68 protein-coding genes and 2 pseudogenes (1 of these 70 cut by a window edge) are annotated in these 52,333 nt (G+C 63.1%); 34 read left to right on the forward strand and 36 right to left on the reverse strand.

The window, feature by feature from the left end:
* On the forward strand, positions 1-181 hold a 181-nt coding region (locus tag FGL95_RS32025; RefSeq protein ID WP_206072117.1), incomplete at its 5' end, for a hypothetical protein.
* Positions 182-264: 83 nt separating this feature from the next.
* On the opposite strand, the gene FGL95_RS19280 is transcribed toward FGL95_RS32025, so the two are convergent.
* The 3 genes from FGL95_RS19280 to FGL95_RS19290 all read right to left on the reverse strand — a co-directional run bounded on the left by FGL95_RS19280 (position 265) and on the right by FGL95_RS19290 (position 1,661).
* Complete coding sequence (locus FGL95_RS19280; RefSeq protein ID WP_169589857.1) at positions 265-621, reverse strand: hypothetical protein; 357 nt, start codon at positions 619-621, stop codon at positions 265-267.
* Between the two features lie 185 nt (positions 622-806).
* Positions 807-992 (reverse strand): hypothetical protein, encoded by a 186-nt coding sequence (locus tag FGL95_RS19285; protein ID WP_169589859.1) that lies wholly within the window; start codon positions 990-992, stop codon positions 807-809.
* Between the two features lie 15 nt (positions 993-1,007).
* Positions 1,008-1,661 (reverse strand): DUF6226 family protein, encoded by a 654-nt coding sequence (locus tag FGL95_RS19290; RefSeq protein WP_169589860.1) that lies wholly within the window; start codon positions 1,659-1,661, stop codon positions 1,008-1,010.
* A 377-nt stretch (positions 1,662-2,038) separates the two neighbouring features.
* On the opposite strand from FGL95_RS19290, the gene FGL95_RS32980 reads away from it, so the two are divergent.
* Complete coding sequence (locus tag FGL95_RS32980) at positions 2,039-2,197, forward strand: hypothetical protein (protein ID WP_338079930.1); 159 nt, start codon at positions 2,039-2,041, stop codon at positions 2,195-2,197.
* Between the two features lie 197 nt (positions 2,198-2,394).
* On the opposite strand, the gene FGL95_RS19300 is transcribed toward FGL95_RS32980, so the two are convergent.
* Both FGL95_RS19300 and FGL95_RS19305 read right to left on the reverse strand, forming a co-directional pair.
* The gene (locus FGL95_RS19300) at positions 2,395-2,712 is read right to left on the reverse strand and encodes a nuclear transport factor 2 family protein (RefSeq protein WP_169589862.1); all 318 of its coding nucleotides are present in this window, start codon (positions 2,710-2,712) and stop codon (positions 2,395-2,397) included.
* 173 nt (positions 2,713-2,885) lie between these two features.
* Positions 2,886-3,248, reverse strand: a complete 363-nt coding sequence (locus tag FGL95_RS19305) for a VOC family protein (RefSeq protein WP_169589863.1) — start codon at positions 3,246-3,248, stop codon at positions 2,886-2,888.
* A gap of 133 nt (positions 3,249-3,381) precedes the next feature.
* Between FGL95_RS19305 and FGL95_RS19310 the strand changes: the two genes are divergently transcribed.
* Both FGL95_RS19310 and FGL95_RS32425 read left to right on the forward strand, forming a co-directional pair.
* Complete coding sequence (locus FGL95_RS19310; protein WP_169589865.1) at positions 3,382-4,335, forward strand: hypothetical protein; 954 nt, start codon at positions 3,382-3,384, stop codon at positions 4,333-4,335.
* A gap of 68 nt (positions 4,336-4,403) precedes the next feature.
* Positions 4,404-4,508: pseudogene (locus FGL95_RS32425) on the forward strand (DUF4436 family protein); the annotation flags it as partial.
* Positions 4,509-4,589: 81 nt separating this feature from the next.
* Here the strand turns inward: FGL95_RS32425 and FGL95_RS19320 are convergent.
* Positions 4,590-5,036 carry a hypothetical protein gene (locus FGL95_RS19320; protein ID WP_169589853.1) on the reverse strand — a complete coding sequence of 149 codons (447 nt, stop codon included), beginning with the start codon at positions 5,034-5,036 and terminating at the stop codon, positions 4,590-4,592.
* Positions 5,037-5,227: 191 nt separating this feature from the next.
* Here FGL95_RS19320 and FGL95_RS19325 point away from each other — a divergent pair, with 191 nt between their 5' ends.
* The 4 genes from FGL95_RS19325 (at position 5,228) to FGL95_RS19340 (ending at position 6,940) form a co-directional block, all read left to right on the forward strand.
* The gene (locus FGL95_RS19325; RefSeq protein ID WP_169589867.1) at positions 5,228-5,620 is read left to right on the forward strand and encodes a hypothetical protein; all 393 of its coding nucleotides are present in this window, start codon (positions 5,228-5,230) and stop codon (positions 5,618-5,620) included.
* Between the two features lie 5 nt (positions 5,621-5,625).
* A complete protein-coding gene (locus tag FGL95_RS19330; RefSeq protein WP_169589868.1) occupies positions 5,626-5,964 on the forward strand; it encodes a YciI family protein in 339 nt (112 codons plus the stop codon).
* A gap of 69 nt (positions 5,965-6,033) precedes the next feature.
* The gene (locus FGL95_RS19335; RefSeq protein ID WP_169589870.1) at positions 6,034-6,603 is read left to right on the forward strand and encodes a dihydrofolate reductase family protein; all 570 of its coding nucleotides are present in this window, start codon (positions 6,034-6,036) and stop codon (positions 6,601-6,603) included.
* A 4-nt stretch (positions 6,604-6,607) separates the two neighbouring features.
* Positions 6,608-6,940, forward strand: coding sequence for a hypothetical protein (locus FGL95_RS19340; RefSeq protein WP_169589872.1), 333 nt, complete (start codon positions 6,608-6,610; stop codon positions 6,938-6,940).
* Positions 6,941-6,974: 34 nt separating this feature from the next.
* Here FGL95_RS19340 and FGL95_RS19345 read toward each other — a convergent pair whose 3' ends face one another.
* Genes FGL95_RS19345 through FGL95_RS19355 form a run of 3 tightly spaced genes read right to left on the reverse strand, consistent with a single transcriptional unit; the run spans position 6,975 to position 8,446 of the window.
* Complete coding sequence (locus tag FGL95_RS19345; RefSeq protein ID WP_169589874.1) at positions 6,975-7,595, reverse strand: dihydrofolate reductase family protein; 621 nt, start codon at positions 7,593-7,595, stop codon at positions 6,975-6,977.
* Positions 7,595-8,101, reverse strand: coding sequence for an SRPBCC family protein (locus FGL95_RS19350; RefSeq protein ID WP_169589876.1), 507 nt, complete (start codon positions 8,099-8,101; stop codon positions 7,595-7,597). Before FGL95_RS19350 ends, FGL95_RS19345 begins: the two co-directional genes overlap by 1 nt.
* Before the next feature lie 3 nt (positions 8,102-8,104).
* Positions 8,105-8,446: an ArsR/SmtB family transcription factor gene (locus FGL95_RS19355; protein WP_169589878.1), complete on the reverse strand. Its 342-nt coding sequence runs from the start codon at positions 8,444-8,446 to the stop codon at positions 8,105-8,107.
* 105 nt (positions 8,447-8,551) lie between these two features.
* Between FGL95_RS19355 and FGL95_RS19360 the strand changes: the two genes are divergently transcribed.
* Complete coding sequence (locus FGL95_RS19360) at positions 8,552-10,012, forward strand: MFS transporter (protein ID WP_169589879.1); 1,461 nt, start codon at positions 8,552-8,554, stop codon at positions 10,010-10,012.
* A gap of 46 nt (positions 10,013-10,058) precedes the next feature.
* Here FGL95_RS19360 and FGL95_RS19365 read toward each other — a convergent pair whose 3' ends face one another.
* Both FGL95_RS19365 and FGL95_RS19370 read right to left on the reverse strand, forming a co-directional pair.
* Positions 10,059-10,514 (reverse strand): hypothetical protein, encoded by a 456-nt coding sequence (locus FGL95_RS19365; RefSeq protein ID WP_169589881.1) that lies wholly within the window; start codon positions 10,512-10,514, stop codon positions 10,059-10,061.
* Positions 10,515-10,575: 61 nt separating this feature from the next.
* Positions 10,576-11,619 carry a cyclase family protein gene (locus FGL95_RS19370; protein ID WP_169589882.1) on the reverse strand — a complete coding sequence of 348 codons (1,044 nt, stop codon included), beginning with the start codon at positions 11,617-11,619 and terminating at the stop codon, positions 10,576-10,578.
* Between the two features lie 158 nt (positions 11,620-11,777).
* On the opposite strand from FGL95_RS19370, the gene FGL95_RS19375 reads away from it, so the two are divergent.
* The 3 genes from FGL95_RS19375 to FGL95_RS19385 all read left to right on the forward strand — a co-directional run bounded on the left by FGL95_RS19375 (position 11,778) and on the right by FGL95_RS19385 (position 13,335).
* A complete protein-coding gene (locus FGL95_RS19375) occupies positions 11,778-12,128 on the forward strand; it encodes a nitroreductase/quinone reductase family protein (RefSeq protein WP_169589884.1) in 351 nt (116 codons plus the stop codon).
* 100 nt (positions 12,129-12,228) lie between these two features.
* The gene (locus tag FGL95_RS19380) at positions 12,229-12,660 is read left to right on the forward strand and encodes a VOC family protein (RefSeq protein WP_169589886.1); all 432 of its coding nucleotides are present in this window, start codon (positions 12,229-12,231) and stop codon (positions 12,658-12,660) included.
* Entirely contained in the window at positions 12,661-13,335 is a 675-nt protein-coding gene (locus tag FGL95_RS19385) for a winged helix-turn-helix transcriptional regulator (protein WP_169589887.1), read from the forward strand.
* On the opposite strand, the gene FGL95_RS19390 is transcribed toward FGL95_RS19385, so the two are convergent.
* Positions 13,307-14,368: a DUF6670 family protein gene (locus FGL95_RS19390; protein WP_169589889.1), complete on the reverse strand. Its 1,062-nt coding sequence runs from the start codon at positions 14,366-14,368 to the stop codon at positions 13,307-13,309. The genes FGL95_RS19385 and FGL95_RS19390 overlap by 29 nt on opposite strands.
* Before the next feature lie 219 nt (positions 14,369-14,587).
* Here FGL95_RS19390 and FGL95_RS19395 point away from each other — a divergent pair, with 219 nt between their 5' ends.
* A complete protein-coding gene (locus tag FGL95_RS19395; RefSeq protein WP_169589891.1) occupies positions 14,588-15,388 on the forward strand; it encodes a class I SAM-dependent methyltransferase in 801 nt (266 codons plus the stop codon).
* Here the strand turns inward: FGL95_RS19395 and FGL95_RS19400 are convergent.
* The gene (locus tag FGL95_RS19400) at positions 15,375-15,713 is read right to left on the reverse strand and encodes a DUF2834 domain-containing protein (RefSeq protein ID WP_169589893.1); all 339 of its coding nucleotides are present in this window, start codon (positions 15,711-15,713) and stop codon (positions 15,375-15,377) included. The genes FGL95_RS19395 and FGL95_RS19400 overlap by 14 nt on opposite strands.
* Before the next feature lie 159 nt (positions 15,714-15,872).
* Here FGL95_RS19400 and FGL95_RS19405 point away from each other — a divergent pair, with 159 nt between their 5' ends.
* A complete protein-coding gene (locus tag FGL95_RS19405) occupies positions 15,873-16,352 on the forward strand; it encodes a hypothetical protein (RefSeq protein WP_169589894.1) in 480 nt (159 codons plus the stop codon).
* A gap of 4 nt (positions 16,353-16,356) precedes the next feature.
* Here FGL95_RS19405 and FGL95_RS19410 read toward each other — a convergent pair whose 3' ends face one another.
* Positions 16,357-18,333, reverse strand: a complete 1,977-nt coding sequence (locus tag FGL95_RS19410) for an OPT family oligopeptide transporter (protein ID WP_169589896.1) — start codon at positions 18,331-18,333, stop codon at positions 16,357-16,359.
* Positions 18,334-18,433: 100 nt separating this feature from the next.
* Entirely contained in the window at positions 18,434-19,573 is a 1,140-nt protein-coding gene (locus FGL95_RS19420; protein WP_206072118.1) for a DUF2218 domain-containing protein, read from the reverse strand.
* 113 nt (positions 19,574-19,686) lie between these two features.
* Between FGL95_RS19420 and FGL95_RS19425 the strand changes: the two genes are divergently transcribed.
* Positions 19,687-19,857 (forward strand): hypothetical protein, encoded by a 171-nt coding sequence (locus FGL95_RS19425; protein WP_169589897.1) that lies wholly within the window; start codon positions 19,687-19,689, stop codon positions 19,855-19,857.
* A 194-nt stretch (positions 19,858-20,051) separates the two neighbouring features.
* Here the strand turns inward: FGL95_RS19425 and tatA are convergent.
* The 8 genes and pseudogenes from tatA to FGL95_RS19465 all read right to left on the reverse strand — a co-directional run.
* Positions 20,052-20,201: pseudogene (tatA, locus tag FGL95_RS19430) on the reverse strand (Sec-independent protein translocase subunit TatA); the annotation flags it as partial.
* Positions 20,189-20,455, reverse strand: coding sequence for a Sec-independent protein translocase protein TatB (gene tatB, locus FGL95_RS19435; protein WP_169589901.1), 267 nt, complete (start codon positions 20,453-20,455; stop codon positions 20,189-20,191). The pseudogene tatA and the gene tatB, both read right to left, overlap by 13 nt.
* On the reverse strand, positions 20,455-20,877 hold the full coding sequence (locus FGL95_RS19440; RefSeq protein ID WP_169589903.1) for a hypothetical protein: 423 nt from the start codon (positions 20,875-20,877) through the stop codon (positions 20,455-20,457). Before FGL95_RS19440 ends, tatB begins: the two co-directional genes overlap by 1 nt.
* A complete protein-coding gene (locus FGL95_RS19445; RefSeq protein WP_240963168.1) occupies positions 20,874-21,845 on the reverse strand; it encodes a metallophosphoesterase family protein in 972 nt (323 codons plus the stop codon). Before FGL95_RS19445 ends, FGL95_RS19440 begins: the two co-directional genes overlap by 4 nt.
* On the reverse strand, positions 21,842-22,333 hold the full coding sequence (locus FGL95_RS19450; protein WP_169589904.1) for a cupredoxin domain-containing protein: 492 nt from the start codon (positions 22,331-22,333) through the stop codon (positions 21,842-21,844). The genes FGL95_RS19445 and FGL95_RS19450 overlap by 4 nt, the downstream gene beginning before the upstream one ends.
* Positions 22,334-22,468: 135 nt before the next feature.
* On the reverse strand, positions 22,469-23,173 hold the full coding sequence (locus tag FGL95_RS19455; RefSeq protein ID WP_169589906.1) for a Rieske 2Fe-2S domain-containing protein: 705 nt from the start codon (positions 23,171-23,173) through the stop codon (positions 22,469-22,471).
* Entirely contained in the window at positions 23,170-23,748 is a 579-nt protein-coding gene (locus FGL95_RS19460) for an RNA polymerase sigma factor (RefSeq protein WP_169589908.1), read from the reverse strand. Before FGL95_RS19460 ends, FGL95_RS19455 begins: the two co-directional genes overlap by 4 nt.
* 151 nt (positions 23,749-23,899) lie before the next feature.
* Positions 23,900-24,817: a type I methionyl aminopeptidase gene (locus FGL95_RS19465; protein ID WP_169589909.1), complete on the reverse strand. Its 918-nt coding sequence runs from the start codon at positions 24,815-24,817 to the stop codon at positions 23,900-23,902.
* A 371-nt stretch (positions 24,818-25,188) separates the two neighbouring features.
* Here FGL95_RS19465 and FGL95_RS19470 point away from each other — a divergent pair, with 371 nt between their 5' ends.
* Positions 25,189-26,334, forward strand: coding sequence for a transcription termination factor Rho, short form (locus tag FGL95_RS19470; protein ID WP_169589911.1), 1,146 nt, complete (start codon positions 25,189-25,191; stop codon positions 26,332-26,334).
* Between the two features lie 126 nt (positions 26,335-26,460).
* Here the strand turns inward: FGL95_RS19470 and FGL95_RS19475 are convergent, their stop codons facing one another.
* Together FGL95_RS19475 and FGL95_RS19480 are read right to left on the reverse strand one after the other, a co-directional pair.
* A complete protein-coding gene (locus tag FGL95_RS19475) occupies positions 26,461-26,670 on the reverse strand; it encodes a KOW domain-containing RNA-binding protein (RefSeq protein WP_169589912.1) in 210 nt (69 codons plus the stop codon).
* A 13-nt stretch (positions 26,671-26,683) separates the two neighbouring features.
* On the reverse strand, positions 26,684-27,283 hold the full coding sequence (locus FGL95_RS19480; RefSeq protein ID WP_206072119.1) for a TetR family transcriptional regulator: 600 nt from the start codon (positions 27,281-27,283) through the stop codon (positions 26,684-26,686).
* A 70-nt stretch (positions 27,284-27,353) separates the two neighbouring features.
* On the opposite strand from FGL95_RS19480, the gene FGL95_RS19485 reads away from it, so the two are divergent.
* Complete coding sequence (locus FGL95_RS19485) at positions 27,354-28,565, forward strand: alpha/beta fold hydrolase (RefSeq protein WP_169589916.1); 1,212 nt, start codon at positions 27,354-27,356, stop codon at positions 28,563-28,565.
* Positions 28,566-28,634: 69 nt separating this feature from the next.
* Positions 28,635-29,381, forward strand: a complete 747-nt coding sequence (locus FGL95_RS19490) for a prolyl oligopeptidase family serine peptidase (RefSeq protein WP_169589918.1) — start codon at positions 28,635-28,637, stop codon at positions 29,379-29,381.
* On the opposite strand, the gene FGL95_RS19495 is transcribed toward FGL95_RS19490, so the two are convergent.
* Genes FGL95_RS19495 through FGL95_RS19505 form a run of 3 tightly spaced genes read right to left on the reverse strand, consistent with a single transcriptional unit; the run spans position 29,354 to position 30,776 of the window.
* Positions 29,354-29,980, reverse strand: a complete 627-nt coding sequence (locus FGL95_RS19495; RefSeq protein ID WP_169589919.1) for a dihydrofolate reductase family protein — start codon at positions 29,978-29,980, stop codon at positions 29,354-29,356. The two genes, FGL95_RS19490 and FGL95_RS19495, sit on opposite strands and share 28 nt — an antisense overlap.
* Complete coding sequence (locus FGL95_RS19500) at positions 29,977-30,441, reverse strand: SRPBCC family protein (protein WP_169589921.1); 465 nt, start codon at positions 30,439-30,441, stop codon at positions 29,977-29,979. Before FGL95_RS19500 ends, FGL95_RS19495 begins: the two co-directional genes overlap by 4 nt.
* Complete coding sequence (locus tag FGL95_RS19505; RefSeq protein ID WP_169589923.1) at positions 30,438-30,776, reverse strand: ArsR/SmtB family transcription factor; 339 nt, start codon at positions 30,774-30,776, stop codon at positions 30,438-30,440. The genes FGL95_RS19500 and FGL95_RS19505 overlap by 4 nt, the downstream gene beginning before the upstream one ends.
* Before the next feature lie 80 nt (positions 30,777-30,856).
* Here FGL95_RS19505 and FGL95_RS19510 point away from each other — a divergent pair, with 80 nt between their 5' ends.
* On the forward strand, positions 30,857-31,546 hold the full coding sequence (locus FGL95_RS19510) for a DUF3298 domain-containing protein (protein ID WP_169589925.1): 690 nt from the start codon (positions 30,857-30,859) through the stop codon (positions 31,544-31,546).
* Here the strand turns inward: FGL95_RS19510 and FGL95_RS19515 are convergent.
* Together FGL95_RS19515 and FGL95_RS19520 are read right to left on the reverse strand one after the other, a co-directional pair.
* The gene (locus tag FGL95_RS19515; RefSeq protein WP_169589927.1) at positions 31,543-31,845 is read right to left on the reverse strand and encodes a hypothetical protein; all 303 of its coding nucleotides are present in this window, start codon (positions 31,843-31,845) and stop codon (positions 31,543-31,545) included. The two genes, FGL95_RS19510 and FGL95_RS19515, sit on opposite strands and share 4 nt — an antisense overlap.
* Positions 31,846-31,929: 84 nt before the next feature.
* Positions 31,930-32,577: a TetR/AcrR family transcriptional regulator gene (locus FGL95_RS19520; protein WP_338079933.1), complete on the reverse strand. Its 648-nt coding sequence runs from the start codon at positions 32,575-32,577 to the stop codon at positions 31,930-31,932.
* A gap of 70 nt (positions 32,578-32,647) precedes the next feature.
* Here FGL95_RS19520 and FGL95_RS19525 point away from each other — a divergent pair, with 70 nt between their 5' ends.
* The 4 genes from FGL95_RS19525 (at position 32,648) to FGL95_RS19540 (ending at position 36,794) form a co-directional block, all read left to right on the forward strand.
* Positions 32,648-34,057 (forward strand): cytochrome P450, encoded by a 1,410-nt coding sequence (locus tag FGL95_RS19525; protein WP_169589928.1) that lies wholly within the window; start codon positions 32,648-32,650, stop codon positions 34,055-34,057.
* Entirely contained in the window at positions 34,054-34,794 is a 741-nt protein-coding gene (locus FGL95_RS32435) for an SDR family NAD(P)-dependent oxidoreductase (protein ID WP_169589930.1), read from the forward strand. Before FGL95_RS19525 ends, FGL95_RS32435 begins: the two co-directional genes overlap by 4 nt.
* The gene (locus FGL95_RS19535) at positions 34,791-36,272 is read left to right on the forward strand and encodes an NAD(P)-binding domain-containing protein (RefSeq protein ID WP_169589931.1); all 1,482 of its coding nucleotides are present in this window, start codon (positions 34,791-34,793) and stop codon (positions 36,270-36,272) included. Before FGL95_RS32435 ends, FGL95_RS19535 begins: the two co-directional genes overlap by 4 nt.
* 93 nt (positions 36,273-36,365) lie before the next feature.
* Entirely contained in the window at positions 36,366-36,794 is a 429-nt protein-coding gene (locus FGL95_RS19540; RefSeq protein ID WP_169589933.1) for a hypothetical protein, read from the forward strand.
* On the opposite strand, the gene FGL95_RS19545 is transcribed toward FGL95_RS19540, so the two are convergent.
* Together FGL95_RS19545 and FGL95_RS19550 are read right to left on the reverse strand one after the other, a co-directional pair.
* Positions 36,791-37,291, reverse strand: a complete 501-nt coding sequence (locus tag FGL95_RS19545) for a putative immunity protein (protein ID WP_206072120.1) — start codon at positions 37,289-37,291, stop codon at positions 36,791-36,793. The genes FGL95_RS19540 and FGL95_RS19545 overlap by 4 nt on opposite strands.
* Positions 37,288-37,941: a TetR/AcrR family transcriptional regulator gene (locus FGL95_RS19550; RefSeq protein ID WP_169589935.1), complete on the reverse strand. Its 654-nt coding sequence runs from the start codon at positions 37,939-37,941 to the stop codon at positions 37,288-37,290. Before FGL95_RS19550 ends, FGL95_RS19545 begins: the two co-directional genes overlap by 4 nt.
* 95 nt (positions 37,942-38,036) lie before the next feature.
* On the opposite strand from FGL95_RS19550, the gene FGL95_RS19555 reads away from it, so the two are divergent.
* The 3 genes from FGL95_RS19555 (at position 38,037) to helR (ending at position 42,430) form a co-directional block, all read left to right on the forward strand.
* A complete protein-coding gene (locus FGL95_RS19555; protein ID WP_169589936.1) occupies positions 38,037-38,540 on the forward strand; it encodes an SRPBCC family protein in 504 nt (167 codons plus the stop codon).
* 113 nt (positions 38,541-38,653) lie between these two features.
* Complete coding sequence (rox, locus tag FGL95_RS19560; RefSeq protein WP_169590533.1) at positions 38,654-40,081, forward strand: rifampin monooxygenase; 1,428 nt, start codon at positions 38,654-38,656, stop codon at positions 40,079-40,081.
* A gap of 180 nt (positions 40,082-40,261) precedes the next feature.
* Positions 40,262-42,430 (forward strand): RNA polymerase recycling motor ATPase HelR, encoded by a 2,169-nt coding sequence (helR, locus tag FGL95_RS19565; RefSeq protein ID WP_169589938.1) that lies wholly within the window; start codon positions 40,262-40,264, stop codon positions 42,428-42,430.
* Positions 42,431-42,433: 3 nt separating this feature from the next.
* Here helR and FGL95_RS19570 read toward each other — a convergent pair whose 3' ends face one another.
* Both FGL95_RS19570 and FGL95_RS19575 read right to left on the reverse strand, forming a co-directional pair.
* On the reverse strand, positions 42,434-43,546 hold the full coding sequence (locus FGL95_RS19570; protein ID WP_169589944.1) for an FAD-dependent oxidoreductase: 1,113 nt from the start codon (positions 43,544-43,546) through the stop codon (positions 42,434-42,436).
* The gene (locus FGL95_RS19575; protein ID WP_169589946.1) at positions 43,543-44,469 is read right to left on the reverse strand and encodes a DUF1295 domain-containing protein; all 927 of its coding nucleotides are present in this window, start codon (positions 44,467-44,469) and stop codon (positions 43,543-43,545) included. The genes FGL95_RS19570 and FGL95_RS19575 overlap by 4 nt, the downstream gene beginning before the upstream one ends.
* On the opposite strand from FGL95_RS19575, the gene FGL95_RS19580 reads away from it, so the two are divergent.
* Positions 44,468-44,983: an Rv2253 family sensor-like surface protein gene (locus FGL95_RS19580; protein WP_169589948.1), complete on the forward strand. Its 516-nt coding sequence runs from the start codon at positions 44,468-44,470 to the stop codon at positions 44,981-44,983. The two genes, FGL95_RS19575 and FGL95_RS19580, sit on opposite strands and share 2 nt — an antisense overlap.
* On the opposite strand, the gene FGL95_RS19585 is transcribed toward FGL95_RS19580, so the two are convergent.
* The gene (locus FGL95_RS19585; RefSeq protein ID WP_169589949.1) at positions 44,928-45,602 is read right to left on the reverse strand and encodes a maleylpyruvate isomerase family mycothiol-dependent enzyme; all 675 of its coding nucleotides are present in this window, start codon (positions 45,600-45,602) and stop codon (positions 44,928-44,930) included. The genes FGL95_RS19580 and FGL95_RS19585 overlap by 56 nt on opposite strands.
* 96 nt (positions 45,603-45,698) lie before the next feature.
* Here FGL95_RS19585 and FGL95_RS19590 point away from each other — a divergent pair, with 96 nt between their 5' ends.
* From FGL95_RS19590 to FGL95_RS19605, 4 genes are all read left to right on the forward strand, one after another.
* Positions 45,699-46,115, forward strand: a complete 417-nt coding sequence (locus FGL95_RS19590) for a pyridoxamine 5'-phosphate oxidase family protein (RefSeq protein ID WP_169589951.1) — start codon at positions 45,699-45,701, stop codon at positions 46,113-46,115.
* A 51-nt stretch (positions 46,116-46,166) separates the two neighbouring features.
* On the forward strand, positions 46,167-46,532 hold the full coding sequence (locus FGL95_RS19595) for a nuclear transport factor 2 family protein (RefSeq protein ID WP_169589953.1): 366 nt from the start codon (positions 46,167-46,169) through the stop codon (positions 46,530-46,532).
* Positions 46,533-46,664: 132 nt separating this feature from the next.
* A complete protein-coding gene (locus FGL95_RS19600) occupies positions 46,665-47,963 on the forward strand; it encodes an HNH endonuclease signature motif containing protein (protein WP_169589955.1) in 1,299 nt (432 codons plus the stop codon).
* Positions 47,964-48,058: 95 nt separating this feature from the next.
* Positions 48,059-48,841, forward strand: coding sequence for a VOC family protein (locus FGL95_RS19605; RefSeq protein ID WP_206072121.1), 783 nt, complete (start codon positions 48,059-48,061; stop codon positions 48,839-48,841).
* Here FGL95_RS19605 and FGL95_RS19610 read toward each other — a convergent pair.
* On the reverse strand, positions 48,838-49,260 hold the full coding sequence (locus FGL95_RS19610; protein ID WP_169589958.1) for a VOC family protein: 423 nt from the start codon (positions 49,258-49,260) through the stop codon (positions 48,838-48,840). The genes FGL95_RS19605 and FGL95_RS19610 overlap by 4 nt on opposite strands.
* An 88-nt stretch (positions 49,261-49,348) precedes the next feature.
* Here FGL95_RS19610 and FGL95_RS19615 point away from each other — a divergent pair, with 88 nt between their 5' ends.
* The 3 genes from FGL95_RS19615 to FGL95_RS19625 all read left to right on the forward strand — a co-directional run.
* On the forward strand, positions 49,349-50,308 hold the full coding sequence (locus FGL95_RS19615; RefSeq protein ID WP_169589960.1) for a helix-turn-helix transcriptional regulator: 960 nt from the start codon (positions 49,349-49,351) through the stop codon (positions 50,306-50,308).
* Between the two features lie 137 nt (positions 50,309-50,445).
* Positions 50,446-51,990 (forward strand): MFS transporter, encoded by a 1,545-nt coding sequence (locus FGL95_RS19620; protein WP_240963169.1) that lies wholly within the window; start codon positions 50,446-50,448, stop codon positions 51,988-51,990.
* A gap of 65 nt (positions 51,991-52,055) precedes the next feature.
* Positions 52,056-52,333 carry the 5' portion of a hypothetical protein gene (locus FGL95_RS19625; RefSeq protein WP_169589961.1) on the forward strand. It continues 64 nt past the right edge of the window, so 278 of the gene's 342 nt are visible here — the first part of the coding sequence; the start codon lies at positions 52,056-52,058; the stop codon falls past the right edge of the window.

A 52,333-nucleotide genomic window follows, 5' to 3' on the forward strand; every position in this document is an offset into this window, starting at 1 on the left:
GCAAACGACCCGGCACAACAGCCACCTGACACCGACCACAACCCCAGCTACCCTCAGCACAGCAGCGCCGAACGTGAGGAATTACGTGACGGCTACCCCTGGGGAATTACGCGACGGCCGACAAGCAAGGAAGATCATGCACGGTCGGATCCCGATGCCGCCGCCTATCAGCATCGCGTAGAAGATCTCTCGCGAGTTCGACGCGTCCTTCGTGTCGGTCAGTCAAACTCTGGGGTGCCCTATCGATTAGCGAGCACGCGACGATCAGATGGCGGGCTCGTAGGAGATCTGGTATCCGTTGGGCGCCACCACGGCAAGGCCGCGCCCGACATCGATCCGGTAGGTGTAGCCGTTGTTGACGGCACTGTAAGACGACCCGTTCGACCACACCACCGGCGCGGTCACTGCAAGGCCGTTGGCCTTGCCGAACCCGCGGTACTCGGTGCGTCCATCGCCCTGCCACTGGCAGATGGACGCACTGGATGTCGGAGTCTCGATGTGGGTGATGACCAACTGGTGCGAATCGCAGCCGTTGGGCGATGCGTTCGCGACCCCATGGACGGCAAGGGCGATCCCCGCAGCTGCGGAGAAGACTGCGATACTGGCGACCTGCTTGTTCATGGGTGTCCTAACGATGATCGGGTGAACTCGATAGGTAAATCGTCGGCGACGACGAACCCACACTCCACTCCCCACAGGGTGATAGTTCAGCACCCCGACAGGGCGAATGAAACCCCCGCGGGTTGGCGCAAGCCAAGCACAACGGCTGGGTCGAGGCGCTGACCAATCCTAGTGATTCCGTTGTGTCACAACGCCGAAGATTGTGCGCATTCCAAGTCACACTCCTTCTCGGCGTGGGCCATTGGCGCCGTCAGGTTTCCGGTCCAATCCAGACCGAGCCTGCCGTAGTCCGGCAACCACCCGTCCAGGCCTTCGACGAGGACCTGCCCGTACACGGCTAAGACTTTGCCGCGGATACGTCGCTTGGTCATGTGCGGAACATCCGATCAACTGCCGGACGTGGCGAGACGCGCATCACGTGAGGCGGATGGTGGTAGATCCAGCTCGACACCACTGGCGAAACGCCATGCCAGTTCACGAAAACTCGGCAGCAGCGTGCGGTCTTGTTGACCAGGAACGCCAGCGCCCGTCTTCTGGGGGTTGAACGTCCGTGCCACGCAACTCGGCTGCGCGTCGCCGAGACAGGAACAGCTTGCCGCTGCTGCTCCAATTCTCGCCTCCCCAGACGTGTTCCAGTCTGGGCCGCAGTCCCCCAACAACGCGTTCGACAGCCGGCCCTCGGCAAGGGCCGTGCAGTACATTTCCAGCTCGCGCACGGCATCCTCGACGTGCTCATCGCACGCGTCGCATGCACACCCCGGAAACGCAATGTGCTGCCAAGCACCCACATCGAGGTACAAACCCGGAAGGGACGTAGTGGTGATCGTCAGCGGCGCCTGGTCCGCGAGCCGCGGTGTGATCCATATCGACTCCACCGGCTGGACATCTGACGACAGCCACCCCACTGCAGACCCACGGGTGACGATCACCTCGAATCGGCGTTCAAGATCCGCGACGAGATTCTCGGCGGCGGGAAGCAGCGGAGCGAACCGCTCCGGATTCGTGACCCTTTCATACGCTTCGTCCGGCGGATCCTCCATCACGATCTCCCCGCTCCCCTTATCGTCGATGCGGTTTTCGAATCCAGCTTGACGCACACGCGAACGAAAGGTGGCACCGCGCCAATCACTTGCGTGGAATGACGTCCCGACGCGTGTCGGAGAGCCCCACGCACAGCCTCCGGAACCAGACAGCGAAACCTTGGATACCTTCCTTAAATGCTCGAAATCGGTAGTAGGCGCCGTAACCAGCCGGCGCCGCCCTTCGTAGTTTTCGAAGCGCTAACCCAGCCGCACCGTGACCCACTCGACCGTGGCTTCGACTGCTCGACGACGAGCAAGAGCCCCGGATCGTCAACGCAAACGAACCGGAACAGGTCACCTGGAGTTCTCTATGGATCCGGTGCCCTGAAGCAACCGTGCAGTTCGACCTTCCGCCCGGCGCGCGCGGTGGAACCGATCTGCGGTGGACGCTGTTCGTCCAGCCGCCCGCGCCGAGCATCTCGACCATCGGTCACATGCGTAAACGCATAAACACGCTGATCAACGCCAACCTTCGCTACACCTTCGGTCAATAGCTCACCCGGCACGAAGAGCTCTACACGAATCGTGGATAGAGTGCCGCGCTCAGGTCGAATACGACGGAACCGAATTCGCAGGGTTACCAGGAAACTCTGCGAGAAGCCTCGATCGGCGATACCGAACTGTTCGTCGTGTATGCCGACTACATGGACCTCGAGTTGCCGGTCACGAAGTCCGGGCTAGCGGCGAGGATTCACCGGTAGTAGATGTCCAGAGACTGAACTAGCCCGTCCTCGACGATGAAGACGTCGACGGCGTGGCGCGTTTCACCCGTCGGACTGGTCGCCTTGAACTGGACGATCTGTGCGCTCCCATCGGCAAACTGATTCTCGATCTCGTGGGCGGATGGGCCGCCGAGCCAGAGGTTGCGATAGAAATCGGCGATCTGACCGGTTCCGCGGTAGACCCCCTCTCGCTGTCTCAAAGTCGCCGTCGGCGCGAAGATGGCAGTCAAGGCATCGATGTCGGCACGGTTGACGGCGTCGATGTACTTGTCGACAAGCAGGGTCATGGCGAAGAACGATAGCCGGTGGCGACGCGATGGTCGAGAGTCCTACTTTGGCACCCATCCGCTGATGGCCTTCGGCTCGTTTCCGATCTCGTGGGCATTCTCCAAGTGGCCGGCGCATCCGCGCTACCTCAGTTCGCGGTAACCGCCCTAGACCAGACAAGACAGCGTTGCCGCTACGGCTCCTGCAGACAGAACGGGTGGCCCGCCGGATCGAGAAGGACGCGGTAGCGGTCCCCGCCCGGTTGATGCTGAGGTCGAGTCGCTCCCAGGGACAGCATCAGTTCTACAGCCGCACCGAGATCCTCGACGGCGAAGTCGAGGTGGAGCTGTTGCGGAATTTGCTGACCGGGCCACTGAGGAGCCCGATAGTTCTCGACCCGCTGAAACCCAATAGCAGGACCAGCCCCACCGGTGAGCGCGACATACTCGTCGCTGCGGAAGCCCACGGTCATCCCTGTCAGCTTTTGATAGAACCGGGACAACGACTCGGGGTCGTCGCAGTCGACGGTGACGCCCCGGAGTTGGGCGGAGGGCATTTGTCCATCTCACTTCCATTGATGAAGGTAGCGTGGCGGCACTCTACCCACTCGCTCACGCAATCGCATCAACGTCAACTTTGTGCCTGATCATGCTGGTGTTTCGACGATCCTGGCTAGTAATTTTTGCGATATGCCAGTGCGGTGGCCGGACGAAGTCGACGATGTCATCGGCGGCGACATGACGGTCGCCGTGGCATATGCGACGCCCGCAGGCGGCGCAGTGGTTTCCCCGGTGACGCCGGTCGGAATGCGTGACCGCGACTCCGGCACAGTAAGTTTCACCACATCCCTGGGGTTCGGGCGCAAACTCGAACGCATGCGTGCGGAACCGAAAGTTGGACTTGCGTACCATACCCGCCAGCACGGTTTGGGTCATCCCGGCAATACTCGATACGTACTTGTCAACGGCGAAGCGACCTTCGACGTCCATCCGGATCCTGCCCAGCTCGAGAAGATCTTCGTGCAGTCGATTCCGTTCATGGGCGACCCCCGCCGCGGATGGTTCTGGGATCGCTGGCTGGGTGCCTATCACGCCGACCGTGTCGTCGTGACAGTCGCGGTTACGCGCATTGTGGCGTGGCCTCAGCTGGATTGCACCGGCGTGCCGGAAGTGTTCGGCGACCCGATCACCGACGACGTTGCGGTCCCCCAGGCCCCACCGAAGAAGGGAACGGGTCCGCGTGTCGATGCAGCGAAAATCGGCGCGCGCGCAGCGAAACTGCCGTTCCGCCTCGTGTCGTACATCGACGCGGACGGATATCCGACCGTCATGCCCGTCATCGTAACCGGGGCCGACAAGAGCGGCATTTCACTTCGAGTGCCACACTGTACCCCCACGGGTGGACGTCGGGCCGGGCTGTTGGCACACGACTATCGCAACCAGTTCGACGGCGTCGAGTTGCGCCAGAACACCGGGTGGCTCGACGTCTCGGGAACGAATACTCGATACTTCCCTCATACCGCGCTGGGCTTCAAGGTCCCGAACAAAACTGTGCTGTTGCTCGGCAACGGATTCATGGCCCGCCGCGGGTTGGCGCAAGCCAAGCGCAACGGTCGGGTCGAGGCGCTGACAAACCCGCAGTGATTATGTCGATGGCGCGGAGCCCGGCCCGACCGCCGAGTGCATAGTTTTGGTCGTTCGGCAGGCGCGATTTGCCACCAAAACTATGCACTCGGCAAACGGACTTCGCCGAATTCCAGCTGCGCAACGCTCTTCCCAGCGCTCCCCCGCCCGGCAGCTGGATCGATCGGACTGTGACGATCTGGGCTCATCGGCCTCGCTGCGGCAATGACGATGTGCATCGTGGCGGGGTGGCGTCACCGCGAATTGCAGACGGCTCAGATGCAGAGCGATCCGAAGATGCAATTTTGATTGTTCGGCACCGTAACCGTGACTGGTTCAGTGGTCTTCGAAATGTCTTGGGAGTTGAATGTCGCCCACTTCTCGGTGACGCCCGCGTTCGCGCACAGAAAGTGAATGTCATAGGTACCGTTCGGCACGTTTTCGAATACCACGGACGCCGTTCCGCCGGCCGGAACGTCCCTATATGTGAGGCCGAACGTCGGAGCTGACATGTTCGGATCAACTGTCCCAGCGGGAAAGCCACCAACTGCGCAGGTGATCACCCCGCCGGAGTTGTTGGTTATTACCGACGTGACCTTGTTCCCTGCCACGCTGGCTGCCCCGGACACATCGGTGGGTGCTGCACCAGCCGATGCGGGGGCAAATAAGCAGAAAAGCAGCAGTCCCGCAATAGCGGCGAACGTCCGAAGCGAGAACTTCATTTTCGACCTTTCGACTTGTGTTTACTCCATAGGGATACGGGCTAATCAATCACACTTCCTGGTCTGCTTTCCCTGGTTGGTGAAGATCGAAACCCGAAAGAGGCGAAGGAGTCGACCCGAATGCTCTCAGCTGAAGATCCCGATCGCTTTCTCGCACACACGGTGCAGCACAGTCTGAAACAGTGGATTCCATGACTCGGATCTTGATGGTCGGCATCCACGCACGCGCGCTCGACTACAGCAAACTGCCACCGGGCCTTGACGAGGCGACGATGGCCGAGCGGATCGAGGCCGGTTTCGGAGCGACCGTCGCCGCCGGGTTCGACGCGGTGTCTTGCCTGATCGGAACCTCACCTGACGAGGCCGAACAGGACATTCGAGCCGCGTTCGGCCGTGATCGGTTCGGCCTGGTGATGATCGGCGGCGGCATCAGGTTGTTCCCGGAAAACACGCTGCTGTTCGAGCGAATCGTCAACGTCTGCAGCGCGGAATCACCCGGAATCGCCTTCTGCTTCAACACGTCTCCCGAAACATCTCTGGACGCATTGAGGCGTCACGTCCAGCCTGGAAGAGAAGAGGTCTGATCAAGATGAGCATCGACGTCACAGATGACCAGATTCAAGCGCTCGCCGCGACCGCCAAGCCCTTCAGCCTGGTTCAACTCCGGTGGACCGCGGACCGACATCAGGCTGAAGCCGAGGCTATCGAACTTGAACATCAACGCCGCATGGTGTCGTTACGCGCCGAAGGTGTGATCGCGGTCCTCTGTCCCGTCATCTCCGATGCGCTTGCGGGCGTGGCGATCATGACTGAGCCACTCGAGCGGGCGCAGCAGATCATGGCCGCCGATCCGTGTGTGCAGGCGGGAATGATGACCTGCGAGGTACTCCCCTGCCTCGGCTTCCCGGGCGACTCACTTCCTGGCTAGCGACCAAGCCGTTGATGTATTTCGCCCGACTGGCCACCATGTGGCCGGATGACTTGGAGGTGCCGTGAAATGGCCAAACTGATCTACGTGACGAACGTGTCTCTCGACGGCTACATCGAGGACGAACGCGGCGATTTCGCCTGGTTCCCACCGGACGATGACGTGTTCGCCTCTCACACAAGCCTCCTGCAATCCGCGAGCACGCTCCTCTACGGGCGGCGACTCTACGAATTCATGGCTGTGTGGGAAACCGACGCCACGCTGGCGGCGCAGTCCGACCTGTGGGCCGACTTCGCGACCGCTTGGCAGGCAGCAGAGAAGGTCGTCTACTCCACGACGATGACCGCTGCGTTGACCGCGAACACCACAATCGACCGCCACTTCGACCCCGCCGCGGTGCGTGAACTTAAGGACGCGGCCACCAGCGACATCACCGTAGGGGGTGCGAATCTTGCAGCCCAAGCACTGAACGCCGGGCTGGTCGACGAGTGCCAAATGTACGTCTGGCCAACAGTTCTCGGTGGTGGCAAGCCGGCCTTCCCGATCGACGCTCGCGCCGACCTCGAGCTCATCGATGAACACCGATTCGGAAACGGTGTTGTGCTACTCCGATACCGCCCAGCTGGTCTGTCACGATAATCAGATGTACGAATCGGTATTTGAGCTTGTCGACCGGTTCGCAGCCGCTCTCCCGAAGTCCACGGCGCTTGCGGAGCCTGTCGCCTCGATCGTCCAACAACTGACAAGGAAGGTCGAACGGGTCGGGCGGACCTTACGAAGACTTGAGGGCAACTCCATCCCCGACGTTCGCGAGATATTCGGGCGGCTGAGCGCCGAGCTCAAAGCGACCAAAGCGGAGCTCCTTCACTGGCAGGTCGTCCTGGCGCGGCTCACGGGCAGCGGGCTGCCGATTGATCCAAATCCAGTTCCTAAGGGTGTCTGGGTGGTTACCCCACCGCAAGATCTCGAAAAGTGAGTCATCGAAAGACCGATGTCAGATGCTTAGTCCACTACCGCTCCCGGACCGCGTAGGTCAGATGCGTCACCCGCGGCGACGAGTCGACGTGGACCTGCTTCAAAGCGACACGACTCGCGTCGACGCCCTCGAACAGGCGGATTCCGGAACCGAACAGCACCGGTGACAGTGCGATCGTGAACTCGTCGACCAAGACTGCGTTCACGTACTCCAGGATGGTTTCACCACCGCCGGCGATGCGGACGTCTCGGTCACCGGCGGCCCCACGCGCCTGGTCGAGCGCCGACTCGATGCCGTCGTTGACGAAGTAGAACGTGGTCCCACCCGGCCGTTCCCATGGGTCTCGTTTCTCGTGCGTCACGACGAAGACCGGCGTGTGGAATGGCGCGTCATCCGGCCACATCCGCTCGCCGGCGTCGAACATTCGCTTGCCCATCACGCTCGCCCCGGTCCGCTCGAAGGTTTCTCGCGCGATGTCGTTGTCGCGGCCTTCCTCGCCGCCCCCGCCGAGCTTCAGGTTCTCGCGGAAGAAGCGCAACGGGAAGATCCATCGCTGCAACTCCATCCACTGCTTCCCCATCAATTCGCCGACGGACTCGGGCGCGATGAATCCGTCGAGCGACATCGACACACTGAAGAACACTTTTCCGGCCATCAGTCCTCCACTCCCTTGCGAAGCATGTCGGCGACGTAGGCGGCCAGATTGCTCAGGGTCTGCTGTCCACCCTCGACTGCGTGGTACTTCTCGACCGCCTCGTCGCGCAGTTCCTTCGTGGGGAACACGGTCCGCATCTCGATCCGCGTCGCTGCCCCCTCCACCGCAAACGTGAGGACAGACTCGAAGGCGTTCGGATCGCCGCGGAACTCACCGTGCAGCAACGCAATTCGCTCCGGCGGGGAAATCTCGGTCCAGGAGATCCACTCCTGGTAGTCGGTCCCGTCCGGTCCGTGCATCACGAAATCCCACACACCGCTGACGCGGAACTCGAACGCTCGCGTTGTGGTGGTGAACCCCTCCGGCCCCCACCAATGCGACAGATGCCGGACCTCGGTGAACGCCTCGAACACCAACTCCCTTGGGGCACTGATAATCCGAGAGATCACGATCTCACGGTCTTCTGTCGCCGACTGCGTCTGCGCGGCGTTTTCTGTCGCTGTCATCGGTTACTCCCCTTGCCTTGTCTTTTCGAGGTCCTGCACATATGCGTCAAGCCGGTCGAAGCTGTCGTTCCAGAACTGCTCGAACCCGCCGGTCCACTCGTGGATCGGTCGCAGCCCGCGCGCGTCGATGCCGTACAGGCGTTGCTTCCCTGCCTTACGGTCCCGCACGAGCCCTACTTCCCGCAGCACCCGCAGGTGCTTGGACGCCCCCGGCTGGGTCATGCCCAGTTGCTCGGCCAGTTCGGTCACCGGCCGCTCACCCGCTCGCAGTAGGACCAAAATCTCCCGCCGCTGCGGCTCGGCAATCGCGTTGAAGACGTCCGATGTCGTCGCTGCTCGTGCCATGTCGCAATCATATGCCGATATGGGAATACGTCAAGCACGTGAAATTTGCGCGGTCGTGCCAAGTGGCGCACCTGCAGCAAAGGAACAGCGACTATCGTCCCCGTCATGACACGTTTCCGCGGCCTAGCGATGGCAATTCTGACCTTCGCGATGTTCATGGATCTCATGGACGTCACCATCGTCAACGTCGCACTGCCCGCCATCCGCGACGATCTCGGCAGCACCCCGTCGCAGCTCGAATGGATCATCAGCGGCTACGTCCTTGCATTCGCCGGAGTACTCATCACCTCGGGCCGACTGGGTGATCGCTACGGTCGGCAGCGTGTATTCATTACGGGCATAACCGGTTTCACCATCGCGTCGCTAACCGCGTCGGTCGCGCAGAACGGCGAGACGCTTGTCGCGTCGCGGGTCGCGCAGGGACTTTTCGCAGGGTTGATGGTTCCGCAGGTACTCGCAAGCGTCCAGGCGTTGTACAAACCACGCGAACGCGCGGCGATCTTCGCCGTCATCGGCGTCATTACGGCCATGGCGGCGGTCATCGGACCCGTTCTCGGCGGATGGCTGGTCACGAACAACCCGCTCGGTGGCGGTTGGCGGGCCATATTCTTCATCAACATCCCGATCGGGATCATCATCGTGATCGCGGCATTGTTCCTGGTTCCGAACACGAAATCCGAACGTCCGTCGCCGCTGGATCCGCTCGGCGTTCTCTTGGCTGTGGGCGGGATTTTGCTGATCGTCTACCCGCTGGTGGAGGGCCGCCAGCTCGGCTGGCCCGCATGGTCGTTCGTGCTGATGGTCTTGTCGCCGGTGGTACTGGCGCTTTTCGTCCTCAACGAACGACGCCACAGCGAGGACAGCGCGATGATGCCGTTGCGCCTGTTCACCAACCGCGGATTCACCGGCGGCCTCACCATCCAGTTCCTGTTCCAAGCGTCGATCAACTCGTTCTTCCTGATCCTCGCGCTGTATGTGCAGACCGGGTTGGGCTTCACCGCAATCGTTTCAGGCGCACTGACGCTGCCATTCAGCATCGGCGCCACCGTTGCTGCCGGCGTCGCGGCGGCGCTGGTCGCGCGGCTCGGACGGATCCTGCCCGCCATCGGCGGCACACTCATGGCTATCGGCACAGGCTGGGTCATTTACGTGTTCAACGACACCGGCGCTGACTACTCAGCGTGGGACACGGTGATCCCTATGGCGATCGCAGGAGTCGGTCTCACCGTCATGGTCGTCCCACTCCTCGACATCGCCTTGGCCACAGTCGATTCGAAGGATTCCGGCGCAGCATCGGGAGTGCTGGGAACGTTCCAGCAAGTTGGCGGCGCACTGGGCATCGCGGTGACCGGCGTGCTGTTCTTCGACGCCGCCGGTCGCTATACGCAGCCCGAACTGTTGCACGCCCTCACCATCGCGGCATGGGTGCCGATCATCGGCTATGCCCTGGCTGCACTGTGCAGCGGACTGCTCCCCGGCATCTCAGCCGTGAAAGCGCATCTGAAAGCGGTCGAGGACGAGGCGGAAGACGAACCCGCCGGCGGTGCCCCAGCGTCTGTCTCCTGATACCCGCTAGCTGAAGCGAGCCGCTGAGCACGATGTAGCGACTGAATCAATCCCCTGCGTCTGTTGACGATTCAGCCTTAACCGATTCGTTCTCGGAGTCTGAGTCGTTCTCGGCGTCTGATTCGGTCTCGGAATCGCCCGTCTTGGAGCGTTCGCCGTTCTCCGAGCCAGATTCCGCGTCGCCTTCTGAGGCCGAAGCTGAGTCGGAATCGGAACTTGATTCGGATTCCGAGGCCGAGCCACCGCCTGACGACCCACCGCCCGCTCGCGCGGCATTCACGATGCCGCGTGCGCTCTCGTCATCGAGTTCGAGTCCGGACTTTTCCTCGTACTGTTTCTGCACCTGCTCCGCAGCCTCGTCCTCTGGCTTCTTCGTGGGTACGTCCAGGCTCTGCTCAACCGAGTCGCCGTCGGGCCGGTCTTCGTCTTTGTCGCTTGCCGCGTTTTCGACCTGCTCTTCCAACTTCGCGGCCGCATCCTGCGATAACTCGAAGTCCTTCATGCCTGCTCCTCAATCTGTCGATTGAAGTAGGCATACCCGCAAGTCGGGCGTTCTATGCGGGTTAGAAGATCGCGATCGGATTGACCGGCGAGCTGGTGGCGCCTTTGAACCGCCAGGGAGCGACGCTTACAAAGAACGCCCAACGCTTCTCAGCGGCGCAGGCTTTGGCGAGGGCGTCGAGATCGGTGTTGTCGAGTATGGGCATGCCGAGGTACGGGATGAGGACCATATGCATCGGTTCGGTCCAGCGTTCGAAGCCAGGGAGCGGCGGGTGCACGTCACTGTCGGAGTCGCTGCTGAGCACTGACGCGCGACGCTCACGCAACCACGACAGGCACGAGGCGTGCAGACCAGTTCCACGCTGATAGGTGTTGCCTACTCCCCCGCCGTTGCGGACGAACACGATGTCGCCCTCGCCGACTCGCACGTCGTGCAAACGTTCTGCGGCTTCGAGGTCGTCGGGCCGGATGACGGAGCCGACCTCCAGCGGACCACCGCGGACCTCGGCGACGTCGAGCAGAACGCCTCGACCGACGATGCCGATCTCGCCGATCTTCTCGATACCTAGGCGTTGGGCCCCGCCCTCGGTCACTTCCTCGACGGAATAGCCGTTGTACATGCCTTGCTTGCCTTCGGGCGTGAAGATGTGGCACAACGCGTCGACATGCGTCACTGCGAAGCCGTGATAAGTCATTCCAATTTCGTCGATACAGCCCGATTCTTCGGGCAACGGGTCGTCGTAGCGCTTCATCTTGTACGTGACGTCGCGGAGATTCGGTGTCGTCGAGGAAATCTCGCGCGCGAACGGCACGACCCGCCCGGTACGGATCAACGCCACGGCAGCGAGTGTGGTCTGCGGCGTCATGAAGTTCAACGTCCCAATTTGATCGTCGCCACCCCACCTCCCCCAATTCGACAGTGACGGCAATGCCCGCTCGAGGTCCGCGTCGTTTTCGATTGCGGTAATGGGCGTTGGGGCGGTCGAGGGTTTAGCCGATGCGGGTTCTGTTGTCTCACTGCCACATCCAGCCACCGCGAGCGCTGCCGCACCTGCGATCAGACTGCGTCTGGATAGTCGATACGAGACGTCCATGGGCTCTGTCATCGCTAGATGATCTCCCTTTCGGATTGCGGCGTCCACCATCAGCGCTTCCGCACGCCGAAAGTGCAGTTGTTCAGATCGATTCGGCCGATTCTGGCTGAACAACTTCCACACTGGATGACCGACGCTGGCGTCCTGCGCCGTGCTGGTTTACTCAGGATGTGAATACATTCCAAAAGGCAGCTGCGGCAACCAACAAGCTCGTACTTGCAGCGATGCGGGCACCGATTCTCGGCAACATCGCTGGCAAGTCGATGGTCTTGATCACCTACACAGGACGCAAGTCGGGCAAGACATTCAGCCTGCCTGTCTCATACCGCCAGAAAGGCAACGTACTTCTCATCGGGGTTGCCATGCCCGACCAGAAGAATTGGTGGCGCAACTTTCTCGATGACGGTGGCCGGGTCACGGTCAAGCTTCGGGGGGTCGATCACGCCGGACATGCCGTCAGTCGTCGCAACGACGACGGTCAGGTGTCGGTCAAGGTGACGTTGGAGACCGCCGCGAGTTGATGCGTCCACCTTCGTCCTTACTTGCTATTGACAAGCGGGCTTGTTTTTTGCAAGTATCAAATCCGGACAAGGTCACGACTCACCCGAGGGAGCAATTGCCATGCCTACCAACATCTTTGTCAGCTACCCAACCTCCGACCTCAAGCGCGCCACGGCTTTCTACACAGCACTAGGTGCGACGATCAATCCGGTCCTGACCGATGACAACGCCACGTGTTTCGTATGGGACGACAACATCTCCACCATGGTGCTCAAGCGCGAATTCTTCGCCAGCATGACCGAGAAGCAGATCGGCGATCAGAAAACCGCCGCGACATTCCAGATTGCGTTCACCCGCGATTCGAGGGAAGAAGTCGACAAAACGATCGAAGCGGGGCTGGCGGTTGGTGGCCGCGAGCCCGGACCGGCGCAGGACTACGGCTTCATGTACACCCGTGACATAGAAGACCTGGACGGCAACACCTTGGCGTTCATCTACTCGGCGCCGCAGGCGGTAGAACAAGCCCCCGAGACCGCGCAGGCGCAGGCCTAAATGGCCGCCCGCAGCTACGGGCAGTACTGCGGGATCACCACCGCTGCGGAGCTGATCACGGAACGGTGGGCCCTGCTCATAATCCGTGACCTTCTGGTCGGACCTCGTCGTTACACCGACCTGAACCAGGGACTGCCCAAAATTCCAACGAACATCCTCGCCGCACGCCTGAAGGAACTGCAGGAGGGCGGGGTGATCCGACGTATCCCGATCCCAAAATGCGGACTCGTCTACGAGCTCACCGACTACGGCCGCGACCTCGAGCCGATCGTGCTGGCCCTCGGCAGATGGGGATTCCGGTCGATGGGCGACCCGAAGGACGACGATATCGTCACGGCAGACTCACTGACGATGGCTCTGCGTACAGCCTTCAGACCGGAATTTGCTTCCGCATCACTGGATTTCCAGATCCAGGTCGATGCCGTGGAATTGCGTGCTCAGGTCGGCGGTGGCGAGCTGAGGGTCGTTCAGATCGCTCCCCCCGCACCGCCAGTGGGCGGCGTGCTGCCCGGTGGCGAACCTGAACTGAAGTTCGCCACCGGCCCGGACCTCCGCCACCTGATCGCGGGCACGCTGACCCCAGCCGAGGCCGTGAAGCAGAACGTGGTCAGGATTCTGCAGGGCGATCTGACGTCGCTCGAGCGATTTACGACCCTGTTTCACGTCGACTCGTGACAGCGAAATCGGGTGCGGCGCGGTTCACGGCTTCGCAGTCGATGTACTCCATGTATCCGCGCGCCTCGAACGAGGCGCCCTGGTAGCTACCCTCACATCGGTAGCCGAGGATGTATCCACGTCCGACACCGAATCGTGGTGGTGAGTCGATGGTTCCGTGGACGACGAGTTCCGAACCGGCAGTCCAGGTGAATCGCACCGGAAGCCGCATCTCGTTGCCGTAGGGATCGGTGGTCGTATCGGTCGCGAATTCGGTGACCTCGAACCGCACGTTCTCGTGCGTGACCCACGTCGGCTGGCCTACCGATCGGTGATAGGCCATCGTCGCGAGCGGCTCTCCCATCGCATGGACGTCCGCGAGCAGCAGGTGTGAGCGGTCGTCGATGGCGATCACGTTGTAGGTGAAGAAGTCGAGAGGAGCCTTCACCGACGAGCCCAGTTCTCGGTCGACGAGTCCGTGCAAACCCGCACAGGCGGCGTATTCGAATGTGCCGACGCCGCTCACGTCGGTGCGGTCCCCGCCCACTGCGACCCAGCCGTCGTACTCGACACACAGGCTCAAGTGGTCGTAGAAGGGAGTCCGCGCGAACCACGCAACTTGTCCGGTTGCGCGCAGACGCAATTCAGCGGTCAATGTCCCGGTTCGCGCCGATACCTGAAAGTCCGGGTACGTACCGCTGATGACCAGGTCGTCCCCAAAGTTGAGGACGGACCCATCGGCGCGAAGATCGCACTCGCCGGTCATCGAGTAGGCACGGTAGAACGCCGCGTCGGGTGCGGCCGTCGACACCGAGACCGCGGCGGTGTCGCGCGGGCTGGTGGTCACTCCCTGGTCGTTGTCGAATGCGGTCGCACCGGGCAGGCCAGCGATGATCATGGTGCTGAAGTACCGGTGCGGCTCGGGCAGGTCGGGAATCATCACGCCGTAGTGCGTCCACCCGTATCGATGACCGCCGACGTGTGGTTTCAGCATCGACGGCTGCGTGAACGGGCGATTCGTCTCGCGAATCGCGAACCGCGACACCAGCCGCATAGCTTCGAAGATGCCGGGTTTGATTGCGCGCCAAATAAAATGGGGGTGTGAAGGCGTCATCTGCATCCTTGAAGGTGACATTGCGGCGGGTCGACGGACAGTCTGACTGTAATACGGAGTCACACATATTCGGCGGCTAGGGCCGAACATCGCTGACAACGGTGGATCGAGGTCTACGCTCAACGCGCGGGGCAGAACGTTACAACCGAGAGGTGAGCCATGTCAGGCGACAACGTGTTCACCAGCGCGGTGGCGGAATTCTACGAAAACTACATGGTGCCTTTGATTTTCGCGCCGTATGCGGCGCCGATGGTCGCGCAGCTGAGGTCACCGGACATCTCCGACATACTGGAAATCGCCGCTGGGACGGGCGTTCTCACGCGCGCGTTGGCGGAGGGATTGACCGACCGCGTATCGATCGTCGCGACCGATCTCAATGAAGCGATGCTCGACCAAGCCGCCGCGATCGGGACAGCAAGACCTGTCGAATGGCGGCAGGCGGATGCCATGCAGCTTCCGTTCGCGGACGCGAGTTTCGACGCCGTGATCTGCCAGTTCGGCGCAATGTTCTTCCCCGACAGAGCATTTGCGTATGCCGAGGCACGCCGCGTGCTACGACCGGGTGGGCAATTCGTGTTCAGTACCTGGGATCGTATCGAGGAGAACGAGTTCGCCGATACGGTGACGACCGCTTTGCAGGAAGTGTTTCCCAACGATCCCCCGCGTTTCCTCGCGCGCACCCCACACGGCTACTACGACACTGCGACAATCACCGAGGACCTGGCTCGAGCCGGCTTCGCCACCGCACCACAGATCACCACGATCGCTGCGCGAAGTCGCGCGCAGTCACCACACATTCCGGCTCTCGCCTACTGCCACGGGACACCCCTGAGAGACGAGATCGAAGCCCGAGGCGATCTCGACCGTGCCACCGCAGCAGCGGAGCGGGCCCTGGCCGAGCAATTCGGTACCGGCGCCGTGGACGGGAAAATCCAGGCGCACATCGTCACTGTTTGCTAGTCGACAGTGTCCTGGTCCGTGCGATCAAGTAGAGCGGAAATGCCACGCTGACCGCGACGACAAATACGAGTACGACGTAAAGCCACAGCAGCGGAACGCGATTGCGACGACCGTCGACGATCATGAAAGCCGTCGCCGCGACGGCGACGCCGAGCAGGTCGATCGTGACGAACGTGGCGGCGTGCCCGTCAACGGTGGCTGCCAGAGCGTCTGCCGTGCTTCCGCCGCCGATCATGTAGTCGACCAACACCCATTGGGTGCCGATCAAGCATGCGATCGCAACCAACGCGTACAAGACGCACAGAAGTTTGTCGGTCTTGGTCATGGTCGACACCCTAGCCAGCACAGGTGTCCCCCGATTGGGGGAAGCGGATATCACCTGGTAGACGACCTCTTTGGTGGATGCCGTGCGGGGTCGTGGCGAGGGATAGTTGTCGCAACGGCAGATGAGCCGCAGACAAAGACTTCCGAAAGGTCCACTCCAATGACCACCACCTCGATCCGCCGCCGCCTCATCCTCGCGCCACTCGCCGCAACCGCAGCCCTCGCGACCATGGTCGGGGTAGCAGGAATTGCTTCCGCCGGCACGCTTCCCACGAACGCCCCCACCACCACAATGTCAATCACCAACGACACCGACCAGACGATGTGGCTCACAAACTCGAACAACCCCTACGGTTCGTTCATTGCCGGACCGCGTCAGTCCCTGGCACCACATGCCACGGAGATCGTGACCGCAGTATCGAACAACACCACCCCGGTGTTCCCGATCAACATCTCCTACGGATACGGCAGCCTCGGTGCGGTCGCGAACTTCGTCTCGACCAACGACTATATGGGCGCAACGACCAACGGTTCGGGTGTGTCCGGTTACAACGTCCAAAACTACGGCGTACAAACCACTATCGACTCGGGTGCGCCCACCGTGAACGCGAGCTACATCCTCGCCCCGATGATGATGTGACCTGCTACTGGGCCGCGCTGTCCTCGACGACGGCGCGGCTACGGGTGTGGCGGTAAAGCCACGCGACGACCCCGACGAAGAGGACGACGCCGAGCAACTCGGCCCAGTTCTCGAATCCGGCGCCGACGATACCCAACGGTTGTTCTTGGCCCGTGCCAGCGACAACTGCCGCGAAAACGACTCCGTACAGGCTTTCGCCGACGATCAGACCGGTTGCCAGCAAAACGCCCAACCGCTTCTTCCGATCGACATCCGCACCGGTTCGCTCGGCCCAGGAGTCGTACACGCGGCCAAGAATCGCGCCGATCGGGATGATCAGTGTGAGCGCCATCGGTAGGTACATTCCCATCCCCACCGCGAGCGGTGGCAGCCGGAACTTCGATGTCGTCCTGGAGAGCGTCTCGTCGATGGCGATAACCGCGACGCCGATCAGTGCACCCAGTCCGATCAGCGCCCAGTTCAGATCACCGCCGAAAACACCTTTCGCGAGCGACGAGATGAGTGCGGCCTGTGGTGCCGCGAGCGCATCCGGCCCCGCCCCGGGCGTCCCGGCAAATCCGAACGCGGTCTGCATGAGCTGCAGCACCGGCGGGATGATCGCCGAGCCGAACAACACGCCGATGACCAGGGCGACCTGCTGTTTCCACGGCGTCGACCCGACTAGTTGACCTGTCTTGAGATCCTGCAAGTTGTCGTTCGAAATCGTCGCTACACCGAAAACGATGGCGGCAGTGAAAAGAGTGAACGCGATCAGCGCGGCCGATTGCGTGGCATCGGCGTCGCCGAACGTCATCCGGATCAACAACGCGGCAATGAGAACGACCAGAATGCCGACCCCGGAGATTGGGCTGTTCGACGACCCGATGAGCCCGGCCATGTAGCCGCACACAGCGGCGATCACCAGACCGATCAACAACACGAGCACCAGACTGACCGCGATGATGCCCAGCGAATGACCGTCCAGGGCGGTTCCGTCAACGAAATCCCACAACAAGAGCGCGATCGGTACGAGTGACGCGACGACCACGATCGCCACGTACTGGATCGGAATATCGCGCTCGGTGACGTCGACGGTCGTCCCCTGTCGACGGTTCTGCGAGGAAAGCAGCGCACCTTTGATACCGGCGATGACGGGGCCGATGATTTTCAGCAACGTCCAGATCGCTGCGACTGCAATCGCGCCGGCGCCGATGAATCGCACTTCGGTGGAAAAGATCGCAGGAATCACGTCGGCAGCAGGTTCGGAGCCCACCAATCCCCAACTGCGCACCGGCAACAGCACGCCGTACGAGATGACCAAGCCGACGAGCATTGCGATGCCGACTGTGATGCCCACGAGATGCCCGACGCCGATCAACGCGAACGACAGGCTGGCGCCGAACATTGTTCCGCCTGAACCGATTTTGAAGACGTGCGCGAGGGAGTTGCTGATCAACTTGAGCGAAGCCAGAAACGCAAATGCCGCGGATACGACGCTTCCGAGCGCGATGATCCGCAGACCGTCACGGTTCTCGTCAGCGCCCTGCTGGGTGTCGCCCACCTTCAGGACTTCCGCGGCTGCAACACCTTCCGGATACGGCAGATCCGAACCTGTCACCAGAGCGCGTCGCAGCGGAATCGAATACATCACGCCGAGGATGCCGCCGACGCCACACACGGCCACTGTGATCCAGTACGGAAAGCCGCTCCACCAACCGATCATCACTAGGCCTGGAAGCACGAAGATGATCGCGGAGAGCGTGCCTGCCGCGGACGCGATCGTCTGGACGATGTTGTTCTCGACAATGGAGTGATTGCTGAAATAGCGCAGGATGCTCATCGAAATCACGGCTGCGGGAATCGCGGTCGCGAACGTGAGCCCGACCTTGAGGCCGAGATACACATTTGCTGCGGTGAATACCAGGGTGATCGCGCCGCCGAGAAGAGCACCTCGCAGCGTCAATTCGCGAACGCTAGACGTTCTGGATTCCGTTGTAGACATGTGTTACCCCTTTTACTCCGGCCTCGGGGTGGTCGGCTCAACAAATGTAAGCGTCACATGCTGCTCACGAGTCGCAATCACGACATCGGATCCCGGTGTGTCACATCCAGGTGACCGTGATGTCGAGTTTCTGCGCGAACCGCTCTAGATGCCGTCCCAGAACGTCTTTGACGACGGCGAGGGTGTCCGCGGTGGCCGCCTCGGCATTCAGCCGCAGGCCTGACGCGGTGTCCGTGACGGTGCCGAACCCTCCGTCGAAATCGAAGGTCGACGTCGTGTCGTCGGATTTGACGGCGATTTTGTGCCCGAGGTGGCTACCGAGTTGTTTTCGCCAGCGGCCGGGATTCTCGATTGCCACCTCGGCGGCACTGCTGAAGCCGTACAGCCCAGCGAGGGTCGACGGGTTGTCCTTCAGATACTGCCTCAACGACACCGGCGGACGGCCGAGCACAGTTTCGACGGTGTCCGACACCGACGCGAGCTCCCCCGTCGCGATCGCCTCGTACGAACTGACCCAACCCTCGACAGCCCAGTGCGGCGCACCGTAATGCGCGCGGCTGGCGAAGGCTTCTTCGCGCGTTTCGGGGACGTAGCTGATGGCGCGTCCGGTTCGTTCGGTGAGAATGCGAGCGGCTTCATCCAGGGTGAAAGCCTCCGGACCTGTGACGTCACGGGTTTCGCCGACCAGCAACGTGTTGTCTGCCAGCACCGCGGCGGCGACAGCGGCGATATCGGCGTGCGCAACCGGTGCGAACTTTCCGGTTCCGGCCGGTCCGCGGATCACGCCGTCAGCGGGATTCACCAGCCCTGGAACATGACTGAGGTAGTTATTGTCCCGCAGGAAGGTGTGATCGACTCCGCTGGACGCGATGTGCTGTTCGGTGTGCCAATGGTCGCGGGCAAAGGTGAATGTCGCGTCGGGGGCCGCACCTTGGAACGAGATGTAGACGATCCTGCCGACACCCGCCGCGATCGCGGCGTCGACGGCCGTAATATGTTCTGCGACACGGTTTTCGCTCTCCGTCGCCGAGACGAGGAACAACGTGTCTGCCCCGGCCACCGCTGACCCGAAGGCTGCGGCGTCGCCGTACTCGGCAGCCGCGACCACCGCGCCGTCGATCGTTTTCACCCGTGCAGGATTTCGCGCAATCAGCCGCAGACCAATTCCCCGGGCTGCAAGGTCTGCGGCGACCAGTGAGCCGAGCTGACCGGTCACACCGGTGACAGCGATTGTCGTCACGATGAAAGTCCTTCCGATGCCGCTGAATGACGCAGTGGTTTCAGGCTACGACACCCCTCAGGTGTAACCCCGTCTCCTATTACCTAGGGAAGGAATCAACCTAGGAGACAACGATGTTCACGAAATCGATCCACACCGGACTCGCCCTGCTGGGCGCCACCGCAGCCATTGCTCTCGGCACCTCGACCGCCAACGCGGCTCCCCCGGACGTCGACCCGCCCTGCTTCTCGCACTACAACCCGTCGTCGGACACCTTCGAGTGGACCTGCGGACTGGGTGCCTGAGCGATCCAACAACCACCGTCGTCCCGCAGGGCAATTTGTTCGACGCACGGGCAAATTGCGCCTGCGGGATACAAAATGGGGTGCGGGAGTGGCCCAGCCTTGGCCGAGGGGGTCTTTCCGCAAGAAACGGCCGCGCGGGTCTCCCCTCCGGAGCCGCGCGGCCGTTCGATACGACCTCCACCTCAGGAGGGCGGATCGTCTCGCTGCATCGCCTTGACCTCGCTCGTGAAGATTCGCAACGACTGGCCCAAACCCCGTTCCGCAGCAGGGAGTCTCGTCGAACCGAAGAGAACCATGAGGACCACAATCACCAGCGCCCAGTGCCAAGGACTCATACTGCCCATTTCCCGTCTCCTTCGTTGTCAGGTTCGGTGAAGACGACGGTCGGAGTGACCTCTGGTATCGACTCACCCAATTCGCTTAATACCGGCTGCAATTCGGCGTGCAGCTGCTCGCTGATGCCGCTCGCGTAGTCGCGAGCCCGTCGCACGTACTGCAGGGTTTGTCGCACCGCACCAGGGAGGCGCTCCGGGCCGAGAACGACGAGCGCGGCGACGATGAGGAGAAACAGTTTGTCCCACCCGATGTTGTTGAACATCAGGCGACCTCGCGCCTGGACCTGAGCAACCACAACCGGTGCACGATGGACACCACAACCAAAGCAACAGTGACGATTTCGGCAATGACGCTGATAGCTGCTTTCGGTGCGGGTTCCCAGCCGATCTCGGTGAAGCCGAAGATCCCGACAGTGCGCGAGAGCGCGAAGGCCACCAATGCGCCGCCGGCAATTGCGGCCCCGGCGATTCGCAGGGTGAACGGTCCGCCGAGGAGGAGCAGCACCGCGATCGCAAACGACGCCGCAGCCTGCACGAGGAACGACGGACCGATCATGTGGATATACCGGTAGCCGCCTCGATACAGGTCGTAGTGGACGTAACCGCTGATCGCGAGGGACGCGCTGATCCCGGCGCGCAGCAACACATCTGGCCACACTCGGGGAAGGGTCTGCGTCAAAGTCATTTCAGCACCTGCTCTTTCAGGGCAAGCATTTGCTGTCCCTTCTGGTAACTGACTTCCCGGATCCCGAGCGCATCGTGCAACTTCCCGGCGGGAAGGACCAGTGGCTTGGGAACCGTGATTCCCGGCTCACCGGGCTTCGGCAACGCGTACGCGGTGGTGGTGCCGCTGTAGAACGTGATGTTGCCTTCGGTCTTCGTGAACAGTTGGTGGACATGCCCGTTGAGACACGTCACCGACGCGAAGCGCTTCAGGTAGCTCAGGGCTTGGGTGGCATCGTCTGTGCCCCAACCCCATTGCGGATACATCTCGAACAACGGGATGTGGCTGAACACGATGATCGGTGTGTCGCTGGACAGTCCCTCGACATCCTTGCGGACGAACTCGAGCTGCTCCTGCCCGAGATGGCCCAGCAGCTTCATGTTCAACGTATTGACCAGCGCGATGACATGAACGCCTGCGACGTCGAAGCTGTACCAACCGTCTCCACGAGTGCCCTTGCCGAAAGCATCCCGATACCGCTGACCGTGATCGTCGGTCGAGTCGTGTTCGCCGGGGACGGTGAAGATGTGTGGTGTATTCAGCCCTTTCATCATCTCCTTCACCTGGTCGAACTGCTCCGGCGTCGCGAGATGGGTGAGATCACCGGTGTGAATGACGAAGTCGGGTGTGTAACCGAGCGAGTTGACCTGCCCGATCGCCTCGGTGAACGTGTCTGCCACGTTGGTGTTCGCCGCGCCCTGGAAGCCGATGTGGCTGTCGCTGATCTGGGCGAATCGCAACGTCGGACGCGACGGTGCAGCGCTGCTGACCGGAGTCCCAGCGACCTGGGAGATCACCTCTCCCCCAACGATACTCAATCCAACTGCCGCACCGAACCACGCCGTGTGCCGCATCAACTGCCTGCGCGACATCGTGTGCGGGTCACGCGGGTCCGTGTGCTCGTTGTGTTCGGACTCGACGGTGCTCATGGCGTCACCACCACGGTCGCCTGCATGAACGGGTGGATCGAGCAGATGTAGTCGAACGTGCCCGCCTCGGTGAATGTGTAGGTGTAGGTGCTGCCTGCACCCATGCCCGGCGAATGGAAGGTGCCGTCGCTGCTGGCCACCGTGTGCGGTTCTTCGTCTTTGTTGGTCCAGGTCACGGTCGTGCCGACGGGCACGGTGAGTTTGGCCGGCGCGAACGCGAAATTGTCGATGTTCACTGCATTGGCCGCCGCCGGCGCTGCGGGCGCCTCGGTCGGCGCCGTCATACCTGGCATCCCAGGCATCGACATAGCCGTGGGGCTCATCCCCGGCATCCCGGGCGTCTCCGCACCGGACGCGAAAGTGAACGACGGCGACGCATCGTCAGCCTGTGATCCGGTGTCGGATCCGCATGCGCTGAACGTCAAAGCCGTAGCAGCGGCGCAGGTCACGGCAACGATCGCGTGCCGCCGATCCAGAATCTTTCTCATGGGTGCAATCTCCGATTCCGTAGTCCTCCCGTCCCACGCGGACGGTCATCAACAGATAGGGAGGGGGGTTACAAACAGACTGTGCGTGAGTTTGGCCCCCAGAGGGGCCAAACTCACGCACAGTTGTTGGGCGGGTCAGGCGGGTTCGGTTGGCGCGAAAACCTCGATGGTGCCGTCGTTTTCGCGGATCTGCAATTTCGGCAACGGCGCCGGACTGATCGGCAGCTGGTGGGTGAGCACCTCGCCCGCAGTGGAGAAGGAGGTCGAATGGCACGGGCAGCGCAATTTGTCGGCTGGAGCGTCCAGCCACAACTTGCAGCCCTGATGCGTGCAGACCCCCGACACCGCGGTCGGTTGCCCGTCGACTCGACGCACGAATCCGCTGATCGTGCCGACGTTGAAGGCAACGGTCGCTCCGTTCGGAACGTCCGCACTAGCGGCTATCGCGCGCCACGCTCCGGTGGTCGGTTCCAGCGTTCCCTGCGAGAGGACGGGCGTCTGCTTGTCGGCCGCATTTCCGCGGACGATCGTGTTGTCGACAACCGCGCCGACTGCGGCCGCGGCAGCTGCGACCGATCCGCCGATGAGGACCGTCCGGCGCGTCGTCGAAGGTCCTGTCTTCCGCGCATCGTCGGGGGAAGGATCATCGATCTCGGCAGCGAGACGCTGCTGGAGGTCGGTGAGAAACGATTCGCTCGGCGTGTCCGCGCCGAGGCGTCCCGCGCGTAACGTGATCGCGGCGCGCATCTCCTCGGCCTCGGCCTCATCGGGACGGAACGACCGTGCCCGCCGTCCAGCCAGCAGATCTTCGACGTATCGCCGTACTTCCCTTCGGGTCACTTCGCACCTCCTTCAGGCAACTGTGCCGCCATCTGCAACGCCCGGTGTTGCAATACTTTCGCATTCGCGACGCTGACTCCCAGGTCACTTGCGGAATCGTTCACCGAAAGTCCATGCAGAAACCGTAGCTCCAGAATGCGTCGGTATCGGTCAGGAAGCCGATTCAGCAGCGTGTGCGCTCGACTCACCGCCGTCGTGTTCGCCACCGATTCTTCAGCAACTTCGGCTGGGACGTCGTCATCGATGGTCGTGATCTCGCGGCCCATCCGGGTGCGCCAGTAGCCGGCCAGCACGGTCCGTGCGGTCGCGCGCAAATATGCGCGAACCTCCCCCACGCTCGCCGACACTCGCAATGGTCGTAGCGCTGCCATGAATACCTCGGTGGTCAGGTCCTCCGCGTCCGGGCGGTTACCGACCTTCGAGAACATCAGTCCGTACACCCAGCCGACGTTGTCTCGATACAGTGCGTCCCAGTCGGGGTAGGTGTCATCGGACACCAGCCGCAACTCCCGCCGCACTTTCGGATCTCGACCATCGCCGCTGTGCCGGGGCCCGGATTCCGGCCGTCCCGTCATTGACTCTTGCCTTCCGACTCTGCCGCCGACGCATCGCCACGCCTATCAGTAGATAGGGAAGGTGGTTACACGGTCAGCAGATTTCGAAGAAAGCGTCCGGTTCCAGCCGCGCGAAACCGACGAAATGGACGAATGGAACGGCGCGTGGCGACTACGCCGTTCCCGCCCACGACGGGTCTTCACCGGCGCGCAGGTCCAGGACTTCGCAGCCCGTCGCCGTGACGGCGACGATGTGTTCCCAGTACGCGGCCGGTGCGTGGTCCGCGGTGACCAAACTGGATACATCGTTGGTCAGAAACTTCAGCTCGCCGGTCCCTGTGGTCAGGTAGATCTCGATGCTGAACGTCATGCCTTCTTCGACCACACGTCCCTCGTTCAGCCCACCCACCTTCCATGGGATGAACCAACCGTCGTTGTGCTCGCGTCCGATGCTGTGTCCCACCGCGGGGAACGTATGGATGATTTTGTAGCCGTGGTTCTCAGCGAAAGTTGTTGCAGCGTGACCCAGTTCGTTCAGCGAGACGCCCGGCCGCACGAGCCCGATCACGTGCCACATCACTTGAAGACTCGCCGCATAAAGGCCGGTGATCTCTGGTGAGGCGTCGTTTCCGACGATCCACCGCCTGGCCGTATCGCACGACCAGCCGTCCTTGCGTGCGCTGATGTCCATGCCGAACAGATCGCCCGTCCGGAGTGCTCGCTCGTCGGCGGGTGCGTTTGCGACGACGTCGTTGAGCGCATAACTGGCAGAGATGTTGTCCGCGTGCGCCATTCCGGTGCCCGACGCTTTCACGGCAAGTCGCACGATCTCTGCGCCGTGTTTGCCGACGATCAGGTCGCGGGTCAGCTTGTCGATCTCGCGGATCGTGATGCCCGGCACGATGTGCGGGGTGATCTCGTCGAGAACGGTCGCACCGATCGCTCCAGCAGCCTTCATCTTGGCGATGTCGTCCGCCGATTTGATCGTCATCTGCTGCCAACGCTCGCCCTCGAACAACTTCTGTATGTTCGCCGTCGCCTCGTCGCTCATGTAGGGAATTCCCCAGCGACTTATGGTCGGGTCACCCATTTCAGCTCCACTCTCCCGCCGGATTGGTTCAATTGTGAACTGTTCCCGGTTGTGAGGGGCCGAATTTTCTGTTGATCATGGAGAAAAGGTCCGAAAGCCCGTGCGATTTGGGTAATTATCTCCATGATCAACGGGGTGGGGTGGGTCGTCGTGTGGCCCAGGGAACAATCCGGCGCTATTGCGTGTTGTAGAAAATGCCGCTACCGTTAGCGGCGTATCGATCTTGTGGATGTAGGTAGACCTCGTCCCTCCCACAAAAATCAGCTTCTCAGTAGCGCCCCGATCGATTCCGCATACCGGCGACTCATCTGCCCGTCGGAGACTCTCGGCGATCTGCCGAACCTACACACTCACTCCCGTAGGAGAAAACCATGCAAGACAACACAATTCACCCAGAAGACAACCCACCACAGAAGACCGTGACCGGGATCGTCGACATTACCAACGACCATGCGTCGGTGCACGTCGACGGCTACCTCGCTGGTCGGCGTGACGCTCACGTTCCCCCACGGCTGATCCGCGAGTACGGACTGCGCCGCGGCGATACCGTGACCGGCGCAGTCGGTCCGAAGCGCGAAGGCGCCAAGTTCGCCCCGCTGGTTCGGATCGACACCATCAACGGTCTGCCGCCCGGACAGGCGAAATCGCGACCGCACTTCGCCGATTTGGTCCCTCTCTATCCGCAAGAACGGCTGCGGCTGGAGACCGAGTCGCACGAAATGACCACGCGCATCACAGATCTGGTGATGCCGATCGGCAAAGGCCAGCGCGCACTCGTCGTGGCACCACCCAAGGCCGGCAAAACGTCTGTGCTGCAATCCATTGCGCACGGTATCGCGAAGAACCATCCCGAGTGCCAGTTGATGCTGGTGCTCGTCGGCGAACGCCCGGAAGAAGTCACCGACTTGTCCCGTTCGGTGCCTGCCGAGATTGCCGCGTCGACCTTCGACGAGCCAGCCCGCGACCACATCGCTCTCGCCGAATTGGCGATCGAACATGCCAAACGCCTCGTCGAAATGGGCCGCGACGTCGTCGTTCTGCTCGACTCACTGACCCGACTGGCCCGCGCCTACAACCTTGCCGCCGCCGGTTCCGGTCGCATCCTCTCGGGCGGCGTCGACGCCGGTGCGCTGGCACCACCGAAGAAGTTCCTCGGCGCCGCGCGCAATATCGAGAACGGCGGCTCGCTCACGATTATCGCCACAGCCCTCGTCGAGACTGGATCGCTCGCCGACACAGTCATTTTCGAGGAATACAAGGGCACCGGCAACGCTGAGTTGAAGCTCGACCGGCACCTCGCCGACCGCCGACTGTTCCCCGCGATCGACATCGACCGCTCCAGCACGCGCAAAGAAGAACTGCTGCTCTCGGCGAACGAACTCGGTGCAACACGCTCGCTGCGAAGCACACTCGCAGGACGCGACCCGCAACAAGCGCTCGAACTGTTGCTGACCGGCTTGAAGCAGACCGAAACGAACGGCGAATTCCTTACTCAGATCCGCGCATCAGCCCGCTAAGGCATTAGGCGGCGCCGAGAGGCGAGTCTTCGACGGTCTGCTCCTCTACTGGCCCGACTGCATCACTCCGACATCATGATGGCGAGCGCTGCGCCGGCGACGAGGAGGAATTGGTGGTCCACGCGGCTACGCCAGTTCGACTTCGTCGAACGCTGCGGTCAAGGTGTGTCGTCGGACCGACAACACCCCACCCTCGCGGTGGACGAGCCCCTCGTCGACGTCGACCCGCAATGTGGCTCGGCGCGAATCGACTTCCCGCACGACCCCGCACACACCCCAGAAGGGTCCGGCTGGGAAGTAGACGACGTCACCGGGCGCATACTCGATAATCCCCACCGAGCCACTGTAATCAAGGCGTAGTGATTCCGAGCGCGAGTTGGAGCTGCCGTGCCCACCAGCTCACCTGAGCACTCGAATCGTCCGCCGCGGCGCCGGTCATGCCCGCGCTGCGGCGGAAGGCGGTTCCGTAAAGGGATTCCGTTGCCATCGCTTGGTGGAGTGCTGCGACCGCGAGACGAGTGTCGTCGATCGAGCTGCCGTGAGGTCGCAGCCCATGGAGCGCGTCGACGACCGGATTCAGCATGCCTTTGCCTGGGTCGCGCCAGCCCGCCGCATGCATTGCAACCGCCAGTTCGCCGTAGCCGCCGCGGCGATATGTGCCTTCGAGCGATTCGACGAGCTCGAGCAGATCGGCATCTCGGTCCAGCCATGCACCGACGACGTCCTCGAGCGCGGTGCGCAGTCGCCGTCCCCCGTGCCGCAGCAGTTCGGCGAGCAGTTGCTCGCGATTGCCGAAGTGGTGGGTGACGCCGGCGTCGGTCATCCCGACGGCAGCCGCCACCTGACGCACTTGCACGGCGGCCACCCCACCCTTGGCGAGCAATTCTGCTGCTGCGTCCAGGATCATCCGGCGTGCCTCGTCGGGAGGCCTACGTGTTCTGGATCCCACGACTGCACTATACCTTGACTGGTCCAGGTAGGGTCTCTTACCTTGGTACTTCAAGGTAAAGGGGACGGCCATGGCGACAGTCGAATACGCGGTGCGGGATGCGACCCTTCGGGCCACGGTGACCGGCGCGGGGCCGACGGTCCTGTTGCTGCACGCAGGCGGCGAGCAGCGAGGCGTGTGGGCGCCCGTGACAGCGCGGATGGCCGGATTGCGGACCGTGGCGGTCGACCTACGCGGCCACGGGGACAGTTCAGGGGAGGCAACCACGCTTCAGGCTGTCTCCGACGACGTCGCCGACATCGTGGAGCGTGAACCCGAGCCGATCGTCATGGTGGGAGCGTCGCTCGGCGGTCTCGCCGCCATGGCGGCGCTCGCGAAACCGGCTGTTGCGCAACGTGTTGCCGGTCTGATTCTCGTGGACGTCGTTCCGGATCCAGATCCGGTCCGGGCACGCGCTTGGCTTGGCGCGCAAGGACTTCTCGATCAATCCCCCGAAATCGTCAACGACATTCTCGCCGGGAAAGCCGGATTACTCGAGACGGTCGCGGCGCTGGAAATGCCGATCCTGCTGGTCCGTGCAGGACCTCAGTCGCCAGTCGATGACACGGACGCGGACCGGCTGTGCGCAGCCAACCGACAAGTCACCGTCGTCCAAGTTCCGGAAGCCGGTCACCTTGTGGCGCGCGATGCACCGGCAGCGCTAGCACGCATTGTGTCTGCGCACACGACCCAATGGCTCGCAACGGACGACGTCGTTCGCGAGGCATTCGACTTGCAGCGGACCCTCGGCGCCGAGCAACTCGCGCACCCTGGCGGAACTTTGCTCGCTCACGTCGGTCGGGTGTACGACCTCACCGTCGAATGGATTGCCGCGCCGCGGACGCGTCTCGCCGCGATCTGTCATGCGACCTACGGCACCGACGGGTTCCAGCATGAACTGACCAACGACCGGCAACGCCTCCAGCACGTCATCGGGTCCGATGCCGAGGCGCTCGTCTACCTCTATGGCTCGTGCGACCGAACCTCGTCCTATGCAGATTTGGGCGGGCCGCAGTTGCTAGTTGTCGACCGATTCACCGGCACCGCGAGCCCAATTCACGGCGCCCAACTGCGCGACTTCGCCGTCCTGACAATCGCCAACGAACTCGACGTCGCCCGGCACGCGCGCCTGTCGGAATCGGTGCTCGACGGGATCCGCAGGCTCATCACCGCTTTGGCGAACTACGCGCCCAAGGAGGCGGCCCTCGCGCTTGCCGACGAATCCCTCACTCCCCCAATCTAAGGCACCCCCTCGTGAGTCTTTTCGGAGTCCCTGGACTCCGAAAAGACTCACGACCACTAGCATGGGAAAGTGGCCGATTCTGTCCGCTACGGCGAGGACTCCCAACAGGTCGCGGATGTGTGGCTGCCCGACACTGCTCCCCTCGCGGTGATTCTGTTGCTACACGGCGGTTTTTGGCGCCCGATGTACGACCGTCAACCCCTGGCCCCGTTGGCCGAAGAGCTCGCTGTGAACGGCTTCGTAGTTGGGAATGTGGAGTATCGCCGGACCGGCGACGCAGGTACCTTCGATGACGTCGCGCGTGCAGTGGACGAGCTTCCCGCCACGCTCGGCACGCCAGGGCTACCTGTGCTGGTCGCCGGCCACTCGGCGGGAGGCCATCTCGCGCTGTGGGTTTCGGCGCGGCACAGACTCCCGACCGGCTCACGGTGGCATCGCAACACCCCCGCCGTCGACGGTGTCCTTTCGATTGCCGGGGTGTGCAGCATCGCGACAGCCCTGTCGGACAAGCTCGGAAACTCCGCTGCGAAACAGCTCCTGGGCGGTAAGTATGAGACGTCGATCGATCCAGGCGCCATCGGTGCGACCGGTGTCGCCACGGCACTGATCCACGGCGAGCGAGACAATCTCGTCCCCTTGTCCTACAGCGTCACGCACCGCGACCTGCTCGACGCGGGCGGCACCCCCACGCGGCTGTTCGAGCTACCTGGCGTTGGACATTTCGAACCGATCGATCCCGCGAGTTCGGCCTGGCCGGCAATGACCGCCGCACTCGAGTGGCTACTGCGTCAGACCCATTCCGAACTGCTCTCGTAGGTCCCGTATGTCGGCGGCCCGATTACGTCGAACACCAGAATGGTCAGCCCGCCGGGAGTGCTGTCGTTGCGCTCGAGACGCAGCCCAGCCGGCGGTCCGCCAGTCTCGAAAAGTCTTCTGCCGCTGCCGACCACGACGGGCGCGATAACCAACCGCAGTTGGTCGATCAGTCCGGCAGCCAGTAGCGATTGACCGAGGCGAGCGCTGCCGTGGATCTGCAGTTCCCTACCCGGGCGCCGTTTCAGCTCCTCGACGTGTGCGACCACGTCGCCCGACAGAATCGTTGTCGGTGCCCAGTCGGCATGTTGCAGGGTTTGGGAGGCAACGTATTTGGGGAGGCTGTTCATCAGCTCGGTGAAAGGGTCGTCCGGGTCGGTGATCTGCGGCCAGTCCCGCGCGAAGCTGTCATAGGTGCGACGCCCCAGCAGAAGTGCATCGGCTTCGCGCAGCCACGCCGCGGTCTGCTTGATGAATGCTTCGTCGATGTGCGGGACGAGCCAGCCGCCGTTGGCGAAGCCATCGGACGTGTCCTCGTCCGGCGATCCAGGTCCCTGCGAGACCCCGTCCAGCGACAAGAACTGCATCAGAACGGTTTTCATGATTCCTCCTCGACCAGCTCGGCCAATTGCCTTGTGACGGTCCCCCACCCGTCGTGGAATCCCAACTCCTCGTGCCGGTTTCGGTCCGCGTTGTTGCGGTGCAGCACGGTGGCGACGTACTCGGTTCCGAGCGGGTGGTCAGCCATGGTGATGACCGCCGTCATGAACGGGTCGTCCGCGGGGCGCCAGCCGCCGACCAGCGAATTGGTGAAGACGATCCGTTCGACCTCGTCTATCGCAAGGAAGCAGCCGTTGATGTGTGGCATGAATTCGCCGCCGTCTTCGCTGATCTGGGTACGGAACGCGCCTCCCGGCCGCAGGTCCATGTCGACCACTTTGCAGCGCGCAGGCGCGGGAACCCACCACTGTTCGAAGCGCGCGGGGTCGGTCCATGCCTTCCAGATCGCGGCGCGCGGCGCGCGGATGATTCGCGAAATCGTCAGATCCAGATCGCGATTCATCGTCGGCCTTCTTCCTCGTTGATGACGAACTGCTCCAGCCGGTCGGTACGGCGCTCCCAGATGTCGCGTTGCTCGGACAGCCACGCCTCGACCACGTCGAACGACGTCCGCTCGATGACGCAGGTCCGTACGCGGCCGGTCTTCTCAGTCCGGATCCACCCGCTGTCCTCGAGCTGATGGATGTGTTTCATGAACGACGGCAATGCCATATCGAACGGCTTCGCCAGCTCACTGATACTCGCGGGCCCCTGCCCCAACCGGCCCAGCACGGACCGGCGAGTCGGGTCCGCAAGAGCTTGGAACACCCCATTCAGATCCTGTGAATACTGAGCCATAAGGCAAAGTATCAGCGGTTGGACACTTAGCGCAAGAGCTAAGTGTCATCTCATTCTCGCGGCTGTGCGAGCATGACCCGATGTTCCGCACAATCACCGTGGTGCTGTGCCTCGTGGCGGCTGGGTGCTCTTCGACAACTCCCGACGAAACCCCAACCGCCTTCTGCGCCGAGGTCGGGGGCACCTGGGACAACGACGCGTGCAAGCTGACGGGGACGAATGCGAAGCACATCACAGTGGACGTGAGTGCCGAATATCCGACGGACCTCGTTGACGAACCAGCGCTGCAAGACTTCCTGCGCAAGTTCTTCGCGACATACGGCCACCCGGACGACCAGGTGGCGCAGAACGGTCACGCCTCGCTGACGTACAAGACGTACACCCACGGCGGCCACGTCAAATCCATTGTGTTCAGCAATGATTGGTACCTCGGCGGCGCGCATCCGAACGACGAGATCGTGACGTACAGCTTCGACGACAAGAAGGCGATCACCCTGACCGATCTCCTCTGCCCTGGAAACGACGCACTTACCGCGCTGCCGCCGATAGTGCGTCCGTTCATCCGGCAGGCGATCGGCGAAGACGGCGACATCAGTCGCTACGAGCCGGGCGGTGACTACGCCGAGAACTACAAGGCGTGGTACCTCGACGGCGACGACCTCGTTCTTGTCATGCCGGCCAGCCGTTTCGGACCTGTCCACTCGGGGATGTGGCAGCCCCGAATTCCGTTGTCCGCGTTACGACCGATCCTTCGCGAGACCGGCTGCTAGACGAGCGCTCGCAGTTCGGCGGCTGTTCGGGCAATGCAATCGGCAAGGCTTCCCGGGTCGCCGACCGTCCCGACCCATTGCGTGAACGCGACCTGGAAGACGGTTACAGCACTCTGAGCGGCGAGGCTCGCGACCGGCTCGTGCGTGCCACGCTCGCGCAAAGCCGTCGCTGCCATCGCCGCCATTTTGGTGAGTTTGTGCAGCTCGCGTTCCTGCAGACCAGGATTGGCAGCGATGATCGCAGCGCGGCGCACTGCGTGGTCGTGCCGACCCTCGAGCAAGCCGGCGGCTGCGTTCATGCCGACCAAGGCGGCCTCGAGGACATCGCCGCAGGCGCGTACTGACCGGTCAGACTTAGCTCACGATTATGGGAAGCAGCGAGGCTATTTGACCGCGCGTGCGGTCAAATAGCGGTCGCCGAAGGCCGAGACGAGGCGGCCGGTCTGCTCGACGATCGCCTGACCGTCGCATTCGATGACCCCCGCCTGCCATGCGCTGAGTAGTTCGACGAAGCCGCCGACCGCGACGACGGCGTCCATGCGCAATGCCAGTTGGTCGGTCTCAGCCCGCAGGTGCGGCTGCGCGGCGGCGACGACAAGGCCGGTGGTCAGCTGCAGCGCCGTGGACCGGCACTGTTCGAGAGCCGGACTGCCGCCGTGGTGCATGAAGAGAATGCGCGCCGCGCCGGGGTCGTCGGTGATTCGCGCAACGATGACTTCGGCTGCCGCCGTAGCAATCTCGTGCGGTGAGCGGCCGAGGTTCTGCGCGAAGGCGACAGTCAGCGCGGACAGCATTTCATCTCGCACGTGTTCCCATACGGCGACGAGCAACTGGTCGAGGTCTCCGAACTCCGCGTAGAAGTACCGGTCGTTGAGCGCTGCCTTCGAGCAGACACCACGCATCGTCACCGCGGCCCAGCCGTCGCGTCGCCAGATGTCCATCGCGGCGTCGATCAACCGTTTGCGGCGCTCGGCGCGGCGTTCCGCAGTGGTTCGACCGCGCCAGGTTCCGACCTCTCGTGCCTGTCGCACTTCTACATATTGACAAACGTCGGCGGGCAATTACAAACTGGTGTCACGTGCCACCAATAGGAGGACAACGATGTCCCTAGCACTGAGCAGCGCTCCGCCGACCACTTCGGGCCGGACCCGCACTCTTGTCGCGACGTACGAAGCATTGACCATCGGTCTCGATTACGAAGACGGCATGATCGGCCGGATGAAGGGCATCGACGTCCTTCGATTCCGTGCCGGGACAAGACGATTCGTCGCATTCACCAAACCCGAGTACGTCGACCACGTGCTGCACTCCGGTCGCCTGAAGTACCACAAGTCGTTCGAATACGAGATCCTGCGGGCAATCCTCGGCGTCAGCCTGTTCACCGACGAAGACGAATCGTGGCAGCGCCACCGGACGATGCTCGGACCGATGTTCGCCAAACGCCACCTCGACGGTCTGATCGAGCTGATGATCGAGCCGATCGAAGCCGCCCGCACCGCGATCGGCGCGCAGGACGGGCGCATAGAGGTGGATATGGTCGGCGAGATGGTCGAACTGACGCTCAACGTCGTCGGCAACGCCCTGTTCGGACAGCAGTTCGCCAAAATCGCGACCAGCATGTCCGGGCTCGTGACCTACGGACTTCGCTTCGCCGAACACCTCGAGCGGTTGTTCATCGTGTTCGCGCCGCCGAAGCGCGCCTGGCGCGGCCTCTCCTCGGTCGCGTTCACACCGGTCCCGCTGCCACCACCGTTCCGCCGAATCCAGCGGATCGTCCGCATCCTCGACAAAGCGGTATGGAACGTCATCGACGAGCGTCGCGCGCATCCGACCGACAGCCCGGACCTCCTCAACCACCTACTGAACGCAGCAGACGAAACCGGACAACTGCCGGTCAGACGGGTTCGCGACGAGGCTCTGACCTTCATGCTCGCGGGCCACGAAACAACCGCCAATGCGCTGTCCTGGATGTGGTACTTGTTGGCGCTCAACCCGATTGCGCGGGAGCGCCTGCTCGACGAGGTCGATACGGTCTTGCAGGGTCGGACGCCGACAGTCGACGATTTGCCTCGATTGCGGTGGACAGCAGCGTGTTTCCACGAGGCGATGCGGTACTTCTCCCCCGCCTGGGCGATTCCGCGGGTCGCGATCGAAGACGACGTCGTCGACGGCCACCACATCCGCAAGGGCACCACGGTCATCATTCCGGTCCACCACATCCACCACGACGCGCGCTGGTGGCCGAATCCCGACGAGTTCGATCCCTCGCGATTCCTGCCCGGGGCGTCGAAAGACCGGCCCCGTTCCGCTTACCTGCCGTTCGGTGGCGGCAAGCGGATGTGCATCGGATCCAGCTTCGCCACAATGGAATCGGTGCTGATCACCGCGATGCTGAGCCAGCAATTCGTGTTCGACCTGGCACCCGGCCATCCGGTCGAACCGGAAGCGACGCTGACGCTGCGTCCCCGCTACGGTCTGAAGATGATCGCTCGGCGACGGGTGACGGCATGACACGCATCGACCCGAAAGGTGCTGTCGTCGTTGTGACCGGCGCGGGCAGCGGAATTGGTGCCGCTGTCGCAAAGCGCTACGCATCGATGGGCGCAAAGGTGGCAGCCGTCGATATCGACGGCAAGACCGAGTACCAGTGCGACGTGAGCGACTCCGCTGCCGTTGCGGAGTTGGCAGGCAAGATCGGCCCGGTCGACATTCTGGTCAACAACGCGGGCGTCGGCGTCGGCGGCTCATTTCTCGACACGTCGCTCGACGACTGGACGTGGCTACGGTCGGTCAACATCGACGGAGTCGTCAACTGCTGCCACATCTTCGGCGCCGGGATGGTCGAGCGCGGCCGAGGCCACGTCGTGAACATCGCCTCGGGTGCGGGCTACCTACCGAACCGGCGAATGGCGACCTACTGCGCGTCGAAAGCTGCCGTGATCATGCTCTCGCGTTGCCTGCGTGCCGACTGGGCGTCGCACGGCGTCGGTGTCAGTGCGATCTGCCCTGGTGTGATCAACACAGGAATCCACACGCGGTCCCGGTTGCGTGGCAGCACAATTGCCGAGCAAGACTGGATCGCCAAGGCATTCGGTTTCGGCCATTCTCCGGACACGGTCGCGAAGTCGGTCGTCTCTGCGGTGGCTCGCAACCGAGGGCTCGTCTCGTCGGGAATCGAAGTACAGCTCGCGTATCCAGTGTCCCGAGTGCTGCCGGGACCACTTCAGGATCTGGTGGCCCGCCTGTGAAGACTCATCACGAAATTATCGTCATCGGTGCCGGCTTTTCCGGAATCGGCGTCGCGATCAAGCTGCGCGAGCGCGGGTTCGACGATTTCATCGTCGTCGACGAGGCGACAGGGCCTGGTGGAACGTGGCACTGGAACACCTATCCCGGTATCGCCGTAGACATTCCGTCGTTCAGCTACCAGTACTCGTTCGAGAAGCGACCGACCTGGTCGCGTACGTACGCCAAAGGCGCCGAGCTCAAGTCGTACGCCGAGTATTGCGTCGACAAGTACGAATTGCGCCCGCACATACGGTTCGGTGTGTCGATCGTCGCGGCTGACTACGACGATGACCGCACGCTGTGGCGACTGACCACAGAATCCGGCGACGTGTTGACCGCCCGTTTCGTGATCAACGCCGCCGGCGTGCTCACCAGGCCCAAACTGCCCGACATCGACGGCATCGACACCTTCGCAGGCGTCAAAATGCACACGTCGCGTTGGAACCACTCGATCGACCTGCGCGGCAAGAAGGTTGGCATCATCGGCACGGGCGCCTCGGCAGTCCAGGTGATCCCGGAGATCGCGCCACAGGTCGCGCACTTGACCGTCTTCCAGCGCACTCCGATCTGGTGCATGCCCAAGCTGGACGTGCCGATTGCAACGCCAGCGAAAGTGTTGCTGAAGCGGCTTCCCGGTGGTCAGCAGCTCGCGCGCCTGGCCAGCCAGGCGTTCGTCGAGGTGACCTTCCCGATCGCCGCGCATTACAACGGCATCGTGCCCGCGGGTAAAGCCGGTGAGCGGATCGGCCGGGCATTCCTTCGCAAGCAGGTCCGCGACCCAGCCCTCCGCGACAAGCTCACCCCGCGCTACGGGCTCGGCTGCAAGCGCCCGAGCTTCCACAACAGCTACCTCGCGACGTTCAATCGTCCCGATGTGACCCTGGAGACCGGCTCGATCACGCATGTCGACGCGGGGGCAGTGCACACGGTGAACGGCACCCACGACCTCGACGTCCTTATCCTCGCGACTGGCTTCAAGGTCGCCGATCCAGGCAACATGCCGACCTACCAATTGCACGGGCGCGGTGGCCTCGAGCTCGAACAGTGGTGGGACGCGAACCGGCTGCAGGCATACGAAGGCGTCAGCGTGCCCGAATTCCCGAACCATTTCTCGATTTTCGGGCCCTACGGATACAACGGCTCCTCGTACTTCGCACTGATCGAGGCGCAGGCGCACCACATCATGCGGCTGCTCGAGGAGGCACGGTCGTCGCACACCAACCTCGTCGAGGTCACGCGCTCCGCGAACGAGCGATTCTTTGCCGAGATGCTGGCACGGCGTAAGTACCAGATCTTCTGGCAAGACAGCTGCGCAAGCGCGAACAGTTACTACTTCGACCGCCACGGCGACGTGCCCCTTCGTCCCACCACGACGGTTGAATCTATCTGGCGCAGTAGGCATTTCGATCTGAAGGATTATCGATTCGAGCGCGTGTAGCGGCTGGCTCACAGGTCCGGTTGTGAATCCGTGAGCGAGGAAGGATGATGGCACCACCTTTTTCGGTCAGGTTTCACAGTGAGGCGTCCGCTCATGCACAAACTCGTAGCCGCTGGTGTGCTGTCACTGGCGTTGTTCGGCGCCGGGTGCTCGTCGTCCGACGGTTCCGGAACAACAACCACCACGACGACGCCCACGACGTCGACGACCAGCGCAACCACGACGCCTTCGAGTTCGGCGGCAACATCACCCGCTGCGAAGCCGCAGACACCCGCTCCCGCCCCGGCTCCGGCACCGGCCCCTGTGCCGGGCAAGCCGACGCCTGTCGCGCCGACCCCGCCGCCCGGCGATAACACCGATCACATCAACGGACCGAGCGAGACCCCGCCGCCCGGCGACAACACCGACCACATCAACGGACCAACCGACACCCAACCTCCCGGCGACAACACCGATCACATCAATGGGCCGACCCCGCCGCCTGGCGATAACACCGACCACATCAACGGACCGCAGGGTTAAGTGCGCAGCGACGCGTCCAGGCTCCGTATCAACTCGCCTACCCGGCCGCCACCACCGGGAGCGTTCGGGTAGCGAGTAAGCACCGCAACCACAATCGGGCCTGCAAGGCCTTGTGCCGTCTCGACGAAGTCGGATCCACCATCCAGTTCGATGGCTCGAGCGGCATGCGCCGCCGAACCGAGAATGTGCAGTACTTGAGTCGCCTTTGCGAGCGGATGCAAATATGCCGCACCACCGGCGTGGCCAGCGGCCCGCGCAGCGTGAGCTGCCGGTTCGCTCACCGCCTCGCGAGCCGCGCGGTGCGCATCGAATGCGGCCATGCGTAACGCCTTCGTTCGGTTGCCGCCGTCGACGAATTTGCGCGCCTCATCGAGGACGGCTCGTGCGCGTGCGTCGTCTGCGCAGTCGCGTTCGAAGATCGGTAAAGCCGCTTCAGCGCAGGCCACCGCATACCGTGTGACCTCGCGGAGTTCGTCTGTGGTGAGCGCGACGGTCAACGCGGGCGGGCCTCGGGCGGATATGTCGCGGTAAGGATATCGCCGAGCTTCGCGAACAGTGGCGTGAAACGACCAGTCCCCCATGGCAGTTCAGGTTCATTGGCGATCGCCTGTCCGATGATTCCACTGACGAAAATCGATACGAGATAGAGCGCTTCGTCGGTATCGGCGCCCGGTCCAAGCTCGTTGGCGGCGGCGGCGTCGGCCAGCGCTCGGCGTTGCAGGTCGACCATCGCGTGGCTTGCCGCCATCGATTCGGCACTCGGAACGAAGTTGGGAACCGGTCGCCAGAACAGCAACTGGGCGAGATGTGCGTTCGACAGTCCCCAACGGCAGGATGCTTCGAGGCCGGCCCGTAGCGCGGCGAGTCCGGGCTCCGCGCCGGCCATCGCACTTCGGAGAGCTTCCAGATTGGCGTCCTGACCACGTCGGAAAAGCGCGTCGTACACCGCCATCAACGAGCCGAAATACTTGTACAGCGACGGCGGCTGCACACCGAGGCGCCGCGCAACCTCGGCGAGACTCAGCCCGTTGACGCCGTCTTCGGCCATCACCTGCTCGGCGATATCGAGAATCTCTTCGATCGTCGCTTGCCTTCGTTTGGCGCGCCGATCGAGAACGGGGGCCCCATCGACTGGCTCAGAACTCATTCTCGAATAGTAGCCTAAGTTTCTATTGACAGCTATAGCTAATGGTCGTAACTTTTCTTACAGACGTTAGCTGCATCAGCGAAGAGGAGAACCCCATGCCCACAGTGAGCCAGCGCTTCTGGTTGACCACCGATCGAGTCGACACCGTCATCGACGCCAGCGCGGAGTCGCTGTACGCGATGGTGTCCGACCTTCCGCGGATCGGCGAGTGGAGTCCCGAATGCGAAGGGGTCACCTGGGAAGGCGAGGTCAGCACGCCTGTTGTGGGAACGACCTTCATGGGGCAGAACGCCGTCGGTCCAGGACGACGGATCCGGTACAAGCGGCACGGGCGAGTGCTTGTGGCAGATGCGGGCCGGGAGTTCGAATTCATCACCGACGAGGGCGGGCGTGAATCCACTGTCTGGCGCTATCAATTCCAACCCGAGGGGTCGGGCACGCGCGTGACGGAGTCCTACGAGGTTCGCTGGATTCCCGTCTGGGCGAGGATTATCGACGTCCCCACCAACCGCCACAAAGAGCTGCTCGAGAACATGCGCACGACGCTGGCACGCCTCAAGGTCTGTGCCGAAGCGCAACACAACGCCACGAATCGCTAGCTCGGAATTCCCCTCCCCTTCAACATATATCGCACTGGGGGGCTTGCGGCAAGGCCCCTGTAGTGCTGCAGAATCTGCGGGCGATGCCAGGACCTGCAGATATGGGGGAATTCATGATCGACGTGATCGTTGCCGGCGGCGGACCTACCGGCTTGATGCTTGCCGGTGAGCTACGGCTCCAAGGCGTGAACGTGCTCGTCTTGGAGAAGGACGCCGAGCCGACGAAGATCGTTCGCTCACTCGGAATGCACGCACGAACCATCGAGATCATGGACCAGCGGGGTCTGTTGGACCGCTTTCTCGAGCTCGGCACGAAGCACCCGCTCCGCGGTTTCTTTGCTGGCATCAACAGGCCGCAGCCCGAGGGCCTCGACACCTCGCATCGATACGTTCTCAGCATTCCGCAGCCCACCACCGACCGATTGCTGGCCGAGCACGCAGTCGAGATCGGCGTCGAGATCCGGCGTGGCAGTGAGCTGGTCGGGCTGACGCAGGACGACGACAGCGTGACCGTCGAACTCGCGGACGACACTCGACTGCAGACGCGTTTCCTCGTCGGCTGCGACGGCGGTCGCAGCACGGTGCGTAAGGCACTCGGAGTCCACTTCCCCGGCGAGCCCACCAGGGTCGACACATTGCTAGGTGAGGTCGAGCTGACTGCGTCGCTGGAGACCGTAATGGCGGTGAACGCGGAGGTCCGCAAGACGCAGGTCCGGGCGGGCGCAATGCCGCTCGGCGACGGGGTCTACCGGGTCGTGGCTCCAGCGGCCGGTGTGGCCGAGGACCGTGCGGTCCCGCCGACGCTGGAAGAACTGAAACAGCAGCTGATCGCGACGGCAGGCACCGACTTCGGCGCTCACTCACCGCGCTGGTTGTCACGCTTCGGCGACGCGACTCGGCAGGCTGAGCGCTACCGGGTCGGCAGGGTGTTTCTCGCAGGCGACGCGGCTCACATCCATCCACCGATGGGCGGACAGGGGCTCAACCTCGGGATCCAGGACTCGTTCAACCTGGGCTGGAAGCTCGCCGCCACGCTGGGAGGGTGGGCACCTGACGGACTGCTCGACACCTACGAGGCGGAGCGGCACCCTGTGGCTGCCTCCGTGCTCGACAACACTCGCGCGCAGATGACACTGGTCTCCCTCGATCCAGGAGCGCAAGCGGTCCGTCGGCTGTTGACGGAATTGATGGAGTTCGACGACGTGAACCGGTATCTGATCGAGAAGATCATTGCCGTCGGGATTCGGTACGACTTCGGTAGCACGGACGATCTGGTCGGCCGTCGGCTGCGGGACGTCCCGCTCGAGCACAGCCGTCTTTTCGAGCTGATGCACCGTGGTCGCGGGCTGTTGCTCGACCAGACCGGTCAACTGTCGGTGGCGGGGTGGGCAGATCGGGTCGACCACGTCGTCGATGTCAGCGAGGAACTCGATTTTCCCGCCGCGCTGCTGCGGCCGGACGGTCACGTGGCGTGGGTCGGCGAGGACCAGGAGGAGCTGACGCGCACGCTCCCGCGGTGGTTCGGGGCTGCCATGCACTGACCGAGCCGAGCCGAAATCAAAGGCCTGTTGGATGAGCGGATCAGCGCAGAAAGCGAATGGAGGAGAAACACACTCCTCCCATATTTAACGTATATCGCACTAGGGGGCTTGCCGCAAGACCCCCGTTGTGCAGCAAAATTGCCGACCTAACCCAAAACTCGAAGATGGAGCTGACGAAATTTGACCTCCCTGACCACGAGTGCGTTCGACCTTCCCGCCAACCTTTCTGCTAAGGCTGACTCGGCCCTTATCGCTGCCGACGAGCAACATTTTGCGGCGATTTCCGACAGTCTCGAGCGATCCATCGCCAAATTGACCAGCCAGCTCGATGCCGCGCGCAAGGCGCCGGGCCGGCTGGGTCAGGAGGCGTTGGAGCGCGACATGTTGGTCCACCAGCTCAACGGTCAGTTACGTGCGCTGCGGCGCTACGGCCTCGACCTGTGCCTCGGTCGCATCGTCCGCGCAGACAACCCCGAGCCGATCTATGTGGGACGGCAAGGACTGCTGGACAGTGCGGGCAATCAGTTGCTGATCGACTGGCGCTCCCCCGCCGCCGAGCCGTTCTTCGGCGCGACCCACGGCAACCCGCAGGGTTTGGTCAGCCGTCGGCGGTATCGCTGGACGCGCGGGCGGATCAGCGACTACTGGGATGAAGTTTTTACCGCGGACGGCCTGGCGAGCAACGCCGCGCTCGACGACCAGTCCGCCTTCATCGCGAGCCTCGGCAGCAACCGATCACCACAGATGCGCGACGTGCTCGGCACCATTGCGGCCGACCAGGACGCGATCATCCGGGCAGGGTCCCGCGGTGCTCTCGTCGTCGACGGCGGTCCGGGCACCGGTAAAACGGTCGTCGCACTGCACCGGTCGGCGTATCTCCTCTACAGCGATCCGCGGCTTCGCCATGCTGTGCTGTTCGTCGGTCCGCACGAGCCCTACCTCGCCTACGTCGCCGATGTTCTCCCCAGTCTCGGCGAGGAGAGTGTGCAGCTCTGCACGCTGCGCGACCTGGTGTCCGAAGGTGCGACCGCGAAGCCCGAGACCGATCCTGAGGTGGCTCGACTGAAGTCGTCGGCCGAGCTCGTCAAGGCCATCGAGGCCGCCGTGAAGTTTTACGAGCAGCCGCCCAAGAAGGCGATGACGGTCGCCACCGACTGGTCCGACATCACCTTGACCCCGGACGACTGGGCCGAGGCCTTCGAAGCGGCGGATCCTGGCACGCCACACAACGAAGCGCGCGAGCAGATCTGGGAGCTGCTGCTCACGATCCTGATCGACAAGTCGGATGGCACTGTTCCCGCGGCCCAGCTGCGTCGGTCGTTGCTGCAGAACGACGACCTGCGGACCGCGCTCGACAACTCCTGGACGTTGATAGAAGCAGCAGACCTGGTCGGCGACCTGTGGTCGGTGCCTGCCTATCTGCGCAAATGCGCGCCATGGCTCAGCGCCGACGACGTCAGGACGCTGCAACGCGCGGACGCACAGAACTGGACGGTGTCGGACCTGCCGCTCTTGGACGCGGCACGTCAGCGACTAGGTGATCCCGAGGCCTCGCTACGCGAGCGGCGGGACAGCGCTGCCCTGGCTGCCGAACGCGAGCAGAGATCGAAGGTCATCGACGACCTGATCGCGTCCAACGAATTCGACGATGGCGAAGGGGTGATGACGCAACTTCGGCAGTTGAGCATCCAGGACGCCTTGATCGATGGGTCCGCGCTGTCGCGCGTCGAGCCGGACCTGCTCGCCGGACCGTTTGCCCACATCGTCGTCGACGAAGCGCAGGAACTCACCGACGCGGAGTGGCAGATGTTGTTGCTGCGCTGCCCGTCTCGCAGTTTCACGATCGTCGGCGACCGCGCCCAGGCGCGCCATGGCTTCACGGAAACGTGGCAGGAACGCCTCGAGCGAGTTGGACTCGACCGGGTCAGGCTGGCGTCGCTGAGCATCAACTACAGGACGCCGGAAGAGGTGATGGTCGAGGCCGAACCGGTCATTCGAGCGGCGCTCCCCGATGCCAACGTGCCGACGTCGGTCCGTAGCAGCGGCATTCCGGTCCGACATGGATCCGCGTCCGACCTGGACTCCATAGTCGACACCTGGCTCGCCGCGCATTCGGAAGGGATCGCGTGTGTCATCGGCGCGCCGTCGTATCGAACGAAGTCTCGTGTTCGGTCGCTGACTCCGCAGTTGGCGAAGGGCCTCGAATTCGACCTGGTCGTCCTCGTCGACCCTGTGTCGTTCGGCGACGGGATCGAAGGGGCGGTCGACCGCTATGTCGCCATGACCCGCGCGACGCAGCAGTTGGTCATCCTCACCACCCGTGTGCGCGTCTCACCCCCACAAGGGTGAAATTCACTCACGGTTCCGGCGGACTCCGCGGTAGATGCCTAGCCGGACGATCAGCGGTTGGAGAACGGTGTTGATCGTCCACGAGGGCAGCCGGAATGCGCGGCCGTTGGGGGCGAAGATCTGCAAGCCATCTCGTTGGGCGCCCAGGACCGACCCCCAACGGCGCCGCGGTGGCCGGTACCTCCGCAGCTTCCTTCCGGCCAGCTCGGCTCGAATGTTGTGGGCGAGCAACCGATCTGCACGATTGCGTGCCGAGGTCCGCAGTGGGTCCGTGGCAGCGACGTCTCCGATGGCGAACACACCGGGGTGGCCGGGGACGCGCAGGTCCGGGGTGACGCGGACGAAGCCGTTCGCGTCCAGCAGGTCCGTCGGTAGCCAGTCGGTGTTCGGCTGGACGCGGCCGACGGCCCACAGCACGGCGTCGGCGGTCGTCGCCGATTGGCCGGTGGACCACTCGACCGGCTTATCGGTGATGCGGTCGTGTGCGGCTGGCACTATTGCGCGATGGTCGGGGTGCATACCGACGCCTGACGCGCGCAGCCGCCGGCTGACCGTGCGCCACACCCGCGGATGGTGGCGCGGAAGTGCCTGGGCGCCTGGGTAATAGAGGTCGACGCGTTTGTCCGGCCACGTCGACGCGATGTTCGCGGCGCTACTGACCGCCGCGGCCCCACCGCCGATGATCACGACCGACGACGCCGAGGCGACTCGGTTGTGGGCAGCGCGCAGGTCGGCGTCGACGTCCGCCGCCGATTGGAGGTTCGGTCTACGCCAGAAGCCGTTCGTCACGCCCGTCGAGATGACAAGGACGTCGTACTGCTCGTCGGCCGTCGTGCCGTCAGCGAATCGGACGGTGACAGTTCGCTCGGCCAGGTCGACGGCGGTCAGAGTGGCGTGCACCGTACGGACCGAGTCGAGGCGCCGGAACCGGTCGAAGGTGACGCGGTAGTCGCGAGCCCATACGTCTGGCCTGGTCAGGCGAATGCCCAGTTCCTGGCCGCTGACCAGGCCCGGCTTGGCCGAAATGCCGACAATATCGGCGTGACGGGACAGATTGATCGCCGTGAGCAGACCGCTGTCGCCAAGCCCGGCGACAACCACACGCGGTCGGCTCACACGCGCACCCGCCGCGGTGGACGCGGCACGAATCGCGATACTCGGTCGATCACGGCTTGGTAGTCGGGGCGACGCTCGACGCTCCGCTTCTCCATCATCGGGATGCTGGCGCCGAGGAACATCGCCAACATCGCGAGTGCGCCAAGGAAGAGCCACCACGCATCCGCCGGCGACGCGGCGACGCCGAACAACGCGAGCGCGAACCAGAAGCTCACCTCACCGAAGTAGTTCGGGTGCCGCGACCAACTCCACACACCCGTCGCCATGACTTGGCCCGGTTGCCGTTGCTTGGTGAAGCGGTGCAATTGCGTGTCCGCGACGAGTTCGAGGGTCACTGCTCCGAGGCCGACGATGAAGGCAACGACATCGAGCCAGCCGAAAGCTCGTCCCGACGCCGTGACTGCGACGTACACCGGAAGCAGGCCGAGAAAGACCTGTCCCGTCGGAAAGAGATGGATCGCAAAAAGATCGACGACGAATTCGGCACGGCCCGCCCTGGACTTCAGCATCGGGTACCGCCAGTCCTCGTGCCGCAGTCCGGGAAACGTCGCGACCCAGTTGCCGGTCAGGCGAATTGCCCACAGCAGGATCAGGACCGTGATGAAGGCGCTGCGGATGTCGTTCGTATCAGGGCTGCTGTGGATCCACCAATACAGCGTGAGCAGCGGCGGAAGGACACTCCAGTACGGGTCGTAGCAGCTGGAGTTGCGGTAGAAGCGACTCGCGGCGAACACCACGACCGTGGCAAGTATGTCGGCGATCAACGAGTCGAGCCACAGGCGACCGGTGGGCGGCCCCCACACCAGCCAGGCGAAACCCACCGCGAATGCGACAACATAGACCACCGAGATGCGCGCCAGCGACGCTGCTTTGCCCACAGCCTCCACAGTAGAGCGGGTGCAACGTGATTCAATTCGTTCCATGCGAAAAGCCCTGCTGGTGTTCGCGTTTGTCGGTGGCTTGCTGCTTGCTTGGGCTCCGTCGGCGAGTGCAGCCGACCCCTCGTGGTCCGGCGACTACTCCTTGAAGCGATTCGCCGCGTCGAAGACCGGAACGAGTTTGGCAGCACGACAAGGCGAGCCGGACTTCTCCGACACCTACACTTTCGCCACCAGCTGCACGAGCGGGACGTGCGTGGCGACAGTCGTCGGCGGACCGAAGCCCGCGAATCCCACACTCCCCCAACCGGCGACCTACACCTGGGACGGCACCAGCTGGGTACATCCCTACGACTGGCAATGGGACTGCTACATGGGCGAAGGCGTTCCGAAGGTGTGGGCACCTGCGCATTCGGAGGCGTACTACACGCCGCAACCCGACGGCACGCTGACCGGCTCGTGGCGCACCGACATCGCAAGCGGTCCGTGCGAGGGCTCGGTGATCATGCAGGTCGCGGCCTACCCGGTCCGTCCGCCTGCGAGTCCGTTCGGGAGCTGATCGCCGCACGCAGGACGGTAGCGCCCGGTCCGGTGAGCTCGTCTAGCGCAACCCGGCGGCCACTGATCGCCAGCAACAGCGACAACGCCGGACCTGCAACGTCCGAACCTTCACCGATCGTCACGTCGGCGTCGGTTGCCGTCAGCCTGATGCCGGCAATTGATTCCTTTGCCCCGCCCAAAGATGCAGACGTGCGAGCCTGCAGGCGGAGGGCTCTGACGACCGCGTCGCGCGGGTAGTTCCGGGTTAGGCCGAGCGGTCGGCGGATGTCTTCACCGTGGACGATTTCTTCGACAATCCTCGTATCGAGGTGTGCGGGCGGAGTCGACGTGCGTGTCGCTACTCGACGAAGCTGCTCGAGCGTTTCCTGCGGTGAGGCGCCACGCCAGCGCTCCACGCCGCGAGTGTTCTGCCGGTCGAAATCGAACCGAGCTCGTGCTAGGGCGATTACAAAACTTAGCCGCGTGGTCCGGGCGGTGTCGATCAAATGCGCGACGACGTCGTGCACCGACCACTCCCCACATAACGACGGCTCGTCCCACTGCTGATCGTCGATCGCCTCGAGGTCCGCGATCAACGCTGCCCGCTCCGCATGCACGATCGTCCACACATCTGCCACGTTTGCTCCTTGGGTTCAGGGTTTCAGAGTTGAGACCGTCGCTGCCGCGAGAACTCATCGGTCTGCCGTGTCGGACCCCGGCGCTAGCTTCGACGTATGAGCACATTGTCGATGACTTCAACCGAACGAGAAGAGTTCCTTGCTGGCGTCCACATCGGTGTTTTCGCAGTGGGACGAGACGGCGAAGCCCCGTTAGCGGCGCCGGTTTGGTACCGCTACGCAGACGGCGTGGTAGAGATAGTGACTGCGGCACGCACCCGGAAGGTCGGGGTACTGCGGAAGTCGCCCGAGGCCACCCTGTGCGTCCAGCGCGAGGAGAACCCGCCCGCCTACGTCACGGTCGAGGGCACGGTCACCATCGAACCTTTGCCCGAAGGCCTGGTCACCGAGATCGCCGCTCGCTACCTCGGTCCGAAAGGCGCTGCGAAGTACGCAGAGACGGCCGAAGACGACACGCTGCTTCGGTTGCACGTCCGCACGTGGCGATCGACCGACTTCGCGAAACTTGGTTGACCTCCTATTCGTCCAATTCAGGGTCGTAGCGCTGAGACGACCCTGGGATACATGACAACGCACGATGAATTCGCACAGCTGCTCGATGATTGGAATGCAGCCCTCATCGCCAACGACGCTGAGCGAATCGCTGAATTTGCCACTGCAGAATGGACTTTCGTCTCGCAAGACGGAGTCACCCCGGGGCGCCAATTTCTCGAGGCGGTCGCAAACGGGACCGTGTCCCACGACACCATGAGCAGTGACTTGATCTCGGTCCGTGTATACGGCGACGTTGCGGTGGTCGTCGCGCGGGTCGTGAATTCGGGCTACTTCCAAGGCACGCGATTCGAGAACGACGAATGGACCTCTGACGTCTTTATCCGCCAAGACGGTCGTTGGCGTTGCGTGTTGACGCACCTCACGCCTGCACGGTGACGTTGCGAGCGACCACCGCGTCGAGTGCATAGAAATGGTCGAACTGAGGCGCTGATTCGCCACCGTTTCTATGCGCTCGGCGGCGCAAGATATCTCTTGACTCGCACGTATGTTCTACGTAAAATAGGTGGCATGGGGTTGGGGGAGGTTCTCGAAGCGATCGACATGCTCGACACAGTCGAACCGTGGCGCTACACCACCACCCAGTTGATGGATGTGCTCCCGGAACTGTCCGGAGCAATCCACACGTTGGAAGCGATGCGGGTCGCGTTGGTCGCCGAACTCGACAAACACGGTGTCCCCGGAGGGCTCGGAGCCACCTCGACCGCGACCTGGTTGGCCAACCGCACCTCACTCTCACCTGGGGAGTCGAACCGGATCCTCACACTCGGGGTCGCATTGGAGGCCTACCCCGACATCGCCGCGGCGTATCAGGCGAAGGAGATCAACGCCGACGCGGCGCGGTTGATCGTGGCGTTCCTGGAAAAACCCCCACCGGGCATGCCGGTGGAAGCGGTGGACTCGGTGCGGGCGTTTCTGCTCGACGCCGCCAAACCTGGTGATCTGCGGGAGTTGCGGGTGCATATCGCGCGGTTGCGGGAAACGTTCGAGGCCGACGACACCCCGGCCAGTGAGGACACCGACCGCAACGAGTTCTACGCCTCCACCACACTCAACGGGCGAATGGCAGTCAAAGGCGACTTCGACGCCGAAACCGGGGAAATGCTGTTGGCGGCGTTGTCACCACTGTCGATACCACGCCCCACCGACGAAGCGGGTCCAGACAACCGGACTCCGGCGCAACGCCGGGCGGACGGGTTCACCGAGATTCTGCGTCGCTACCTCGACTCCGGTGCCAGCCCCGACGACGGCGGCGAACGACCACACCTGCATCTGCATATTCAGGCCAATGATTTGGCCGGTCAAGAACCCGCGACGGAGGCGGTGTCGGACAAGCCGGACAATGCCTACTTCTTCGACTTGTTCGGCAAAACGACTGTGGGACACTTGCCGTGGATGGGTGCGATGAGCATCGAAGGAGCGCGGCGAATTGCCTGCGATTCTGTGGTGCACCCGATCGTGATGGACGACAACGGTTCCCCGCTCAATCTGGGCCGTAGCGTGCGGACGGCGAACCGCAAACTCCGCCGCGCCCTCCTCGCTCGCGACGGTGGGTGCGCGTTCCGGGGCTGCGGGAGACCGGCCGCGTGGTGCGACGCGCACCATATTCAGCATTGGATCGACGGCGGCGCAACGGATTTGGACAACCTCGTCCTGCTCTGCCGGTTCCACCACCGACTGATCCACCACAGTGAATGGGAGGTCGTGATGGGCCGAGACCGGCACCCCTGGTTCATCCCACCCGCCAGGATCGATCCGTTGCGAAGACCCATCGCGGCACATGGCCGCGCGAATCCGCAAGCGGCGTAACACAACTACGAAACCCAAGGCTCTGCATCGGACCACCAACCGATGCAGAGCCAACGTGCATTTGGTACAACGGGTTACGAGCGATAGGGGGCGCGGTGGCGACAGACCACGCACTTGGCAAGCGAGACACGACGTCGCCTGGCACACCGTGCTGGGTCGAGTCGTTTCAGCCGAATCCACGAGCAGCGACCGAATTCTATGGATCGCTGTTCGGCTGGACATTCGACGAGGCCACCCCGATGCCGACGGGGCTCGACGGCGAGTACTTCACTGCACGACTCGACGGGCGGCGAGTAGCTGGGATCGGTCAAGCACCCCCGTCGACGCCGGCGGGTTGGGTGGTCCACGTGCGAGTCGACGACATCGCCGAGACCCTTGCTCGTGCCGAACACGCGGGCGGCACACCCCTGATCGGCCCGCTTACCGCCGGCTCCGACGGCCAGTTCGCGCTCCTTGCCGACGCAACGGGAGTGCCTTTCTGCGTGTGGCAGTCCGGCGACCGGAATGGCGCCGAGGTGGTCGACGAACCGAACTCGTGGGCAATGAGCTCGCTGCACACGACCGACCTCGAGCGAGCAAATGCGTTCTACGGCAATCTGTTCGGTTGGGAGCTCGCATCCGTTCCGGGCGCCGGCTTCGCCCAGTGGCGCCGCGGGGACCGTCTCGTCGCGGTCGTGACCGCGACGGACGGCATTGCCGTTCCACCGCACTGGAGTATCAATTTCGCCATTTCGGACGTCGACGATTTCGCTGCTCGTGCGGTCACGCTGGGTGGCTCGATCCTGATGCCACCCACGAACTCTCCCGGCTTTCGCAATGCCGTCGTCGCCGACCCCCAAGGTGGCGTGGTCGCGGTCAGCGCGAGACCAGCCGTTTAGGCGGCATACTCGGCAGCGACATCGAGGACCCAGGTGACGCCGAATTGGTCGGTGAGCATGCCGTACAACGGTGCCCAGCCAGCGGGTGCGAGGGGCGCGACGACCGTCCCGTGGGCGCTGAGCCGCTCCCAGTAGCTGGTGATTTCGGCGGTATCCTTGCCGCGAATCGAGACGAAGAACGCTTCGTTGCCTTGGCTCCACGCTCGCGAGGACGGCACGTCGAAGGCCATGATCTGGAAGCCGTCATCGGAAGTCACTTGGCCCCAGATGATCTGGTCGGCTTCTTCGGGGTTGGTCACACTGCGGGCGTCTTGGTAGGTGATGGCAACGAGGTCACCGCCGAAGACCGACTGGTAGAACTCCAGCGCAGCGCGTGCGTCGCCGCGGAGGTTGATGTGGGTGACGGTGTTGATGCTCATGGTTACTCCTTGGTGTCGTGTGCGTACACGGCAATACTTCAAGGAGAAGCGGACAGGATGTGTCCGCTACTCGGGGCATGATGAAGATATGCAGAAAACTTCGTCGCGACTTCTGGCGTTGCTCTCGCTGCTTCAGGCGCGTCGGGACTGGCCCGGCACGCTCCTGGCCGAACGCCTGGATATCAGCGCACGGACCGTGCGGCGCGACGTCGACCGGCTCCGCGAGTTGGGCTATCCCATAGTGGCGTTCAAGGGTCCCGACGGTGGTTACCGTCTCGACGCCGGTTCCGAATTGCCGCCGCTCCTGTTCGACGACGAGCAAGCGGTCGCGCTGGCGATCGCCTTGCAAATTGCGACGACCACCGGCGCGGGTATCGAGGAGGCCGCCGCCCGCGCGTTGACGACGGTGCGGCAGGTCATGCCCTCGCGTCTACGCAATCGGATCGACGCCATTCAAGTCTCAGTCGCCGAACGAGCAGCGAGTCAACCGAATCCGCAGGTCGACAGCACTGTGCTGCTAGCCCTCAGCGCCGCGGTCCATGCCGGAATGGTTCTTCGGTTCGACTACTCCCCTGCGTCGCCGGATGCCCCGCCCCGCCGCGTGGAGCCCCATCATGTCGTCGCGTGGGGCGGCCGTTGGTATCTCGTCGCTTGGGACCTCGACCGCGCAGAGTGGCGGACCTTTCGCGCCGATCGGATCACGCCGCGCACCCCGACCGGTCCGCGGTTCGTGCCGCGCGAGTTACCAGGCGGGGACGTCGCGGCCTTCGTCAACAGCCGATTCCGCGGTGGCGACAGCGAATGGCCGTGCCGGGGCGAGGTGATCCTCGAACTCCCCGCGACGGCCGTCACCCCCTTTGTCGACGACGGAGTGGTCGAAAATCTCGGACCGAACCGGTGCCGGGTGGTTCTGGGCTCATGGTCGTGGGTGGGTTTGGCTGCGTCGATCGGGCGATTCGACGCCGATATCGAGGTCATCGATCCGCAGGAACTGAAGAATGCGTTCGCGAACCTGGCTCGCCGCTACGCCCGCGCCACTGCTCAATGATTCAATTCATTCGAGGAAATCAATTATTCGAGCAATCCCCGCCCAGCGTCCGTGCATACTCGGGTTGCGTTGCTTGTCTGTGAGATCGATTTCCCGCGTGCGCTGAACAATTGCCTGCGACCACTGCTGGAGGCCCGATGACTTCTGCCGATCCTGTAGCTCCAGCGCAAGTGTCCGGGTTCGCGGGAACAATGACGGTCGCCGCGATGGGCCTCGGGTACAGCATCTCGATGACGGACCCCACCATCCTCTCTGCGAATATCTCGGAAATCCGCGCTGGTCTCGACATGACCAGCAGCACGGCCAGTTTCGTAGCGAGCCTTGCCACGCTCGCGCTCGCCGCGGCAGTACTCGGGGCAGGCGCGTTAGGCGACCTCTACGGCAAGAAGCGATTGTTCGTCATCGGTTCGGTCGGCGCTGTCGTGTTCAACGTCGTAGCGGCTACCGCGCCTAACAGCGCGACCCTCATGGTCGCCCGGGCCGGCGCGGGCGTGGGATTCGCGCTCCTCCTAGGACTTTCGTTGGCCATCGTCAACGACGTCTTCCCACCCGAACGCCGAGCCGCGGCGATCTCGCTGTATCTCGGGGCATCATTCGCGTTCTCGGCTCCGCAACCTGCGATCGGGAGCCTGTTGGCGGAGCATTTCGGCTGGCGCACAGGGTTCCTCGTCGCACCAGTGGTTGCGGTGATTACGTTGCTCATCACCTTGCGGTATGTGCCCGAAACCCCCCGCGCTCCGCGAAAGCCCGATCTGGTGGGCGTCGGATTGGTGGCGGTCGCCCTTCTCGCGATCGTGTACGGAATCTCGCGCCTCGCAGAGGGTTTGAAGCCGAGCGCGCTCGTGCCGATCATCATTGGACTGATCGCCGCCGCCGGTTTCGTGATACGCGAGTTGCGGACCCCCACACCGGCATTGGACCTCCATATCTTTCGTTCCAAGAGCGTCTCTGTCGCAGTGTCTGCGGGGGTTACCAAGAACTTTCTCACCGGCGGCTGCACGATCCTCTTCGCGTATTACATCGTCGCTATCCGTGGGGAATCGCCCGCACTGCTCGGACTTCTGCTCGTACCAGCGACGATCCTGCAGGCGTTCGCAGCTATCGGTTCGGGCCGATTGGCGGACCGCATCGGAAACAAATCTGTTCTCGTTATTGGGCTCGCCCTGTTGTTGGCCGGTTTACTCGTCCTGACCGTGCTGGAGAAAGACAGCCCGATGGTCGTGTTGTTTACTGCAATCGTTTTGATTTGCCTGGGTGGTGCAGTTGTTCAAACACCACAATCGACGATCATGATGAGCAGTGCGCCGCCAGGCCTCAGCGGTGCTGTGGCGGCTCTGAAATCAGCGACCGGCCAAGCCGGCTATTCCTTGGGTCCGACTTTGTTCGCACTCATCGGGACCGCGATCTTCGTACAGGATGGCGCGCGCAAATTGGCCGTCTCCAACATCACCGAAGAACAAGCGCGGGAAGCACTTCGAGTCGCGCATGGCGGTACGGAATCAGGTAGCGGTGGGACGAACGTGCTCGATCCGGATCGGGCACGTGCGGTGGTTGCAGCGGCGACCGACAGCATGGTCGATGCCATTCATACCTTGAGTTTCATCATGGCGGCCGTCCCCATTGCCGCGATCATTCTCGCGCTGGTGCTTTTGCGTCCCGATAAACGCTCCGCACCTGCGTGATTTCACCCAAGCAGTCAGGCGGTTTGTGCTTAGGTGTGAAATAACAACGAAAGAAAGGACTCTCCATGACTAAGAAGTCGTCGGCCAGCGTATTTCTCGGCATTGCGGCAGCCGGAGCGTTGTCTCTCGGCCTCGCACCGAGCGCGTCCGCACAACCGGTCGGGCCGTGGGGCGTAGAGGGTCCGTGCGCGGGCATCGCCGCGAGCGATTGTCTGTGGACCCCATCGGCGGACGGCTTGACCTGGAGTCTCTACAACCGCTCGGCGCACTACGACAAGGCAGGCAACTTCGTGTGCCAGACCGGATACTTGGTGAACGACGCCGCCGGATGCGAGGGCATGAT

It is taken from the genome of Antrihabitans stalactiti, assembly GCF_012932915.1.
Classification (GTDB): domain Bacteria; phylum Actinomycetota; class Actinomycetes; order Mycobacteriales; family Mycobacteriaceae; genus Antrihabitans; species Antrihabitans stalactiti.

Excerpts from the sequence above, each read along its gene's own strand:
- FGL95_RS19280 (WP_169589857.1), bottom strand. The coding sequence starts at position 621 with ATGAACAAGCAGGTCGCCAGTATCGCAGTCTTCTCCGCAGCTGCGGGG.
- FGL95_RS19285 (WP_169589859.1), bottom strand. The coding sequence starts at position 992 with ATGACCAAGCGACGTATCCGCGGCAAAGTCTTAGCCGTGTACGGGCAG.
- FGL95_RS19290 (WP_169589860.1), bottom strand. The coding sequence starts at position 1,661 with ATGGAGGATCCGCCGGACGAAGCGTATGAAAGGGTCACGAATCCGGAG.
- FGL95_RS19300 (WP_169589862.1), bottom strand. The coding sequence starts at position 2,712 with ATGACCCTGCTTGTCGACAAGTACATCGACGCCGTCAACCGTGCCGAC.
- FGL95_RS19305 (WP_169589863.1), bottom strand. The coding sequence starts at position 3,248 with ATGCCCTCCGCCCAACTCCGGGGCGTCACCGTCGACTGCGACGACCCC.
- FGL95_RS19310 (WP_169589865.1), top strand. The coding sequence starts at position 3,382 with ATGCCAGTGCGGTGGCCGGACGAAGTCGACGATGTCATCGGCGGCGAC.
- FGL95_RS19320 (WP_169589853.1), bottom strand. The coding sequence starts at position 5,036 with ATGAAGTTCTCGCTTCGGACGTTCGCCGCTATTGCGGGACTGCTGCTT.
- FGL95_RS19325 (WP_169589867.1), top strand. The coding sequence starts at position 5,228 with ATGACTCGGATCTTGATGGTCGGCATCCACGCACGCGCGCTCGACTAC.
- FGL95_RS19330 (WP_169589868.1), top strand. The coding sequence starts at position 5,626 with ATGAGCATCGACGTCACAGATGACCAGATTCAAGCGCTCGCCGCGACC.
- FGL95_RS19335 (WP_169589870.1), top strand. The coding sequence starts at position 6,034 with ATGGCCAAACTGATCTACGTGACGAACGTGTCTCTCGACGGCTACATC.
- FGL95_RS19340 (WP_169589872.1), top strand. The coding sequence starts at position 6,608 with ATGTACGAATCGGTATTTGAGCTTGTCGACCGGTTCGCAGCCGCTCTC.
- FGL95_RS19345 (WP_169589874.1), bottom strand. The coding sequence starts at position 7,595 with ATGGCCGGAAAAGTGTTCTTCAGTGTGTCGATGTCGCTCGACGGATTC.
- FGL95_RS19350 (WP_169589876.1), bottom strand. The coding sequence starts at position 8,101 with ATGACAGCGACAGAAAACGCCGCGCAGACGCAGTCGGCGACAGAAGAC.
- FGL95_RS19355 (WP_169589878.1), bottom strand. The coding sequence starts at position 8,446 with ATGGCACGAGCAGCGACGACATCGGACGTCTTCAACGCGATTGCCGAG.
- FGL95_RS19360 (WP_169589879.1), top strand. The coding sequence starts at position 8,552 with ATGACACGTTTCCGCGGCCTAGCGATGGCAATTCTGACCTTCGCGATG.
- FGL95_RS19365 (WP_169589881.1), bottom strand. The coding sequence starts at position 10,514 with ATGAAGGACTTCGAGTTATCGCAGGATGCGGCCGCGAAGTTGGAAGAG.
- FGL95_RS19370 (WP_169589882.1), bottom strand. The coding sequence starts at position 11,619 with ATGACAGAGCCCATGGACGTCTCGTATCGACTATCCAGACGCAGTCTG.
- FGL95_RS19380 (WP_169589886.1), top strand. The coding sequence starts at position 12,229 with ATGCCTACCAACATCTTTGTCAGCTACCCAACCTCCGACCTCAAGCGC.
- FGL95_RS19385 (WP_169589887.1), top strand. The coding sequence starts at position 12,661 with ATGGCCGCCCGCAGCTACGGGCAGTACTGCGGGATCACCACCGCTGCG.
- FGL95_RS19390 (WP_169589889.1), bottom strand. The coding sequence starts at position 14,368 with ATGCGGCTGGTGTCGCGGTTCGCGATTCGCGAGACGAATCGCCCGTTC.
- FGL95_RS19395 (WP_169589891.1), top strand. The coding sequence starts at position 14,588 with ATGTCAGGCGACAACGTGTTCACCAGCGCGGTGGCGGAATTCTACGAA.
- FGL95_RS19400 (WP_169589893.1), bottom strand. The coding sequence starts at position 15,713 with ATGACCAAGACCGACAAACTTCTGTGCGTCTTGTACGCGTTGGTTGCG.
- FGL95_RS19405 (WP_169589894.1), top strand. The coding sequence starts at position 15,873 with ATGACCACCACCTCGATCCGCCGCCGCCTCATCCTCGCGCCACTCGCC.
- FGL95_RS19410 (WP_169589896.1), bottom strand. The coding sequence starts at position 18,333 with ATGTCTACAACGGAATCCAGAACGTCTAGCGTTCGCGAATTGACGCTG.
- FGL95_RS19425 (WP_169589897.1), top strand. The coding sequence starts at position 19,687 with ATGTTCACGAAATCGATCCACACCGGACTCGCCCTGCTGGGCGCCACC.
- tatB (WP_169589901.1), bottom strand. The coding sequence starts at position 20,455 with ATGTTCAACAACATCGGGTGGGACAAACTGTTTCTCCTCATCGTCGCC.
- FGL95_RS19440 (WP_169589903.1), bottom strand. The coding sequence starts at position 20,877 with ATGACTTTGACGCAGACCCTTCCCCGAGTGTGGCCAGATGTGTTGCTG.
- FGL95_RS19445 (WP_240963168.1), bottom strand. The coding sequence starts at position 21,845 with ATGAGCACCGTCGAGTCCGAACACAACGAGCACACGGACCCGCGTGAC.
- FGL95_RS19450 (WP_169589904.1), bottom strand. The coding sequence starts at position 22,333 with ATGAGAAAGATTCTGGATCGGCGGCACGCGATCGTTGCCGTGACCTGC.
- FGL95_RS19460 (WP_169589908.1), bottom strand. The coding sequence starts at position 23,748 with ATGACGGGACGGCCGGAATCCGGGCCCCGGCACAGCGGCGATGGTCGA.
- FGL95_RS19465 (WP_169589909.1), bottom strand. The coding sequence starts at position 24,817 with ATGGGTGACCCGACCATAAGTCGCTGGGGAATTCCCTACATGAGCGAC.
- FGL95_RS19470 (WP_169589911.1), top strand. The coding sequence starts at position 25,189 with ATGCAAGACAACACAATTCACCCAGAAGACAACCCACCACAGAAGACC.
- FGL95_RS19485 (WP_169589916.1), top strand. The coding sequence starts at position 27,354 with ATGGCGACAGTCGAATACGCGGTGCGGGATGCGACCCTTCGGGCCACG.
- FGL95_RS19495 (WP_169589919.1), bottom strand. The coding sequence starts at position 29,980 with ATGAAAACCGTTCTGATGCAGTTCTTGTCGCTGGACGGGGTCTCGCAG.
- FGL95_RS19500 (WP_169589921.1), bottom strand. The coding sequence starts at position 30,441 with ATGAATCGCGATCTGGATCTGACGATTTCGCGAATCATCCGCGCGCCG.
- FGL95_RS19505 (WP_169589923.1), bottom strand. The coding sequence starts at position 30,776 with ATGGCTCAGTATTCACAGGATCTGAATGGGGTGTTCCAAGCTCTTGCG.
- FGL95_RS19510 (WP_169589925.1), top strand. The coding sequence starts at position 30,857 with ATGTTCCGCACAATCACCGTGGTGCTGTGCCTCGTGGCGGCTGGGTGC.
- FGL95_RS19515 (WP_169589927.1), bottom strand. The coding sequence starts at position 31,845 with ATGAACGCAGCCGCCGGCTTGCTCGAGGGTCGGCACGACCACGCAGTG.
- FGL95_RS19525 (WP_169589928.1), top strand. The coding sequence starts at position 32,648 with ATGTCCCTAGCACTGAGCAGCGCTCCGCCGACCACTTCGGGCCGGACC.
- FGL95_RS32435 (WP_169589930.1), top strand. The coding sequence starts at position 34,054 with ATGACACGCATCGACCCGAAAGGTGCTGTCGTCGTTGTGACCGGCGCG.
- FGL95_RS19540 (WP_169589933.1), top strand. The coding sequence starts at position 36,366 with ATGCACAAACTCGTAGCCGCTGGTGTGCTGTCACTGGCGTTGTTCGGC.
- FGL95_RS19550 (WP_169589935.1), bottom strand. The coding sequence starts at position 37,941 with ATGAGTTCTGAGCCAGTCGATGGGGCCCCCGTTCTCGATCGGCGCGCC.
- FGL95_RS19555 (WP_169589936.1), top strand. The coding sequence starts at position 38,037 with ATGCCCACAGTGAGCCAGCGCTTCTGGTTGACCACCGATCGAGTCGAC.
- rox (WP_169590533.1), top strand. The coding sequence starts at position 38,654 with ATGATCGACGTGATCGTTGCCGGCGGCGGACCTACCGGCTTGATGCTT.
- FGL95_RS19580 (WP_169589948.1), top strand. The coding sequence starts at position 44,468 with ATGCGAAAAGCCCTGCTGGTGTTCGCGTTTGTCGGTGGCTTGCTGCTT.
- FGL95_RS19575 (WP_169589946.1), bottom strand. The coding sequence starts at position 44,469 with ATGGAACGAATTGAATCACGTTGCACCCGCTCTACTGTGGAGGCTGTG.
- FGL95_RS19590 (WP_169589951.1), top strand. The coding sequence starts at position 45,699 with ATGAGCACATTGTCGATGACTTCAACCGAACGAGAAGAGTTCCTTGCT.
- FGL95_RS19595 (WP_169589953.1), top strand. The coding sequence starts at position 46,167 with ATGACAACGCACGATGAATTCGCACAGCTGCTCGATGATTGGAATGCA.
- FGL95_RS19600 (WP_169589955.1), top strand. The coding sequence starts at position 46,665 with ATGGGGTTGGGGGAGGTTCTCGAAGCGATCGACATGCTCGACACAGTC.
- FGL95_RS19610 (WP_169589958.1), bottom strand. The coding sequence starts at position 49,260 with ATGAGCATCAACACCGTCACCCACATCAACCTCCGCGGCGACGCACGC.
- FGL95_RS19615 (WP_169589960.1), top strand. The coding sequence starts at position 49,349 with ATGCAGAAAACTTCGTCGCGACTTCTGGCGTTGCTCTCGCTGCTTCAG.
- FGL95_RS19620 (WP_240963169.1), top strand. The coding sequence starts at position 50,446 with ATGACTTCTGCCGATCCTGTAGCTCCAGCGCAAGTGTCCGGGTTCGCG.